Source organism: Halomonas campaniensis, assembly GCF_002211105.1.
In the GTDB taxonomy this organism is placed as follows: Bacteria; Pseudomonadota; Gammaproteobacteria; order Pseudomonadales; family Halomonadaceae; genus Vreelandella; species Vreelandella campaniensis_A.
Genome location: NZ_JPUA01000026.1, coordinates 184,123 through 240,111 on the forward strand (window position 1 = coordinate 184,123; position 55,989 = coordinate 240,111).

A 55,989-nucleotide genomic window follows, 5' to 3' on the forward strand; every position below is an offset into this window, starting at 1 on the left:
AACCTATCTGATCCCTTTTTTTCATTGCCTCCCGTTCTCGGCCTAACTCCTAAACTTGCGCGTAACCTCCGTCAACAAACACCTCGCTTCCGGTCATAAAGCTGCTATCGTCGGACGCCAGGAACGCCACCGCGCCTGCGGTTTCTTGGGGATCTCCCAGACGCTCAAGCGGTACGCTCCGTTTCATCTTGCTCAGGGCGTCGGATGGGAGCAATTCGATCAACTTGTCTGTTTTGGTCGGGCCAGGAGACATGACGTTCACGCGGATGCCGGTGCCCCTGAGATCATAGGCCCAACTGCGCACCAGATTTCGGACGGCCGCCTTGGAGGCGCTGTAGATACTCATCGCGGGGGTGCCCATGCTGCCGACCGTGGAACCGGTGAGGATGATGGAGCCGCCGTTCGTCATCAGGGGGAGGGCCTTCTGGACAGTGAAGAGGGTGCCTTTGACGTTGATGTCGAAGATGTAGTCGTAGTGCTCCTCAGTGATCTCTCCCAGGCTGGCGAATTCGCCGACGCCCGCGTTGGCCACCAGTACGTCCAGGCGGCCTTTCTCTTTCTGCACTGTATCGAATACGCGGTCGAGATCCTGTGGCTTCGTTACATCCGCCTGGATGCCCCGGGCGTTGGATCCCAATGCCTCAGCTGCGTTGTCGAGGGCCTCCTGGCGCCGTCCGACAATGAAGACGAAGGCGCCTTCGTCGATGAGGCGTTGGGCCGAGGCCAGGCCGATGCCGCTGGCTCCGCCAGTGATTAGTGCAATTTTACCGTTTAGTCGATTCATGGTTGGGTCTCCGTGTGTGTTGACTCGATGCGCTTTCACAATATATAAACAACTTACAAATCTTCAAGTATGCACCTTTTGGTAAGTACCTTTATGGCGAAAGTAAACTCTGAAAACCCACGTTTCATTTGTGGCCTGCATGCGACGCTGCACGTGATCTCCGGCAAGTGGAAGCCGTTGATTCTGTTCTTTTTAAGCAAGGGCCCGACGCGTTATGGCGAGCTCAAGCGAAGCGTCCGGGGCGTGAGCGACAAAATGTTGATCCAGCAGTTGAAGGAGCTGGAGTCCGACGGCATCGTCCAGCGCACCGACTATGGCGAGATCCCGCTGCGCGTCGACTACTCGCTAACGCCCTTTGGGGCAAGTCTGGTGCAGGCCATGGAGCCGCTTTGCGGCTGGGGAGAAGAGCACGAAGAGGACATTGCCGCGGCGATGGATCGCCGGAAAACCAGCCGGTAGGAAGCGAAGCCGGCCTAACACCAATCTGTGAGAGTTGCCGTATGGATGCACCGTGAATTTCGAGACGATTCTGATCATCGCCTGTGCCTATCTTGTGGCTGCCTTCGTCAAAGGGGCGACCGGTTTGGGGTTCTCAACATCCGCGCTACCCATCCTCGCGCTTGGGCTGGGCCTCAAATCCGCCATGCCGCTGGTCATCATTCCCTCGCTGGTGAGTAACGCCATCGTGATGATGCAGGCAGGGCACTTTGGGGAGACGGTGCGGCGCTTCTGGCCGATGTTTCTCGCCACCATCCCCGGCCTGCTGATCGGCCTCGCCGTACTGGATCTGATCGATAGCTTGGTCGCCGGCGCGATACTGGGCCTGGTGCTTATCGGCTACGGCGCTTTCACGCTGTTTCGCCCTGGACAACCGTTGTCGGAGAGCCTGGGCCGCAAACTTGCGCCGGTTTCCGGCTTCCTCACCGGTGTGGTGAATGGCATGACCGGATCGCAAGTCATGCCGGTCTTGCCTTTCCTGCTGGCGCTTCAACTCGATCCCAAACGGTTTATCCAGGCGATCAACATCTCATTTACCCTTTCGAGCCTGGTCATGGCCGTGGGCCTAGCGAAGTTGGGGCTCATGACGGCCGAAACGATCTGGATCTCGTTGCTGGGGCTGATACCCGTGTACGTCGGCACCAAGATCGGCGGTATCGTACGCCAGCGGATGGATGCCGACACCTTCCGAAAAGTGGTGTTGCTGATGCTGATCGCCTTCGGTGTCGTGCTGGTCAGCAAAACTGCCCTGGCGTAGGGCGGGTAGCGCTTTCGTGGCGGCTGTGGGATCTGAGAGCGGCCGTGGTGATATGGTCGATTTCTGAATAACTACCACAGGCGAGCTCTCTCCGTAGCTTGTATCCACGCTTTGGCGAGAAACAGGCATCTTCGCCACCTTGTAGCCACCATCCTGCCATGATCTCGCCGCAACCTGCCTGAGTGGAACTCATAAGTGATGGAGCTGGGCACCGGCTTTTTCTCTATGCCTCAGATGAGGCAGTAATAGATTCTGGCAGTGGAAAGCTAAGTCCAGTAGTGGCGAGCTAGACGGAATAGAATTGCTACGGACACTTGTAAGTTGATGGTGGTGCTTCTCCGTGATCTTGGCTATGTTGGAACGGTTCTAACCAAAGATGACTTTTTGAAACTATTCATCACTGATTGGCACACATCCTAAATGGTGCCTGCGACTGATGACAAACAGGCATAAACAAGCCATTAAATTCACTCCCTTCGGTCGCAGGACGTTCCTTTCGCGCGCTGTTTATGGAGGGCGTATGTGCCTAAAGAAAAAGGGGAACGAAATGAATGGTAATGAAAACTTGGTAAGCAATGCTTATCAGATATTCATGCAGGAAGCGCCGGAGCATGCTCAAGCATGGATGATAGCAGTCCAGAGCTTGGGCAATGCCTGTGCTTTAGACAAGAAAACAGAGAGCCTTGCTTACTTAGCCGTATTGTCTGTTAAAGGCCTTGATAGCGGTGTTCCATTTCATGTGAAGGTTGCGAAGGAAGCGGGCGCATCTAGAGAAGAAATAATCAGCGCAATACTCGTTGGCCTGCCAGCAGCAGGCAACATAGTTACACGCTCGCTGCCAATCGCCCTTCAAGCCTATGACAGCTAGAGTCCACTATGAAAAAAACGAACGCAGAGTGGCATCGCAACCATAGGATGCCTAAGAACCCTACCTTAGAGGAAAGAATTGAGTGGCACTTGGCGCATTTTAAAAACTGTTCCTGCCGCCCCATTCCGCGAAATCTTGAGGAAGAAATGAAACGAAGAGGAATGATCGTATAACTAGCAAGAGCCGCCGGGCGTATCAACGTGCCGCTATATTGAGCGCTGAGGCTGTTAGAAAAAAACACTGACGGCTAAGTTTGATAGCCGAGATCCGCTGTAGCCAGGTACCTTTCACGTAGCGCGTCTTTGATTGAGCACTGGCAGTTCTCCAGTGTTTATAGCGGAATAATGTCACGGCAGACTTCGCATAATCATGCGCCATCTCCGGAACGGCTCACATAAATGTCCAGGCCAATATCCGCGTGATCTTATTTCCCTGATTCATCTCTATTTCCCGTACGTCAACGGCACCGAGCTTACGGATCAGCTTCTTGGCAGGCTTAACATTGTCGTTTTTTGAAACCAGGCTGCTAAACCAGCGGCATTGAGTTGCATACACTTGGCTTTCTCTGATTAGCTTTTTAAGAAACAGCTGTTCGCCTCCCTTGCACCAGAGTTCCGCGCCCATCCCGCCAAAATTCAGCGTGGGGGTTTTTGTTTTTTGTTCACCGCGACTACGCGCAAGGTTATTGAGTTTACGCTGGTTACCTTTAAGTGCTTCATCGAGCGAGGCATGGAAAGGGGGATTGCATACACTGACGTCAAAGAACTCCCCTGGTTGAATGATCCCTTCAAAAACATGGTTTTTATCGTGTTGCGTGCGCAGCGTGAAGCGATCTTCGAGTGTGGGGTTGTGGGAGATAATCGTGGCGACGTTTTCAAGCGACAGAGGGTTAATGTCACTACCGACACACTGCCAGCCGTAAATTTGGCAGGCCAGTAGTGGGTAGATGCCATTGGCCCCCGTCCCTATATCGAGCAGCTTGATGCTGGGCTGTTCATTTCCAAGCCTAAACTCCAATAAATCTGCCATGTGATGAATATAGTCGGCTCTGCCTGGGATGGGAGGGCAAAGTGCATCCTCTGGAATATCCCAATCGACAATATCGTAGTATCGGTTTAATAACGCGGCGTTGAGCGTTTTTACTGCCAGTGGGTTTGCGAAATCGATGGAAAGGGCGCCATGAGCGTTCGGCTTCACATAGAGAGCTAGCGCTGGGTGGCTCTTTACGAGCGCTGGAAAGTCATAGCCTTGGTTGTGTAGATTCTTCGGGTGCAGGCCTTTGCGAACAGGCTTGGTTCGGCTTTTTTCACTTTGAGGGTGCTTGTTCACAGTATTAGGCCTGAGGCTTGGCATTCAATTGTCGAGTGGGTTTGGCTTAGTCCGTGATTATAACCTTAATGGCTGTGTTGAGCTTACTCAGCAGTTCGAGGGTGGCGAGAGGAACTCCCTGAAATATGGTAAACCCAGAGATACCAGATGAAGCAACGCAGGCACAGTCAATCATTGAAGATGTGCTTGGTGATTCAATCGTCGGCATTTATCTTTTCGGCTCTGCCGTTGTTGGTGGTTTAAAGCCTAGCAGCGACGTAGATATCTTGGTTGCAACCTCTAATCCGCCTACTTTTATGCAAAGGAAGACCTTGGTTGCTCAATTGATGAGCGTATCTGGCGTGATTGGGAATTCACAGGCCAAAAGGCCATTAGAGCTTACGGTGATAACGGTCTCTGATGTTGTCCCTTGGCAGTTTCCGCCACGGGCCGAGTTTGTATACGGTGAGTGGTTGCGAGAGGAATTCGAGGCCGGAAACGTCCCGGAGCCAGTCCGCGACCCTGATCTTGCGATTGTTCTGAAAAAGGTAATTGATAACAGTCTGCCGCTGTATGGAACTGATGCTGCTAGCCTTTTCGAGCCTGTGCCACTGACTGATATCCGAATGGCAATCCGTGACTCATTACCCAATCTCCTGGCGGAGGCAGCTGGTGATGAGCGTAACGTGGTTCTAACCTTGTCCCGTATGTGGCTTACCGCTGCAACTGGTGATATCGCCCCAAAGGATATAGCGGCGCAGTGGGCGGAAAAGCAAGCGCCTCCTGATCACGCAGTGCTGTTACAGTACGCTCGTGAAGGTTACCTCGGCAAGATTGAAGACCAGTGGGAAAAGAGTCGTGAGGACTTCAAAGCGCTTGTCTCGTATATGAAAAAAACGATTGAGGCGTGCCTTGATGCATAGCGGCGGGAGAAGCCCGAACAGCCATAGTCACAGGGGAAAATTTTTGCTGCCCTCCTAATGTGGCTTCGCCTCCATTACAAGGGCGCTAAACTCTTAGCGTTATACGTATCAATTGGAACAGAGGCATACATGAAGTCCATTACGACCTCGCTAATGTTTGTCGGCGAGCAAGCCGGGAAGGCCGAAGAGGCAATCAGGTTCTATACCTCACTATTTCCTGGTTCAGAGATCCTCGATATTCAGCGCTACCAAGCGGGTGAGAACGAACCAGAGGGTTCCACCAAGATGGCTCGCTTTACGATAAACGGTACTGAGTTTCTGGCGCTAGATAGCCACCTTGATCACCAATTTACTTTCACGCCATCGATGTCGTTGTATGTTGAGTGTGAATCAACGAGCGAAATTGAAAAGGCTTTTCATGCCCTAGTTGAGGATGGCGCTGAACTAATGCCTTTGGATAACTACGGTTTCAGTGAACAGTTTGGGTGGTTAAAGGATAGGTATGGCGTTTCCTGGCAGCTCAATCTTTCGAACTAGGGCCGCGATGTATCAATACTTCACCAAGCGCATCGTCATTAATTGCGGCGGTGTTGTCGATTTTGATCAGTGGCGAACGACTACTCTATGCAAAACGCATTATTCCGGTGCTGCAAGCCGGAGCAACGCTGAATTTACGCGAGGTAGTCCGTCATGAGTCAGATTGAATCACCGAGAGTTGTATCCAAAGAGGAGTGGCTTCAGGCACGCAAAGCCCACCTAAAGAACGAGAAGGCGCTCACGCGTATGCGCGACCTGGTCGCCCGTGAGCGGCGCGATCTGCCATGGGTCAAGATAGAGAAGGAATACGTCTTCGCCACGCTGGAAGGGAAGAAGACGCTTGCAGAGCTATTTGGCACAAACAGTCAGTTGGTCATTCACCATTTCATGTTCGGCCCTGATTGGAATGCGGGCTGCCCGAGCTGCTCGCTGGAGGCAGATCATGCTGAGGGAGCCATCGTTCACCTCGCCAATCATGATGTCAGTTACGTTCGTGTATCCCGCGCGCCGCTGGAAAAGCTGGAAGCCTACCGGAGGCGCATGGGCTGGACAGCCACTTGGGCGTCTTCCCAGGGCAGCGATTTCAATTTTGACTTTCAGGTCTCTTTCGCTAGGGAGGATCTTGAGGCTGGTCGGCTCTACTACAACTACCAAGCTATCGAGGATCCAAAATACTTCAGCGAAGAACTGCCCGGCCTTAGCGTTTTCTACAGGGATGAGAGCGGGTCTGTGTTCCACACCTACTCCAGCTACGCTCGTGGCAATGAAGAGGTTATTGGCGCCTTCGTTTATCTCGACATCACGCCGAAAGGCCGCAACGAGAAGGAAATTATGGACTGGGTTCGGCGCCACGATGAGTATGACGCGAGCCCCGCAAACGTGAGTTGTCACTCCTGCTGATGATCTCAGCCTGTTGCATGCCTACCGCCTAGCACTCGATCACAACACTCCGGTTGAGCGGACAAAGTTGGGGCTGCGGCCGGTGAAGATCTGCCTATCTCGCTTGGTTATGGCGACTCGCATCTGACAAAACTCAGTACCTGCGGCCCCAGTTTTCGAACTTTTGTTGCCGGACAAACTGATAGCTTTTGGATGCATGTTGATTTCGATGTGCGATGTGGTTGATTCTAATGAAATGCCCGCTGCAGACTGTCCAAAAAATAAGTTAAGACAGTAGAAAATATGAGGTAGATCGAAATTTGGTTTTTACTAGTGCCTTGTTACTTATCCTGTACTGGCTTGTGTCCAAGTCTCAGGCTAAGGAACGAATAAGGCTCTAAAATATTAAACTCGGGGATAGAATACGATGAACAGTGCGTCTCATAATATTAAAGGTCGGTGTCGTTGTGGTCAGGTTGAATTTGAGGTTAGCTCAAAGCCCATGATCACAATGGCTTGTCACTGCACAGGCTGCCAGCAAATGACCTCAAGCGCGTTTAGCCTTAGCTCGCTATTTTCTAGCGCCGCCTTTTCGATCACATCTGGAGAGCCTGTTATCGGAGGGCTGCACGGTAATACACGCCACTTTTTCTGTGGGCATTGCATGAGCTGGCTATTCACACGTCCTGAAGGCATGGATGACCTTGTAAATGTGCGCTCAACGTTGCTAGAAAATTCTCGAACCTACAAGCCGTTCATTGAAACTTACACGGATGAAAAGCTGGAGTGGACAATGACTGGTGCAGAGCATAGCTTCGTTAAGTTTCCACCACAGGAGAAATTCCCAGAATTACTCCAGGAGTATGCGCAAAAACAAGGATAAATGAATGTAGCATTGAAGAATATGGTTCAGCACACATTAGCCGGTTGCAGCGGAGCAATTTACGCTGCCCTTCAATTATTCATGAGCCCGTGCGCAAGCAATTGGAATTGGGCAGAGTAATATACGTAGATTTAACAGGCGGCGAGCATGTCGCGAACTTTTTGCTGCTCAGGAGGCTAAGTTGTTCGTCGTCGATTAGCATCGCATAATCAACGTTACGGGTAGGGAGTAATCGTATGGTCTTCGACTTACCTACACCATCACATGTTCATCTTCAGAGTACTGCTCTCGGAGTTGGTTGTGTTCTAGTAGCAGGGTTCGATGATTCAAGGGTGAAGAAAGCATTGAGATTGCCTTCAGACTTGGAACCTACTGCGCTGCTGTGCATCGGGCAGCGGCGTGCCCCATAGAGGAGTCGTCGTTTATGTTCTCTGCTGAGTTCTTGCTTACCTCGTTGGTTGTCGTACTGATCCCAGGCACAGGTGTTATCTTCACCGTTTCCATTGGCTTAATGCGTGGGCGTCTGGCAAGTCTCTATGCTGCTATCGGTTGCACACTTGGTATTGTGCCGCACCTGCTGGCCACTGTTCTGGGCCTAGCGGCTATCATGCATACGAGCGCGATAGCATTCCAGGTGCTCAAGTATGCGGGGGTTGTATACCTTCTGTACTTGGCCGTCGTTACTTGGCGTGATCGAAGCGCTTTCTCTGTTCATGAGGTGAGGCGAAAGGGCGATGCCGTTTCGCTGATGGGTAAGGCGTTTCTGCTGAATATCCTCAACCCCAAGCTGACCATTTTCTTCTTAGCCTTCTTGCCGCATTTCATTGCAACAGACGTCCAGTCATCTTTAGGGCAATTGCTCGGACTGAGCGCTATTTTCATGGCGATGACCTTTGTTGTCTTCATCATCTACGGGCAGCTTGCCCATGCATTTAGAGCAGCCGTTATTGATTCACCTAAGATTCAGGGTTGGTTGCGAAGGAGCTTCGCGGCAGCGTTCGCGGGTCTAGGCGTACAGCTCGCGCTGACTGAGCGGTAAGGTCTAAGCAATCATTTAAACCCATACCGCAAAGCGGCTTAACTCAGCGCTAGGTATAAAGAGAGAAGGGATGAGCGCGACACGAATAATGATCATCGGAGGTTCTGGCTCAGGTAAATCTAGGTTGGCACTTAGGCTTTCGAGGTTACTTGACATAGCTGTTTATTGTGTTGATAAGGCCGTTCATGATGAGGAGGGGAGCTTCGGACAAACTCCGAAATTGATAGCACGGTAAGATCCTGGGCATCAAAACATCAATGGATCATTGAAGGAGGGAGCTCTAGAACCTATTCGGATAGAGCGTCTAGAGCTACCGTTCTTGTCTTTATGAAGCCGCCACGTTGGTTAAGAGTCTATCAAGTGGCTATTCGAGATAAGCTCAATTTCTCATTGCTTTACTGGTCTTTTAAGAATGATGAGATATATGGGGTTAGAGATGGCTTGGTTTTGGGCTTGAATTCATAGAATAACTGCATCACCTTTGCTGGCGCGTCAGTACTAGGAAGCTGCGTTACCTCAGAATACAAAGTAAACTATGTCCGGCCTGCTGTCGGAGATCGGTTGGTTGCTAGATCTACACTTTTATACTCAGGTAAGCACCAGTCTACTTGTGAGTGTAAAGTATACTCGCAAGGAAATGGCGAGGAGAAGTTGGTTGCGGTTTCTCTTGGAACCATAAGCAAGACCGGTGCGTTGTAATCTAACCACTCATTCTGGAGGCTAGCTTACAACAGGCACATTTTGTGTGCGGCCGCTGCGCTCCTGGTTTTGCACAAAAATCTGTACATTGCAGGCTGCCCTTGCACTTAGCTTTAGCCCTTGGAAGGAGAAAATGAGATGTGCGAGTCTCTAGAGGAAAGCGTTTCGTTTCGTGTGGCCACCCACCAAGATCTGCAAGCTATCGTACAGATGCTAGCCGACGATAACCTTGGTCTAAAGCGTGAAGATCCTTCAACTCCTCTGTCTCATTCCTATCATACGGCCTTCGAAGCTATCGATGCTGATCCTAACAATGAGTTGGTAGTTGCAATTATAGGCCATCATATTGTGGGCGTGCTTCAAATTACCTTCATTCCATATCTAACCTACCAGGGGGGATGGCGAGCTCTGATAGAGGGTGTTCGCGTATCCAAGGAAATCCGATCATCTGGAATTGGTCGCGCTATGTTTGAGTGGGCCATAAATCGCGCTAAAGAAAGAGGGTGTGTTCTGGTTCAACTCACAACTGATAAGTTGAGGCCGGATGCATTACGCTTTTATGAGGACTTCGGCTTCGTAGCGTCTCATGAAGGAATGAAACTCAAACTGTAGTCCCCAACCCTGCTATTTGTGCTCATCGTAAGCCTCCCCCCCCTTGAGCACTACAAAAGATATATGAGAGCAAACATGGCTTTTATCGAACCTGTCACCCTCTCTGCGCGCGGCGTAAAAATCGTGCCGCTTACACTCAACCATGAAGCTGGCCTGAGCGCTGCCGCAGCGGACGGAGAGTTGTGGAACCTGCGCATTACATCGGTGCCAGCGCCTGACGAGACGCACCGATATATTGAGACCGCCTTGAAAGACCGAGAAGAAGGTCATCGCTTTGCTTTCGCCGTCATTGAAGAGGCCAGCGACACGGTGCTTGGCTCTACTAGCTACCATGATATTTTGCCCGACGTAAAAAGAGTAGAAATTGGCTACACGTGGTACGCCAAGCGAGTGCAGCACACGCATGTCAACACTACTTGCAAGCTGCTGCTATTGGAATACGCTTTCGAGACGTTGGGCTGTAATGTAGTCGGCTGGCGTACTGACAATTTCAACTTTGCCAGCCAGCATGCGATTGAGCGCCTAGGCGCGAAAAAAGACGGTGTGATCCGTGGCAACGTGTTGCGTCGAGATGGCACTATTCGCGATACGGTGATGTATAGCCTGCACAAGGGCGAATGGCCTGAGGTGCGTGCCCATCTCAACTATCTTTTAAACTTTCCTCGTGAGTAATAAGAAAATGACATATCCGCAGAAGGAAATGTTTCTAACTTTAGCGTTCGCGGATGTGGCGGATCTGTTATTGAAGTTTACCGAGGGAAAATGCGCTTATATGGTTAAAAGGAGCCATCAATTTTTGCGGTAAAAGCAACTCAACATGTGCTGGCAGTTAACGATATCGAGAAGACTGAGAGCTACTTTCTCGACAAACTTGGCTTCTCGCTACGTTTCCGTGTGGATGGCTGGTCGTTTCTGAGTTTGGGTGGTTTTCACATTATGTTGGGGCACTGCCCGGACGAACTTCCCGCCCGTGATACACGCGAGCATTCGTACTTCGCATACGTAAACTGCGAGGGTATAGATGAGCTTTACCTTGATTATCAGCAGCGCGGCGCCGAGATTTTCCAGGCAATAGCGGATAAGCCTTGGGGGCTGCGTGAGTTTGGTGTAGCAACGCCTGAGGGGCATCGAATCATGTTTGGTCAAGAGCTCTCGCTGGGTGACTGATGTCTGTGGCGCTATGATGTCAGTAACGGTGTTGCAACGTCGACAAGCTAGCAGGAGGTGGTTATGGGTGCTGCGGAAACACTTTGCTCACAGGACGCAGTAATCGCTGTGGATGTGCAGAACGATTTCTGCCCCGGCGGGGCGCTGGGCATTGAAGGTGGCGATGCGGTGGTACCGGTGCTCAACGATTGGCTGGCTAGGGCCGCCCGGCAGGGCGCACTGACCATTGCTTCCCGGGACTGGCACCCGGTGGCACACTGCTCCTTTGTGGCCCAAGGTGGCCCCTGGCCAGAGCACTGCCTTCAGGACACCAAGGGAGCCTCCTTTCATCCGGATCTGCAATTACCGCCGGACGCCGTGCGCGTTAGCAAGGGTACAGCATTTGATCGCGACGCTTACTCCGCCTTCGACGGCACCGGCCTTCAGAACTTTCTTGAGAGCCGGGGGATCAAGCGCGTTTGGATTGGAGGGCTGGCCTGCGATGTTTGCGTTAAAGCTACCGTGCTAGACGCCTGCAAATTCGGCTTTGAAACCCACCTAATTGCCAATGCCACCCGCGCAGTGAACCCGACGCAATTGGGTGCCGTGACGGACGAGATGCGTAAAGCTGGGGCGATTATCGAAGACAACGCCTGAACTGTAGGTTGAATGGAAGCGCTCTGTTCCGGCTGCACTTTCGATATTGGCCGCTGTAAAGGAAGGTCTTCACCAGCGTGCGTGACACGATGTGGGTAATAGAGGGAGGAGCTTATGAGCGATCACAGCAGAATTCGCGTGCAGTGCGTAGTGGGCGATATTGCCCAACAGTCCGATGTGGATGCAGTAGTTAATGCTGCCAATGCGCAATTGCGAACCGGTGGCGGCGTTGCAGGCGCGCTTCATCGCGCTGCCGGGCCAGGCTTAGCAGAAGAGGGGCGGCCTATGGCGCCCATCGCCCAGGGCCAAGCGGTACTTACCGGCGGCCATAACCTGCCCAATCGCTGGGTGATTCACTGCCTGGGGCCGGTGTACGGCGTCGACAAGCCGGAGGATCAGCTGCTGGCGGACTGCTACCGCAACGCGCTGAAACTTGCCGAAGAGAATGGTATTGAGCGGCTGGCCTTTCCGGCCCTCTCTACTGGCGCCTTCGGCTATCCGGCGGAAGAAGCCGCTCAAGTGTGCGTGGCTACCCTTGAAGCCATGCTGCCCAGCTTGAATAAAGTACATCTGATCCGCTTTGTACTGTTCAACGAAGCGGCTCGGCATACCCTTTACCAAGCCCTGGCTCAACGCTTAACCATTGATCCTGTCGAATCCTAGTTTCGGTATATTTTGGGGCAAGAGTTGCATAACCATGTGCAGTGATTGGATTATTTGTCAGCAGGCGCTTTATTGCCCTTGGCAAGCCTAGTCGCTAGTGTCCACTTGGAGGTAATCGGATGCCGGTTGAACAATCTTTAGTCGAGTGTTCATGTGGCCAAGTTGCCGTTGAGCTTAAGGGAGCGCCAATCTATTGCACTGTGTGTCATTGTGATGATTGCCAATTTGCGGCTGATGAGCTTGCAAAGCTTTTTCCGCCGGAGCCCATCATGGACTCATTCTTGGGAACCCACTATGTGCTTTATCGTAATGATCGATACGCCGTAGTGCGCGGTCAGGGGCTTCTACGTCCTTATACATTTCGTGAGAACTCGCCTACGAGACGCATGGTGGCAACGTGCTGCAATTCGCCTCTTTTTGTTACGTTCGAAAATTCGCAGCACTGGATCTCGTTGTATCGCCAACGGTTTGTAGACGAAGCACCGGCTCTCCAGTCACGTATTGCCACCAAATCTCTCAAGGATCCCAGCACTCTGCCAACTGAGCCACCTGCCTATAGGTCATTTCCTTTGAAGCTGATCGTACGCCTAGTTTTCAGTAGGCTTCAGATGATTATTGGCCGCTAAGGTTAGACGCACCAACAGGGTTGGCCATCTTCGTTGCGGCTGTGCCTTGGCGAAAAAGCCAAGCGTGCTGTTTCTACCCACTTGATCCAAGATACACGCGCCCGTAGCGGAAAGTCCTCACAGATTACAGGGGGCAATATTGAGGGGGTAATTTTGAGCTATCTTGGCTTTTGAGGGTTAAACACGAATATCTGAAGGAGACAAATATGGCACCCACCACACAGCTTCATGGGGCCTGTCTTTGCGGGATTGTCAGCGTTACTGTTGCCTCCAAAAGCAACCATGTCGGCGTTTGTCACTGCTCGATGTGTAGAAAATGGGGCGGTGGCCCTATGTTTGCGGTTGAGTTTGCCGGTGATGTGGACTTTAAAGGCGCAGAACATATATCCACTTTCAGTTCCTCGGAGTGGGCTGAGCGTGGTTTCTGCCAGCAGTGTGGCACCCACCTTTTCTATCGCTTAAAGCAGGATGGACATTATGCGCTTCCCGTTGGGCTTCTTGATGGCGCGGATGATTGGAAAATAACCGAACAAATATTCATTGATCAAAAGCCGAGCTACTATTCACTAGCAGAAAAAACCAAGCAGTTGACCGGCGAAGAAGTGTTCGCCCAGTTTGGTGAATAGGGGGCAATTCAGGAGACGGCGTAACGACGCCCGGAGGCACTTCCGCCAAACTCCGGCACCGCGGGAGGCGGCGGAACGACGCCCAATGGCAACCAGCCAGCAATGCCCACAATAGCCTAAACCCCGGCACCGCTGCGCTGCTCTCGCGGGTGCGCCTGAGGCTTACCACGCGCTACGAAAACCGACAAAGCGGGTGTGCGCATAACACATAGGGCTTATTTTATAGGGCTCTCGCCCCGCGTATTTTCCAGCTCCTCAATCATCATGCGTGCCGCATTCGAGAGCGTTCGATTGGTATGCACCAAATACCCCAGCGGGCGGTAAATTGGCGGGGTGTCTACTTTTAGCTCTACCAGTTCGCTGTCGATCATCTTTTCCGGTAGCAGGCTCCAGCCTAACCCCACGCTGCACATCATCTTTAGCGTTTCCAAATAGTTGGTCGCCATGCTGACCGGTAGTTCCAGGCCCGCTTGGCTAAAACGCTTGGCGATAAGGGAGCCTGTAAAGGTCTTCGCCCCCGGCATTACGCAGTTGTATTCGCACAGATCGGTCAGGGAGAGCTCGCTTTGAGGGGGCTGCTGGTTAAGAGGGTGATCGATAGCACAGGCAAAACAGAGCCGGTCACGCCACAGTTCCACGACCTGCAGTTGCTCGTGAGGGTGGGGGGCTAGCGTTACCACGGCCATTTCCAGCGTGCCATCCAGCACGCCCTGGTAAGCCTGTTCGGAATCAAGAAAGTGCAGGTCGAGCTCAACCTCGGAGTGGCGCTGGGTGTACTGCTTTAATAACGGCGGTAAGCGGTGCAGGCCGATATGGTGGCTGGTGGCCAGGGTAAGCTTGCCGCCTACCTGGCCCGAAAGGTTGGCCAGCGCGCGGCGGCTATCTTCCACACTAAATAGAATGCGCCGCGCTTGGGGCAGCAGTACGCTGCCTGCTTCGGTGAGCGCAATGCGCCGGCCAATGCGGTCAAATAGCCGTGTGCCTACTTGAGACTCCAGCGTGGCAATACGCTTGCTCACCGCCGGCTGGGTCAGGTAAAGCTGTTCCGCTGCGCGGGAGAAACTTTGCGTATCCGCCACGGCCAAAAAGGCTTGTAGGCTTTGGGTATCCAAGGGCTGCTTCCTAATTAGCTATTCCAGTTTGGAATCTAAACTATGAATAACATGAATTGCTTTTATGTGCGAGTCGCGTGACACTGACTCCACAAGCAAGTCAAGCAGCCCATAGAGGCGGCCATACCGAACTAGCAGGGCACTGCCCAGGAGAGTTACATGTCAGGCCAAACCCTTTACGACAAGCTTTGGAATCAACACTTGGTGAAGCAGCGCGATGACGGCACGGCGTTGATCTACATCGACCGCCAGCTGCTTCACGAAGTGACTTCCCCCCAGGCGTTTGAAGGGCTGCGTTTAGCCAACCGCAAGCCGTGGCGTCTGGATGCCAACCTGGCCACGCCTGATCATAACGTGCCAACGACGATTAAAGAGCGTGCCGAGGGCAACAGCGGTATTAAAGACCCGGTGTCGTTGATTCAGGTTCAAACCCTGGACGATAACTGTCTGGAATACGGTATCGAAGAGTTCAAGATTAACGATCCTCGCCAGGGCATCGTGCACGTGGTTGGCCCCGAGCAGGGTGCCACGCTGCCGGGCATGACTGTGGTTTGTGGCGACTCCCATACCGCGACCCACGGCGCTTTTGGTGCTTTGGCCCACGGTATCGGCACCTCGGAGGTCGAGCACGTAATGGCGACCCAGTGCTTGCTGGCGCAAAAAATGAAGAATATGCAGGTGCGCGTGGAAGGCGAGTTAGGCCTGGGTGTGACTGCAAAAGACGTGGTGCTGGCCATTATCGGCAAAATTGGTACCGCAGGCGGCACCGGCTACGCCATTGAGTTTGCTGGAAGTGCCATTGCCTCGCTTTCCATGGAAGGGCGCATGACCGTTTGCAATATGGCCATTGAAGCGGGCGCACGGGTCGGTTTGATCGCCGTTGACGAGACCACTATTGATTACTTAGCCAAGCGTCCTTTCGCGCCCACGGCAGAGCAGTGGGATGCCGCCGTGGCGGATTGGCGCAATCTGGTCTCTGATGACGATGCGCAATTCGATAAAGTGGTTACTTTGCAGGCTGAAGAGATCGAGCCGCAAGTGAGCTGGGGTACCAGCCCGGAAATGGTCACCGGTATTTCCGGTCAAGTGCCTGATCCGCAGGCCGCGCTGGATGAAACCGTGCAGCGTAGCCACACCCGCGCACTGGAGTATATGGGCCTCCAGCCCAACCAGAAAATCACCGATATCAAGTTGGATAAAATCTTTATCGGCTCCTGCACCAACTCGCGTATTGAAGATTTACGCGAAGCCGCCAAAGTAGCCAAGGGCAAAAAGGTAGCAGACTCCATCAAGCTTGCCATGGTGGTGCCGGGCTCCGGCTTGGTGAAGCGCCAAGCTGAAGCGGAAGGTCTGGATAAAATCTTTATCGAAGCAGGCTTCGAGTGGCGCGAGCCGGGCTGCTCCATGTGCTTGGCGATGAACGCAGATAAATTGGGCGCTGGCGAACACTGTGCCTCTACTTCTAACCGCAATTTTGAAGGCCGCCAGGGTTACGGCGGACGTACGCACTTGGTTAGCCCCGCCATGGCAGCGGCAGCAGCGATTGCCGGTCACTTTGTTGACGTTCGCACCTTGCCTGCCAACGACGCTACTCACGCACAGGAGGCCTAAGCCATGAAGAAATTTGAACGTTTTGAAGGCGTGGTTGCGCCCCTTGACCGCGCCAACGTCGATACCGATTTGATTATCCCAAAGCAGTTTTTGAAATCGATCAAACGCACCGGCTTCGGCGTTAACCTGTTTGATGAATTGCGTTACCTGGATGAAGGCCAGCCGGGGCAGGACTGCTCGCAGCGCCCGCTCAATCCTGATTTTGTCTTGAACCAGCCGCGCTTCAAAGGCGCTGAAGTGCTGCTGGCGCGGCGCAACTTTGGCTGCGGTAGCTCCCGCGAGCACGCGCCTTGGGCGCTGGAAGATTTCGGTTTCAAGGTAGTGATTGCACCTAGCTTTGCGGATATCTTCTACAACAACTCGTTCAAGAACGGCATTTTGCTGATCACCTTCCCAGAAGACGTGGTCGATCGCCTGTTTGCCGAGGTAGATGCCAATGAAGGCTACCAGTTGGATGTGGACTTGGAGAACCAGCGGGTCATTACCCCGAGCGGCGAGATTTTAGAGTTTGAAGTGGATGAGTTCCGCAAGCACTGCCTGCTGGAGGGGTTGGACGATATCGGCCTGACGTTAAAAGACGAAGACGCCATTCGTGCCTTTGAGCAAAAGCATAAAGCTGCACGCCCCTGGTTGTTCCGTCAGTCTGCCTAAAGGATTTTCATTTCTCACAGTAAGTTTGATAGCGCGTTGCAACCCCATTGCAACGCGCCAAGCGGCCAACGTCGCTCTTTAACACGTTAAGGATTCAGCATGACGCATAAAGTTTTATTGCTGCCGGGTGATGGTATTGGCCCCGAGATTGCCGCACAGGCGGCACGCTTGTTGAAGGCGTGCCAGGAAGCGGGTTTGGATATTGAAGTCGAAGAAGGTCTGGTGGGCGGCTCCGCCTACGATGTTCACGGCGAGCCGCTGCCTGCGGAAACCCTCGAAAAAGCCAAAGCGGCCAGCGCTATTTTGCTCGGTGCGGTGGGTGGCCCTAAGTGGGACAAAATCGAAGACCTCTCCAAGCGTCCTGAAAAAGGCCTGCTGGGGCTACGTAAAAATTTAGGTTTGTTCGGCAACCTGCGCCCGGCAATGCTTTACCCGCAGTTGGCCAGCGCGTCCAGTCTTAAGCCTGAGCTGGTAGCAGGTTTGGATATTATGATCGTCCGCGAACTCACCGGTGGCATCTACTTCGGCCAGCCCCGGGGCATTGAAGTACGCAACGGCGAGCGGGTGGGTTTTAACACCTATATCTACTCCGAGAGCGAAATTGAGCGCATTGGCCGCGTTGCCTTTGAAATGGCCCAGAAGCGTGGCAAAAAGCTCTGCTCGGTCGATAAAGCCAACGTGCTGGAAGTCACCATTTTGTGGCGGGAAGTGATGGAGCGTTTGGCGCCGGAGTACCCAGATGTTGAACTTTCCCATATGTACGTGGATAACGCCGCCATGCAGCTGGTGCGCGCGCCCAAGCAGTTTGACGTGGTAGTTACTGGCAACATGTTTGGCGATATTCTTTCTGACGCCGCCGCGATGCTCACCGGCTCTATCGGTATGCTGCCATCTGCTTCACTAAACGAAAGCGGGCAGGGCATGTACGAGCCTTGCCACGGCAGCGCGCCGGATATCGCTGGTCAGAACGTAGCTAACCCCCTGGCGATGATGCTGTCGGTGGCCATGATGCTACGCTACTCGCTGAACGAGAATGCTATGGCAGAGCGTATTGAAGCTGCTGTAGGTAGTGTGCTGGATGACGGCCTGCGTACTGCTGATATTGCGTCAGAAGGCATGCAAACCATCGGCACCGATGCTATGGGCGATGCGGTATTAGCGGCGTTTGCTAAGCATTGAGTGAAACCGTCGGGCTACTCCGGCGATAGGTCTACGAGGGGGCGCTGTGAACCCCTCCCTGGGCGCTACATTTGCCACTGACCGCCATGGATGGCGGAAATGCCGTAATTGCATGGACGCATTTTACGGCCATGGCAAATGACCCCCTCTACGACCTATCCCCGGCGCCCTTGTGTGTTCAACCATTATCATTAACCGCTCAGTGCAGCTTCAAAATCACCGTAAAGAAGTGTGTATAATACCAAGACTCATTCTTTGCAGGAGGACTTCATATGTTGAAAGTCGGTTTCGTGGGATGGCGTGGCATGGTGGGTTCAGTGCTGATGCAGCGCATGCAGGAAGATGGTGATTTTAACGGCATTGAGCCGGTGTTTTTCACCACCTCCCAGGTTGGCCAGCCCGGCCCCGACATCGGTGTAGACGTACCTCCGCTGAAAGATGCCTTTGATATTGAAGCGCTTAAAGCGTTGGATGTTGTTGTCACCTGTCAGGGCGGTGACTACACCAAGCCGGTTTATAAAGACCTACGTAGCGCAGGCTGGAAAGGCTACTGGATTGACGCTGCCAGCACGCTGCGTATGGAAGATGAAGCGACTATCGTGCTGGATCCCGTCAATCGCAAGGTGATTGACGACCAGCTAGCTAAAGGCGCCAAAACCTTTGTGGGCGGCAACTGCACCGTAAGCCTGATGCTGATGGGCTTGGGCGGTCTGTTTGAAGCCGATATGGTCGAGTGGATGACCTCCATGACCTATCAGGCGGCTTCAGGCTCTGGCGCTAAGCATATGCGCGAGCTGCTCAACCAAATGGGCCAACTGCGCGATAGCGTGGGCGAAGAGCTCAAGGATACCTCCAGCGCGATTCTGGATATCGACCGTAAAGTAACGGCGGCCATGCGCAGCGGCGACTTCCCGACCGATAACTTTGCCGCACCGCTGGCGGGTAGTCTGCTGCCGTGGATCGATACCAAGTTAGAGAATGGCCAGAGCCGCGAAGAGTGGAAGGGCAGCGTTGAGACCAACAAGATTCTTGGCCTCGACAATAACCCGATCCCCATTGATGGCCTATGTGTGCGTATCGGCGCAATGCGCTCGCACAGCCAGGCGTTTACGATCAAGCTGAAGCACGATGTGCCACTGGATGAGATCGAAGACCGTATCGCCAAGCATAACGAGTGGGTCAAGCTGATTCCGAACGATAAAGACGCCACCATCGCTGGCCTAACGCCTGCCGCTGCCACTGGTACGCTGCAAGTGCCGGTTGGTCGTCTGCGTAAGCTGCAAATGGGCGGCGAGTATCTCTCGGCCTTTAGCGTGGGTGACCAGTTGCTGTGGGGCGCCGCAGAGCCACTGAAGCGGATGCTGAAGATTCTGCGCGAACAGTAATTCGTTGCTTGTAGTACGTCTTGTAGTCCGCTAGTCAAAAACGGGGAGCTGTTCGCAGCTTCCCGTTTTTTTATGCGACCAGCCATCACGGTAGTGGGAATAATGTCGCTATTTCGTTAAGTTATGATTAAAACGACGTAATACAATAATCTGGCATCAGTCGTTAAAAGTAAGTAGGCGATCAGGGAACATGCATGAAAAAAACACTGACATGGATGACATGGCTCTCGTTGGGCGCAGTGAGTCCTATGGCGCTGGCCATTGATTTGGGCCCGGCAAGTGTCAGTTCGTATTTGAATGCGCCGTTAGATGCCTCGATCCCGCTGCTTGAAAGCAGTGAGTACGCCCTCGATGATATTCGTGTCAGCGTTGCCGAGCCGTCAGCATTTGCCGCCGCTGGCCTTGAGTGGACGCCCTTAGCAGACCGCGTGCGCGTCCAGGTTGAAGAGCAGCAGGGGCGCCGCCAGTTGCGCTTGAGTTCAGGTCAGTCCATGGAAGAGCCTTGGTTGGAGCTGTTATTCACCCTGGAATATCCTGGTGGTCAACAGACACGGGATGTGACCCTGCTGTTTGATCCCCAGGGGTACTCTCAACAGGGATCTTCTCAACAGTATTCGCAGCAGGGTGCTTCAAACCAGAGTCAGTCGCAAACCGCTGCGCCGGTAGCGCTGAAGGCATCTACCGCGCAATCAACGACGACTGAATCGTCTGGTACCAACAACCGTGCTCCCCGTAATGCAAATAGCGCTTACGTGGGCAGAGGCGATACCCTCTGGAGCGTTGCCGAACGTATTAAGCCCGGCGAAGCCAGTGTTCAGCAGATGATGGTTGCGCTGCTGGAGGCAAACCCTGACGTCTTTCCTTCAGGCAATATAAATGACATGCGTGCAGGTCAAACGCTGCGCATACCGGATGCTGAGCGTGTTCTGGCGCGCTCCCATGGTGATGCGGATGCTGCGATCAAGGCGATGAATGAAGCCTGGCGGTCACGCCGCAATGGCTCGTTGCAGGCGGTGTCGCTACCAGAGGTTGAGCCTGCGTCTGTGGCTGATATTGCAATAGCCGCCGCTCAAACGCTGCACGCTAACGCACTCACCCACTCTAATAGGGCGCTTGCCGCTGGCGATTCGGAAGCGGTTACCGACGAGCCTGAAGCACTCTCCCGTAGGGAACTGACCGAGCAACTGCGTCTCAGCCAATCGACACTTCAGCAGGTGCTCGAAGAGCGTGAATTGATGCACGCAGAGCTTAACGAGCTGCGTGGTGAAGTTGCCTCACTAACACAGTCGTTAAGTGGCGCACTAGCTTCCCAAGAGCAGCCTGCTCAAGAGCAATCCTCTGAGCCACTTGCTGCCAGCATGGACGACACGGATAGCACAGATGTGGTTGCTTTAATCGAGCGCTACCAGTGGCCGTTGGCACTGGGTGCCATCGTACTGTTAGTTGGGCTTTTGGTATGGCTACGTAAGCGCCGTGAGGAGACCTGGGAAGATATTCCACTTGCAGAGCCAGTAGTGAAACCAGCGGTTTCGCCCCGCACAGCGCCCAAGGCGCCGCCTATGGCAGAGGCTGTCTCTGTCACTTACCCAACGCCATCCCATAAAGGTGACGTTGATGAGTCGCGCAACGACAGCGGCCGGTCGACAGCGTCTCAAAGCGAATCAGAGCCTGAGCCAGAAAGACCCAAGCCAGAACAGCCCGCGCCCGAGAAACCAGAGCCCAGTGCTGAGACTGGTGCTCCGGTCTCTAACGCCGTGCCAACAGTGGATACTGATCAGTGGCTGGTCGACAATCAAGGGCCGGAGCCGTCTCAAGAAGAGACGCTTCGCTATGAAAAAAGTCAGGCATCGGGACTGGCTGAGCAGGTGCGCCAGCGACGGATGGGCCTTACCGTCGTTCCCGTGGCGCGCGCTGAAAGCGTTTCATTGGCACCGCCGCCAAATTCCATTCGCCAACTGCTGGCTTCTCTTGAGACCGGTTTGCCTGCATCTGATCCGCTGACTGATGCTGGCGGGCAAAAAACCGATAAGCCAACTGAATTAACTAAAGATCCAGGTCATCGCTTTATCGACTACCATCCGCCGATTTTAAACAGCGCTTCAAGCAGTGAGGAGGGCCAGCGCCCTGAGACTCCCATGCAGCCCGCGGTAGAGTTCTCCAGTGAGCCGCAAGGAGCGTCGGTGTCACCGGCTAAACAGCCTCGACGGCCGATTGAAGAGGAGTGGGATATTGAAGAGGTAGCATTCAAGCCCCGGGGCCTGGATAATAGCGATCCTTCAAAATCTTCAAAATGATGTGGCTTGATGACGCTGTTCTATCACTTCGATGAGAAAATTCCGCTTACCGGCCGCCTGGCAATGGGGGTCGAATACGATGGTACCCGCTACTGCGGTTTTCAGCGCTTAAACCACGCCGCATCGGTTCAGGCATCGTTAGAAGGTGCCTTGTCCAAGGTGGCCAATGAGCCCATCCAGGTGAGTGCCAGTGGGCGCACCGATTCGGGTGTGCATGCGACGCGCCAGATCGTGCATTTTGACCCGCCAGTGGGGCGCTCCGAAAAAGCCTGGATCTTCGGCGCTAATACCCATTTGCCCCGCGACGTTGCTGTGCGCTGGGTGAAGCCAGTGGGCGATGACTTTCATTCACGCCTGTGCGCCTTGGGGCGCCGCTACCGCTACGTGCTGCTGAATCAGATAAGTCGCCCGGTACTGGAGCGGGCCAATGTGACCTGGTGCCGTGACCCCTTAGACGCTGATGCCATGCACCGAGCTGCTCAGGCGCTGGTAGGCGAGCACGATTTTTCCAGCTTCCGTGCCGCTGGCTGCCAGTCCAAAACCCCCTGGCGGCATATGCACTTTGTGGACGTGAAGCGCTATGGCCAGCTGGTGATGATCGACATTCAAGGCAACGCGTTCTTACACCACATGATTCGTAATATTGCTGGAGCGCTAGTAAGCGTCGGACGCGGTGCCCAGGATGAAGCTTATATTGGTGAACTCTTAGCGCTTAAAAACCGTCGCAAAGGCGACGTTACCGCACCCGCCTGCGGGCTGCATTTTGTTGATTCGGTTTACGATGAGCGCTTTGATCTGCCCAAAGAGCCGCTGGGGCCGCATCTGCTCTCGTTTACAGGTGAATGGACGGGAGAGCGTGAGCTGCCTGATACGCCAAGGGTAGCTTATCGACGCAAACGATCACTGCGTCATCCGACTGCTCCCCCTGAACAGGAGGCGTCATCATGAGCACTGCTCAGCTAACCCGTACCCGAATCAAGTTCTGCGGCTTTACCCGTGAGCAGGATATTGACCGCGCCGTGGCACTGGGCGTGGACGCCTTGGGTTTCGTTATGTGGCCCAAAAGTGCGCGCAGTGTGAGTGTTGAACAACTAGCGGCGCTCTCTGCCCGCGTGCCCGCATTCGTTACCCGCGTGGGGCTGTTTGTCGATCAGCCTGCTGAGCTCATTGAGCAGTGCTTGCCCTATCTTGATATGCTTCAATTTCACGGCAATGAAACACCTGGGGCGTGTCAGCAGTACTTGCTGCCGTGGATGAAAGCGCTGCGTATGCGCGATGAGATAGACCTTGCCCACGAGGCGGCGCGCTATCACCAGGCCCAGGCGCTGTTGTTGGACGCTTACCGACCAGGAACGCCGGGGGGCACGGGGGAGACCTTCGATTGGTCGAGAATCCCCGCAAATCTTGCAAAACCTGTTATCCTCGCCGGTGGGTTGAGTGCTGATAACATCGCTGACGCTGTGCGTCAGGTAGCACCTTATGCCGTGGATGTATCAGGCGGTATTGAAGCCTCCCACGGCTGTAAAGATGCTGACAAAATGGCTTCTTTCGTCAGCCAGGTGGCGTTGGCCGACACCCGTTAGCGTTCGCCGCACAAGTTTATGTGTGCCCGGTTTGTGTGTAATTTATACGTATTGCTTATGGGTATTTTATCGAGCTACGTGTTACGTCGATTCATTTTTTGTTTGCCTGTTCTGGCGATCTTGTGAGGTATCTCTGTGACCGTTTCTGAAACTGTTTCTAAAACCAAGTTCAGCGATCTGACCCGAATGCCGGATGCCCGTGGTCATTTTGGCCCTTATGGTGGTCGCTTTGTGTCAGAAACCCTGAGCTTTGCGTTGGAAGAGTTGGAGAAAACGTACTTAAGCCTGCGTGATGACCCCGACTTCCAGGCCGAGTTTGACTACGATCTTGCCCACTACGTGGGCCGCCCGTCGCCGCTCTACCACGCCAAGCGCTGGTCGGCGAGTCTTGGCGGCGCACAGATTTGGTTGAAACGGGAAGACCTGAACCATACCGGCGCCCACAAGGTGAACAACACGATTGGTCAGGCACTGCTGGCCAAAAAAACCGGCAAGCCGCGGATTATTGCTGAAACCGGGGCAGGCCAGCATGGTGTCGCTTCGGCGACCGTCGCCGCTCGTCTTGGGCTTGAGTGCGATGTCTATATGGGGGCTGAAGACGTCCAGCGGCAAAAGCTGAATGTTTATCGCATGCGCCTGTTGGGGGCGCGGGTCATTCCGGTGGAGTCCGGAACCCGCACGCTCAAGGATGCCATGAACGAAGCGCTGCGTGACTGGGTTACCAACGTTGATAACACCTTCTATATCATTGGTACCGTAGCGGGACCTCACCCTTATCCGCTGCTAGTACGCGATTTCAACGCTGTGGTGGGGCGCGAAGCGCGCCGCCAGTCGCTGGAGCAGATCGGTCGCCTGCCCGATGCGCTGATTGCCTGCGTAGGCGGTGGCTCTAACGCCCTTGGCCTTTTCTACCCGTTTGTGGAAGACGACGGCGTTGCTATGTATGGCGTTGAAGCCGGTGGCGATGGCGTTGAAACCGGCCGTCACGCGGCGCCGTTGGCATCCAATGCGCCGCGTGGCGTGCTCCACGGTAACCGCACCTACTTGATGTCAGACGAAGCTGGGCAGGTATCGGATACGCACTCCATTTCAGCTGGCCTGGATTATCCTGGCGTAGGCCCAGAGCACGCGCTCTGGAAAGACGTGGGGCGGGTCTCCTATGTGGCCGCTAATGATAAAGAAGTGCTTGAAGCGTTTCGCGAGCTGACCCATATGGAAGGTATTATGCCCGCCCTTGAGTCGGCCCATGCGCTGGCCCATGCCAAGGTATTGGCGCCTACCATGCGTCCTGACCAGCATATCGTGGTTAACCTCTCCGGGCGTGGCGACAAAGACATCATGACCGTTGCTAAGATTGATGGCATCGAATTTTAAGGTCAGCTTTTTTAAGGGCGAGCATGAACCGTATTGATCAGCGTTTTAGTGAACTTAAGCAGCAGGGACGCAAGGCCCTGATCCCTTACATCACCGCAGGTGATCCAGCACCTCAGTACACCGTGGGGTTTATGCATGCCCTGGTGGAAGCAGGCGCCGATGTGATTGAGCTAGGCGTGCCTTTTTCCGACCCCATGGCGGATGGCCCGGTCATACAAAAAGCCTGTGAGCGTGCGTTAAAGCAGGGTACACGGCTGATTGACCTTATGCAGATGGTCAAAGAGTTCCGCCAAACCGATACCACGACACCGGTTGTGTTAATGGGCTACTTAAATCCCATTGAGCGTATCGGCTACGAAAACTTTGCCGATCAAGCCGCCAGCGTGGGCGTTGACGGTGTGTTGATTGTGGATATGCCGCCTGAAGAGGCCGAAGAGATCGGGCCACTGCTGAAATCGCGCAATTTAGCCGCGATTTTTCTCGTTGCGCCTACCACTTCACATCAGCGTGCCGCTACAATATGCGCCCATGGCGAGGGCTACCTCTACTACGTTTCGCTGAAAGGCGTGACCGGTGCCGCCACCCTGAACGCAGACGATGTGGCCGAGCATTTGGCGCCGCTGCGGGGGATGACCGATTTACCGCTATGTGTTGGTTTCGGTATCCGCGACGGTGTGACGGCCGCTGAAGTAGCTAAAGTCGCCGATGGTGTGATTGTAGGTAGCGCTTTGGTTAACCGCATTGCTGAAAGTGTCGATGCGCCGGAGACCATTGCGGGCCAGTTGAAAAGTGTATTAGCAGAGATGCGTACGGCGATGGATGCCTAAGGCAAAATGCTTTATCGCCTATACTGAATAGATTCACGACACTCATCGAGCCTGGTTTTGCCGGGCGTTGACGTATAACGGAAGCCTTTTTGATATGAGCTGGTTAGACAAGATCGTACCCTCTATGGGTCGCATCCAGCGTAAAGACCGTCGCGCTAGCGTGCCCGACGGCCTCTGGCGTAAATGTCCCAAGTGCGAAGCGGTTCTCTATCTTCCTGAGCTAGAGAAACATAACAGCGTATGCCCCAAGTGCGATCATCACCTGCGCTTGACGGCACGCAAACGCTTGGACTGGTTCTTGGATAAAGCAGGACGCGAAGAGATCGCGGCGGAAATCGAACCCAATGATCGGTTGAAATTTCGCGACTCCAAAAAATACAAAGACCGCCTGACCGCGGCGCAAAAAGATACCGGCGAGAAAGATGCGCTGGTCGCAATGCGCGGTGAGTTGGATGGTCTTCCGGTGGTTGCCGTTGCCTTTGAGTTCACCTTTATGGGCGGCTCAATGGGGGCAGTGGTCGGCGAGAAATTTGTTCGCGCAGCTACCTTGGCGCTGGAAGAGAATATTCCGCTGGTGTGCTTTGCTGCTTCCGGTGGTGCGCGCATGCAGGAAGCGCTCTTCTCGTTGATGCAGATGGCTAAAACATCCGCTGCGCTTGAAAAGCTCAAGCAAGCGGGTGTGCCGTATATTTCTGTGCTCACGGATCCCGTCTTTGGCGGTGTTTCAGCCTCACTAGCTATGCTGGGTGACTTGAATATTGCCGAACCTAATGCCTTGATTGGTTTTGCTGGCCCGCGGGTTATCGAGCAAACGGTGCGTGAAACCTTGCCAGAGGGGTTCCAGCGCAGCGAGTTTCTGCTTGAGCACGGTACCGTCGACATGATCGTTCATCGTCATGAAATGCGTGCCCGGGTGGGCAGCGTGCTGCGTAAGTTAACGCACCATGAAGCAACGCCGGTGAATTCGACCAATCCTGATGATGCTGACGTTGTTGAGCCTATTGTTGAGGAGGACGCATTGGCGGAAACCTCTGACGTCACGTTTGAGAAGGTTGAAGCGCCTAAGAAGGACACCACTACCGCTAAGAGTGATGACCATTCACGCAATGCCTGACTCTCTACAGACGCCTTCTTTGCCGCTCTACTCTTTGCAACAGTGGCTCCAGCATTTGGAAACGCTGCATCCTGTAGGGATTGATATGGGCCTGGAGCGGGTTTCGCAGGTGGCGAAGCGGATGGGGCTGCTTTCAAGCCCCATTGCCCCCCGCGTTATTACGGTAGCAGGCACCAATGGCAAGGGCTCAACCCTTGCCATGATTGATAGCGTTGCCCGTGCCCATGGTTGGCATGTGGGTACCTACACTTCTCCCCATTTATTGCGCTATAACGAACGCGTTAAAATCGACGGCCAGGAAGCCGACGATCAACTGCTCGTACAAGGCTTTGAGCAAGTTGAGCGTGCGCGATTGCAGGGCGGTGAAATCAGTCTGACCTATTTTGAAGCCGGTACACTGTGCGGGCTGTGGTGCTTGGCCAATGCAAAGCTGGATCTTGCGGTGCTAGAAGTGGGGCTGGGTGGTCGCCTTGATGCGGTCAATATCGTTGATGCGGATGTGGCGATCGTCACCACTATTGCCCAGGATCACGCTAACTTTTTAGGCACTGATTTAGCCCAGATTGGGCGTGAAAAAGCCGGCATTTTTCGGGCCAATCGTCCCGCCGTGTTAGGTAGTCAAACGTTGCCCGCTAGCGTTGCTGAGCGTGCCCAGGTGCTTGCCGCGCCTACGTTTAGTCTGGGCCAGCAATTTACCCATCAGGCGACGGCTGCTCAGCCTACCCAGTGGCGCTGGCAGGGCCAGGATGCGGATGGCCTAAGCATTGTTCTTGACGAGCTCCCGAACCCTGGGCTGCCCATCGATAACGCTGCCACCGCCTTACAGTCTCTTGTGCTAGCCGGGCTTGGGTTAGAGAAATCGCGAGTGCAAGCAGCGCTGGGTTCGGTGCAGTTGGCCGGGCGGCTGCAATGGATTGGGCCTTGGTGTCTGGATGTTGGGCATAATCCCCACGCGGCTGAGTATGTCGTTCGCCATTTGCCTCCACCGCCAGCAGGAGGACGTCAATGGGGGCTTATCGGCATGTTGAATGATAAGGATATCGACGGTGTCATACAGGCGTTAGCGTCTCGCATTAGTGATTGGGTGTGCGTGTCGCTGAGCGGAGAGCGAGGTTGCCAGGCAAGCGAGTTGTCGCAACGTATTATCGCTCAGGGAGGGCGGGTGCATTTTAGTGCCGATTCGCCGCAAGCAGGCGTCGATTGGCTGGCTAAGGTGTTAACGCCCAATGATCGTGTCTTGGCTACCGGGTCGTTCTTTACAGTAGCGGCACTGCTGGCTCGGCCACTGCCAACAGGCGCTGCGTCGCTTGATGGAGACGGAAATGAAATACGGTAAAACGGAACGCATTAGCGGTATTGTGATTCTGCTCGCGCTACTGGCGATCTTTGTGCCGTGGCTAATGAGTGACCCCGCGCCTAGAGAAGAGCGTCCCCAACCGAGCTTTGTGATCGAGCAGCCGGTTGAAGTGGAGCGCCGAGATGTTCCTGCACCGGAAAGACCTTCAACCATTGGTGAACCATCGCTATCGTCGACGCCCCGCGAAGTGGGGGAGGATGGCGATATGCCTATTGACGCCGACCCGCGGCTGCCGGAAACCGATCAAATTACGGCTTCTAATCGAGCGGAATCCAGCGAGCCCGATGAGGCACCGGCAACGCCCAATAGCGATCCTATTGCTGACCTGATTGCCACCAATAGCGACAGCGCCCAAACCAGTGCTGAAAGTGCGTCACAAAGCAGCTCTTCCCAAAGCTCATCACAAGGCGCCTCTTCTAGCGCATCTAGCCCTTCCGTCAGTGCTCAGGGAGAGTGGGCGGTGCAAGTCGGCAGCTTTGGTGAGGCCTCTAATGCGCAGCGCCTAAGCGAACAGCTGTCTGGTGAAGGTTTTACGGTTTATCAGCGCGAGCGCGATAATAATATGACCACCGTCTTTGTGGGCCCGTATGCCACTTCCGAGGATGGGGAGTCCGCCATGGCCTCAATTAAAGAGCGAGCCAATGTGCAGGGCCTTCTTGTTCGGGTAAGAGACTAAACCATGGCGTTAACATGGATTGATGCGGTTTTCTTGGCCGTGCTGGCGCTATCAATGTTAGCCGGATTCGTCCGAGGATTTGTTCGCGAAGCCTTGGGTTTGGCCGCCTGGGTCGTTGCCTTAATGGTTGCCCGAGTACTTGCCGAACCGGTGGCTGAGCTGATGAGCGGGTTTATCGATAGCTTTGATGCTCGCCTAGTCCTCGCTTTTATACTGGTCATCTTTGCCGTGATTTTGCTTTGCGGCATCGTGATCCGCTTGGTGCATGCGGCGATTGAGTGGGTGGGCATGGGGCTATTGAACCGCGTGGCCGGGGCCGCTTTTGGCGTTGCCCGCGGGGCGGTTATTTTGTTAATCGCCACTGTGCTGATTACCCTCACGCCGCTGGCAGACTTACAGGCGTGGCAACAGGCCGAGCTGCGTCCCACCTTTATTCAACTGCGCGATTGGGCGGTGAGTCAGTTAGATCAGTGGGATCGCGAGCTGCCTGAAACGCCATCGTCGCTGCGCGATATTTCTCTGCCAGAACTGCGCATGCCCGGTTCGGCGGAGCGAGAAGTTATCCCGACAGGTGATTGACCTGTTAGTGAAGTTGATTCTATGAACGTTCGGGCTTGATTAGATATTGGCAAGCCATGGCATTAAGCGAGGTAACGTGAATGTGCGGTATAGTGGGCCTTCTGGGCAAGCAGGCGGTAAATCAGGGAATCTACGATGCCCTGACCGTACTTCAGCATCGTGGCCAGGACGCTGCCGGCATGATGACATGGAGCGAGGGACGCTTCCTACTGCGCAAGAGTAACGGCTTGGTACGTGATGTATTTCACACCCGCCATATGGCCCGCCTAAAAGGTAATCTAGGCATTGGTCACGTGCGTTACCCGACGGCAGGCTCTTCCAGTGAAGCCGAGTCACAGCCGTTCTATGTTAACTCTCCTTACGGTATTGCGCTGGCGCATAACGGCAACCTGACCAACTCAGAGCAGTTGAAGCAGGAGCTGTTCTCTACCGATCTGCGTCATATCAATACAAGCTCCGATTCGGAAGTGCTGCTCAACGTCTTTGCTCACGAGCTGGGCAAGCAAGGTTTGCACCTGGAAGCGGAAGATATCTTTGACGCCGTGCGCCGCGTTCACCGCCGCTGCAAGGGTGGTTATGCCGCTGTCGCGATTATTAATGGCTTCGGTATGGTGGCCTTCCGCGACCCCTTCGGTATTCGCCCCGTGGTGTTTGGTACCCGCGAAGAGGAGAACGGGCAGGCGGTGATGATCGCCTCCGAGTCCGTTGCCTTGGACGTGGGAGGTTTTGAGCTTGAGCGCGACCTTTCACCTGGCGAAGCCATCTTTGTCGATATTGAAGGCAATATTCATACTCAGGTATGTGCTGATCGCCCTGAGCTGCGTTCGTGCATTTTTGAGCACGTTTACCTGGCTCGCCCTGATTCCTTGCTTGACGGTGCTTACGTTTACGGCACCCGGATGCAGATGGGCCGCAAACTAGGCGACCGCATTCTTAACGAGTGGCCGGATCACGACATCGACGTGGTCATCCCGATCCCTGATACGTCACGCACCTCCGCCCTTGAAATGGCGCAGCACTTGGGTGTGACCTACCGCGAAGGGTTCATGAAGAACCGCTATATTGGGCGTACCTTTATTATGCCGGGGCAAACCCAGCGTAAAAAGTCGGTACGCCAAAAGCTCAATGCCATTGATGTTGAGTTTAAGGGCAAGAACGTCCTGCTAGTGGACGACTCCATTGTACGCGGCACCACCTGTAAGCAGATTATTCAAATGGCCCGTGATGCCGGTGCACGCAAGGTCTATTTTGCCTCGGCGGCGCCCCCGGTTCGCTTCCCGAATGTGTATGGCATTGATATGCCGGCGGCGTCTGAACTGATAGCTCATGGCCGTAGCGAAGAGGAAGTGGGGGATTTGATTGGAGCAGACCGCATCTTCTATCAAAATCTGGACGATCTAAAAGCGGCTTGCCGCGAAGTCAATCCCGAGATGGAAGAGTTTGATTGCTCGGTGTTTGACGGCAACTACGTGACCGGCGATATCGACGACGCCTACCTGGCCGCCTTGGAAGCTAGCCGCAATGACTCTGCCAAGGATCAAAGCGCCGGTGACCACGCCCTGGTTGATATGCACAATCAGGACGACGACCTGGACGATTAGGAGAGCAGCCATATGCATGATGACAATCACCAGGAAGACAATCACCAGGATGAGTGGTCACTTGAGACGCTGGCGATCCGTGCGGGCCATCAGCGCACCTTCGAGCAGGAGCATTCGGAGCCTATATTTCCGACTTCAAGCTTTGTTTACGCAAGCGCTGCAGAAGCGGCGCGTAAATTTGGTGGGCAGGAGCCGGGCAACGTTTACTCCCGCTTTACCAATCCGACTGTACATACCTTTGAGCGACGCTTAGCGGCCCTTGAGGGCGGCGAGCGCTGTGTCGCCACCAGTTCGGGTATGTCCGCGATTCTTTCCACCGCGCTGGCGCTACTTTCAGCGGGGGACGAGATAGTGGCTTCCCGGTCGCTGTTTGGGTCTACGGTTAGCCTGTTCGATAAGTACTTAGGCAAGCTGGGTATTACCACGCGCTATGTGGAGCTTTCCAGCGTTTCAGCCTGGGAGGCGGCGATCGGCCCTAAAACGCGGCTACTGTTTGCCGAAACGCCCTCAAATCCACTATCAGAAATTGCTGATATTCCGGCCCTGGCAGCGCTGGCAAAGCGTCACAACGCGCTACTGGCGATAGATAACTGCTTTCTTACCCCGGCACTTCAGCAGCCCCTGGCGTTGGGCGCTGATTTGGTCATTCACTCGGCAACCAAGTATCTGGATGGCCAAGGCCGCGCAGTGGGGGGGGCCGTGGTAAGCAGCCATGCGCTGCTTGAAGAGGTGTTCGGCGTGGTGCGCACCTGCGGGCCTTGCCTGAGTCCTTTCAACGCGTGGATTTTTACCAAGGGCCTGGAAACCCTCTCGCTGCGTATGAATGCTCACTGTGAGAACGCCTTGACCCTAGCGCGCTGGTTGGATGCTCACCCGGCGGTGACGCAAGTGTTTTATAGTGGCCTGGAAGATCACCCCCAGCACGCCCTGGCCAAACGGCAGCAAAAGGGATTTGGCGCCGTATTGGGCTTTGAAGTGAAGGGGGGGCAGGCGGGGGCATGGCAGGTGATTGACGCAACCCGTATGCTCTCTATCACGGGTAACCTGGGTGATGTTAAAACCACCATTACCCATCCAGCGACGACAACCCATGGCCGTTTATCCGATTCGCAGAAGGAGGCGGCAGGTATTACGCCAGGCCTTATTCGCGTGGCGGTAGGCCTGGAGAGCCAGCGGGATATCCAGCGCGACCTTGCCCACGGATTGGACGTTCTGGCTGACTAACGGTGATTAGGCAAGTCGACACGGTAACGAAAAACCCACCTTTGAAGGTGGGTTTTTTCGCGCCTTTGAAACCTAATGGGTCATATGCTGTGTCAGCAAAGAACCATTACTTTTTAAGAAGCGTTGCGGTGAGGCAGATCTGACAGCGCAATCTGGTCTTCACTGCTGGAAGAGTGATTGATGTGAGAGCTCGGGGCAACAACGGTGTTGCTCTTTGCATCTCCGTTGACCAAGGGCAAATCAGCTGGTGTCAGGTACGCGTTTTCAGTGCTTGGATTCGCTGAAGAGCTAGGGTGAACAATCTGGTTAAGCTCGCCAGATCCCTGTTCGGCTAGAACAGCAGTAGAAGTCAAAGCCATGACAATCGCGGTGATAAGGGTGATTTTTTTCATGATTGGCGCTCTCTAATAGAAAATGTGTGTGCAGCTTTTGAGACCGCTGCACAATGTCTCTGAGGACATGTGCTAATAATAAGCGTGCTAATAAGATTATAAAATTGATTAAATTTGCTCAATATATTCGATTTTATAGAATATATTGTCGTTTACCTGTTCTGAAAGGCACTGTGTAAAAATCGTTAGCTGGGTATTCAATGGTTTTTACGAATGAAATATTCTGCTTTTTTCAGAGGTTATCAGTAGCTTCTAGCGGTAAGGTTCTCGGCGTGGGCCAATAGCGCAATCCACGCTCAGATTAGGGCGTTGGCGAAGCAGACGTCGCCATAGATAAAACGAGGAATAGCACAATGTGGCGGAACAGTCGCAGCGGATGGGGATTGATCAGTATTCTATTTCACTGGCTAAGCGCGCTAACTATTATCGGGCTGTTTGCGTTGGGGTGGTGGATGACCGACCTTGGCTATTATGACCCTTGGTATAATCAGGGGCCTTGGGTGCACCGCTCTATTGGCATCTTGCTTCTGTTTGCTACGCTAGCGCGTTTGGTATGGCGCTTCGTCCAGCCGACACCCCGTGCAGAGGGTAGCCGTTTAGAAACCATTGCGGCTCATCTCGGTCATATTGCTCTTTATGTGCTTGTATTAGGGGTCATGGTGAGCGGCTACTTGATCTCTACCGCCGATGGTCGTGGTATCAGTGTATTTGGTTGGTTTGAAGTGCCCGCTCTGCTATATGACCTGCCTAATCAGGCAAGTCTGGCAGGTGATATTCATTGGTACAGCGCTTTGGCGCTAATGATTCTTGCCGGTGGTCATGCGCTCGCCGCGCTCAAGCACCACTGGTTAGATAAGCACGCAACGCTGGTGCGTATGCTTAATCCAGCCTATAGCACGCGCAATGATTCAAAGTAGTAAGGTAGATTCGTTTTGCCGTCGCGAAGGTGATGTCTGCCTTTCACGGTGTTTATTAAGTAACCCCCAAGGAGTTGTTGATTATGCTAAAGAAGACTGCATTTGCCTCTGCGATTGCCGCCGCAGCGTTGGTTCCATTGAGCCAAGCACAGGCAGCTGATTACCAAATTGATACCGAAGGCCAGCACGCCTTTGTTCAGTTTAAAATTTCTCACCTGGGCTTCTCTTACATTCTGGGTAGCTTCGAAGAGTTCGATGGTCAGTTTGCTTACGATCCAGAAGATTTGGATGCTTCTTCTGCCGAAATCGAAGTGCAGGTTAATAGTCTGACCAGCAATCACGCTGAGCGCGATCGTCACATCTTAAGCGATGATTTTCTCAATGCTAGCGAGTTTCCGACGGCCACCTTTACATCAACTGGCTTTGAATCAACCGGCGATAATGAAGGTGTGCTGACAGGTGACCTAACCCTGCATGGCGAAACCCAGGAAATTGAAATGCCGGTGACGCTGATGGGTGAGGGCGATGACCCTTGGGGCAACTACCGCGCTGGCTTTGAAGGCACCACCACGCTGACCCTGGGTGATTACGGCATCGACATGAGCGATTTCCCTGAATCCATGCATGAGCTTGAGCTATACGTGACGTTTGAAGGCATTCGTCAGTAAAGCGTCGGTTTAATTAAACGCCACCACCCTGTTAGGGGTGGTGGCGTTTTTTGCGTTTAAGGTGAAAATAGGAGAGTTGACTTGGCAATGGTGATGCAGCAACGCGAGTTGGCAATAACCCTATGGCGTCAAACCTGGCCAATGGCCATCGGGGTGTTGGCGCTATTGGGTTTTCAGCTTGTTGATAGCGCCTTTATTGCCCGTTTGGGCACCGCACAGCTGGCGGCGCAGTCGTTCACCTTTCCGCTGTCATTTTTGATTATCGGCATTCAAGTGGGTATGGGTATCGCTATTGCGGCACTTATTTCCCGGGCGCTAGGCGCAGGGGAAGGTGAGCGGGCGAGGCGCTTAAGCAGTTTGGTGTTAATGGCGGGCGGTGGCGTGATCGGTCTATTGTCGATCGCCTTATGGCTATTTCATGTGCCCATTTTTCGCCTGTTGGGTGCGGACGCAGCCACGCTCTCGTATATCTACATTTACTGGGGGCCTCAGCTGTTATCTGCTTGGCTGGGGGCGCTGCTCTATTTTAGCTATAGCGTCTTTCGCGCCCACGGCGATACCCGTTTGCCGGGCAAAATGATGGTGCTGAGTAGCCTCGTTAACCTTGCGCTCGACCCTTTGCTCATCTTTGGGGTCGGCGATTGGGAGGGCTGGGGATTGCCCGGCGCTGCCTGGGCAACCGCCATCGCTTTTACAGTGGGGCTGATGGTGACAACGCGTAAATTGCTCAAGCGTCAGTGGGCATCGCAGAAGGGGTTGTGGCTAGAGGCGAAACAGTCGTGGCGCCCTTTTACAGGCATCGCCGCCCCAGCGATGGTCAGCCAACTGATGCCGCCTTTGGCGGCGATGCTGGCAATCTCAGTGGTGGCGGGGCTGGGTGAAAGTGAGGTGGCGGCCTGGGGCTTGGCGAGCCGTTTGGAAACGCTTTCGCTGATGGTCATACTGGCTATGACCATGTCGCTGCCGCCGTGGTTAGGACGCTGCTATGGCGCCGGTGATTGGGGGCAGATTCAGCAGCTTATGCGCTTGGCGGTCAAGGTCGCGCTGGTCTGGCAGCTAAGCCTGGGGGTATTGCTGGCCCTTGGGGCACCCTGGCTTTCCATGGCCTTAGCGGGTAATCCTGAGGTGCAGAGTGAGTTGACGTTGCTGATTCGCTTTCTGCTGCCCAGCTATGCTGCGCTGGGCGTCTGTATGCTCGTGGTTTCGGCAGGGAACGCCCTAGGTTGGCCGCTGCGAGCGATGCTGTTATCCAGTGCACGGCTGTTTATTTGCTATTTGCCCTGTTTATGGCTGGGCTCGCAGTTGTTCGGCTGGTGGGGTCTTGCGGGAGGCGCCGCGGTGGGTAACCTGCTGGCGGGCTTGATGGCGTGGCAGGTCATGCGGCGTATTCTCTCCCGCCCGCATCGGCAGGCGGGATTCGTTAATTAACGCAGGCGCCCAGCTTCCTGAAAGGAGAAGTAGATAAACAGCAGCGCCATGCCTAAGTAGCCCATCACGAACTCTGGGGCAGCATTGAATGACAGCTCCGGGGCATGCATTAGCCCGACGAAGGAGAAGCCCGCGGCAATGGCGGCGAAGGCGGCCGCGCGTCGGAACTGGTGATCAATTACCGACACCGTCATAGCGCCCAAAAGAATGGCCATAAACATCGCTCCCTGGCCCATCACCACAATGGCGCTGGAAATATCGGTGACGACCTCGCCCGCCCCACGGTTAAAGCGGGTCATCACATAGTTGGCGAAGTAGGGCAGCATGGCCAGCGCCACGGCAGGGTAGTAGCGTGTGTCGTTGGCTTGAAACGCGGTGGCAATCATCGACATGCCGACAAACACCAAAATCGGAGCGACCACTGAAACGGGGATGATGGCGGCCAGGGCGGCGATTAAACCGAACATGGTGGCCAGCGCGTAGACAGCGCCGTTGAGCAGGCTGTAGCCGCGGCCAGCACCCATCCATTTGGCCCCCACGGTGGCAATATAGACCGGGGTAGGAAACACGCCGCCAAACAGGGCGCCAATCATGGTGCCGGCGCCATCAACCGCTTGGCACTCGCGCACATCGTACTTATCGCCTGCCGCCTCCATCGCCTCGACGTTGTTCATCGTCTCAATGGCGTTATAGAGCGTGATCGGCAGAACGACGGTCAAGACTGCGAGCATGCTGGTGAACAGTAAACCCAGCCCTTCAAACCAGGCTAGATTGGGAAGCAGCGGGTAAAAGCCTAGGTGGGTAAAGGCATCGCTAAAGCGTTCGGTACCGGCATCGCCAATCAAATAGGCCATGGCGGTACCAATGATGATGGCAAAGAGCGAAGTGGGCAGTTTAAACGGCATGCTCACTCTGGCAACCAGACCAACAATAATGATCGCTAGCACCAGTAGGCCAATAATCGGCATTTCCAGTGTTTTGAATAGCATTTCACCGGCGATAAAGGTCAGGGCGACACCGGCAACGGCACCCAGCATGGCGGCGCGCGGCAGGTGATACTGCACCCAGCGGCCAATCACGCTGATGGCGGCTTCGATGGCGCCGCTGATAAAGCAGGCGGCGACGGCTACTTTCCAGGCCATTTCGGCATCACCGGTGAGCTGTTTGGCGGGGAGCAGTACGCCGAATAGAAACACAAACATCACCGGGGGTGAGATGCCGTAAGAGAGCGCCGTTACATCGGCACGATTCTCCTTGCGGGCCAGTCTTGCCGCGCTCCACGCATAGTAGAAATTACCCACCATTACCGCTACCGCAGCACCTGGCAGCACCTGCCCATAGACAATGGAGGAGGGGAATCCCATGCCCAACATGGTGATGGCAATAATGACAAAGTTGGCAATGTTGTTTTGGAACAGGGCGAAGAACGCGTCAGTATCTTCTTTTTTATACCAAGGGTAGTGGGTGCTGGCAGCCGCCATGATAGGCCTCTTGATTATGGTGTGTTGTATACAAGGCAACGCTGAGTGTGCCGAAGAGTTGACTGATCGGTCAAGCGCCCGGTACGCAAAAACGTTCAGCATACAAAAACGCCCAGGAATACCTGGGCGTTTGTAGTGCGGTAGTACTTGTTAAGTACTGGGATGCTACCTAGTCGTTGACAGCGGCGATCGCTTTGGCCAAGTAGGGCAGGTTCTCCTGGGAGAAGCCTGCTACGTTGGCGCGGCCTGAGCGCACCATGTAGATGCCAAACTCATCGCGTAGACGATCCACCTGTTCAGGCGTTAAGCCGGTGTAGGAGAACATGCCCCGCTGCTCTGCCACGCAGGCGTATTTTTCATCCAGCCCGTAAGGCTTCAGGGCTTCTACGAAGTCGCGACGCAGGGTGTTAATACGGTCGCGCATTTCGGTGAGCTCTTCGCGCCATAGCGCAGTCAGCTCTGGGTCATGAAGAATCTCGCTGACGATAGCGCCACCGTGAGCAGGCGGATTTGAGTAGTTTTCCCGGGCCACGATCGCGGCCTGTGAGCGAATGTTGTCCATCTGCTCGCTGTCTTTTGCCACCATGATCAAACAACCGGTACGCTCGCAATAAATACCGAAGTTCTTCGAGCAAGAGCTGGTGATGATCGCTTCGTCGAGGTTTTCTGCCAGCAGGCGAACGCCGTAAGCGTCCTCGTCCAGCCCTTCGCCAAAGCCCTGATAGGCAAAGTCGATCAACGGCAGCAGCTTACGTTCACGGACGATCTCTAGCACTTCCTGCCACTGGGCGTGGGAAAGATCAAACCCGGTCGGGTTGTGGCAGCAGGCGTGGAGTACCACCACATCGCCTTCTGGAATGCTTTTCAGCGCTGTGCGCATACCGTCAAAGTCGAGACGGTTGTCGGGGTCTACATAGGGGTATTTATGCAGTGCAATACCCGCCGCGGTAAAAATACCGTGGTGGTTGGGCCAGGTTGGGTCGCTTACCCAGATACCTTTGCCCGGCAGCTGTGAAGCGATGAAGTCAGCTGCTAAACGCAGGGCGCCGGTGCCGCCAGGCGACTGGGTAGCGCTGGCACGGTTGGCTTTCAGTACCGGTGACTCAGCGCCAAACACCATGGGAAGGACTACTTCCCCATAGCTGGGGGCACCGTGAGAACCGATATAGGTTTTCGTCGTTTCATTCTTGAGCAGGCGAGCTTCTGCTTCCTTAACGGCGCGCATTACCGGCGTATTGCCTTGGGTATCGCGGTAAACACCAACACCTAGATCCACTTTTTGCGGATTGGTATCTTTTTTGAAAGCTTCGATCAGCCCGAGAATGGCGTCTCCTGGGACTCGCTCAATATGCTCAAACATTTATTCGGCTACCTCGTCGGTTCTGGCGGCAAGAATGAAGTCATTAAGATGCAGGCCTTTAATAGCATGAGACCACCACGTGACGGTGGCTTTGCCCCACTCAGTCACGATAACGGGGTGATGGCCAGCCTGCTCGGCAATCTCGCCAACGCTTTGGGTAAACGCCAACGCGCTGGCAAAGTCACGGAATTTAAAACTTCGTGACAGCTTCATGATGCCATCGTGCTCGACAATCTGCCACTGGCTGAGGCTTTTTAGCCGCTCTTGGGCTTCATCTTTGCTTAGCGGCTGAGCATCTTTGCTACACGGCTCACAAATGGCGTCGGCTAGCCTTGTCATTGTTTGGCTCCTGCAATGGGGGATTTCCTATCAGCGTATATGGCAAACGCAGTCGCGACCAACGTCTTTGGCGCTATACAGCGCCTGGTCGGCCCGCTCGATCAGGCTCGTTAGGGGTTCGCCGCAGCGATATTCGGCCACTCCAATACTTAGCGTCACCTGGCCTGGCCCCATGCCGAAGTCGTGCACACTGATGGCCTGGCGCAAGCGGTCGGCAAGTGCATGGCATTGCTGCAGCGGCGTGAGCGGCAGCACTACCATGAACTCTTCTCCTCCCAGCCGAGCCACCATATCTTCACAGCGCAGTAGCGACTGGGTGTGGGTCGCTAACTGTTTAAGCACGTCATCCCCATGTAGGTGGCCCCAGCGGTCGTTAAGACGTTTAAAGTGATCAATATCGATCATCATGATGGAGAGCGGTGTACCGTGGCGGGTACTAAGCGAAGCAACATGGGTCAAGTGCATCATCAGTTTGCGCCGATTGGGCAGTTGCGTCAGGGGGTCGGTATCGCATAACTTGCGAAGCCGCTGCTCTTCGCCGACTTGGTCGCTGATGTCCATCATTATGCCGTTCCACTGCACGCCATCGTCAACGGGCGTGGGTTTGGCGCTTACCGCAATCCAGTGAGGTTTTTCTTTTGGAAACGGAAGCCGAAAGCGTGTGGTGAGAGGCAGCATCCAGCGCGCTGAGCGCTCTATCGCGGACATTATTTTGGGGTGGTCGTTGCCGGTCAGTTGCTCAACCAGCTGGCCCGCATTTTCGGCAAGCAGCTCCCGGTCAATATGTTTGAGAGCCACGCCACCGCCCTCTAAATAGGGAAACCGCATATGACCATTGCGCGCACGGTGAAACTGAAAGATAACGCCGGGTATGTGGGGTACAAGGTGGTCTGCACTGACTTGCTCGGGTGCGTCTATATCATTCACGGGCATGCGTGAATCTCCAAACATGTGCCAATTTAAATTCGATCGTGAAGATTAGCCCTAAATACGTAATCAGGATGTAAGCCATTGCAGACAAAATGAGCATTATCTATATTTTTTTAGAATATAGATATTCTTTTTTTATATACATTCGATTGTCTTCTAAGCAATAGACAAGGCGTTATTGGTATTTAGTGGTAAAATTAATTACTTTTTTGCATATTAAAAATCTTTTTTATTCCTGAGGTGAATTCTTGGAAGCAGGACGAGAGCAAACGTCTCAGCCATACGGCTTGGTAAGTCTAGTGGGCGCGGGCCCTGGCGATCCGGAGTTGTTAACGCTAAAAGCGTATAAACGCCTTCAGTCCGCTGAAGTGGTGCTTTACGACCGCTTGGTTAGCGATGAAATTATCGCCTTTATACCCAGCGAGGCGCAGCGATTTTATGTGGGTAAGGCACGCTCGCTGCACAGCGTCCCCCAAGAGGGCATTAATCAAGCGCTTGTGAAGTGGGCCCAGCAGGGTAAGCGCGTCGTGCGCTTGAAAGGCGGTGATCCGTTCATTTTTGGCCGTGGTGGAGAAGAGCTTGAGGCGTTGGTGGCGGCGCAAGTGAGCGTGGAAGTGATTCCAGGGGTGACAGCAGCCTCAGGTTGCGCCGCGTATGCAGGGATTCCCTTAACGCATCGCGATCACGCCCAGTCGGTGCGTTTTGTCACCGGGCATTTACAGCAAGGGGAGTGTGAGCTTGACTGGGATGCGCTAGCGCGGCCTGGGCAAACCTTAGTGTTTTATATGGGGCTAGGCAGCGTTAGGGTAATCAGCCAAGCGCTGATTGAGCACGGTTTGGCGCCCGAAACACCGTTGGCGCTCATCGAGCAGGGAACCACCCGCCAACAGCTTACCCACGTTGGTACGTTATTGGCGCTACCTGATGCTTTCTTGGCGGGTCATATTAAACCGCCTACGCTAATGATAGTGGGCAGCGTGGTATCCCTGCATACCACACTGGCTTGGTTTGATGCGCATAATGGAGAAGCTTCAGGCTTCCATGAGGGAAAGCATCCACCTTCAGGCTAAGCGGTGGGTATGTCTGTTCGAGTGGTAACACTTCTGAAACATTTGTACACGATTTTGCAAACAGACTGGCTAGATGCAGAGAGCTGTGTATGCTGAAGGGAGAGATCATCCACGGTTAGCGCATTATTTACGTACTTGATTATCGTTAGCTTGGACAAACGTTAGCCTAGACCATAGAGGAACGCATAATGTCGGAAGCAAACCACTCGGATCACCAGTCACCAGCCCACAAGCCAGAGCCGGCTAAAAAGTCGGATATGAAAACCTTATTTCAGGATAACCGGGTAAAAGCCATTGCCGGTATCGCCGCCATTGCGGTTATTTGGGCGATTATGGCCCAGTCCAATGCAGGCTCCCGCCAGGATCGCGTTGATAGTCTTGAAGAGCAGCTCGCCAGCGCTGAGCAAGAGAACAGCCAAATGAGCCAGCGTATTAACGAAATCGAGGAAGCTGAAAGCAATTTAGCTGCCCTTCAGGAGGAGATGGCATCCCTGGAAGCGCAGCAGCAAGAAGCGAGTTCGTCGCTTGAAAGTGCTCAAGGTAACGTCAGTGATGTAGAGTCGCGTTTAGAAGAGCTTGAGTCTGAGCGAGCTGCGCTGGAAGAAGAAGTTGCCTCGCTTAATGACCAAGTAGAGAGCGCTGAGAGCGAAATGACCGCGTTGCGCGAAGAGCGTGACGAAATAACCAGTACTCGGGATGAGGCGGAGAGCGCCCTCCAGCAAGTAGAGGAGGCGCGTTCTAGCGCTGAAGAAGCTCGCCAGGAAGCTGAGGCTGCCCGTCAGGAAGCTGAGCAGCAGCGCCAAGACGCGGTTGAAGAGCTGGGTGCTACTCAAGAAGAGTTATCTTCGCTTGAAGAACAGATTAGCCAAGCCAACGAACAGCTAAGCAGCTTGGAAGAAGAAATTTCGGCTGCTCAAAGCGAGCTTGATGAGCTAAAAAATGAGCGTGATTCACTCACTAGCGAGCGCGATGAGCTGCAAAATGATGTTGATTCGCTAACGGCGCTACGCGAAGAGGAAGAGCAGAGTCTGAGTCAGGTGCGCGGTGAGCTGGATGACGTAATGGTCGCTCTGGATATGGGGCGCGAAGAAGTGGCCAGCGTCGAGAGTGATATCGAGCAGCGTGAAAATCAACTGGAGCGTTTGGAGAGCCAGTTAAGCGAATGGCGCGATGAACTGTCGACTCTCGATAGCCGTTTGGCCGATGCGGAACAGTCCGCAAGTGAGGCTACCTCATCCGCACAGGGCAGTTCTTCACAGAACGGCGGTTCTGAAAACTCTTCAACAACAGAGGAGAGTTCAACAGAGAAGAGTTCGTCAGATCAAGACGCTTCAAATGAGAGCTCTTCAAATGAGAGCGCCAATGATAGCGATGGTGGTAGTGAAGAGTCTCAGCAAAACGCTGGATAATAAGAGGCTAGAAAGTAGGGCGGTTAGGGGCCTTTCGCGCCAGTAACCTAAGGGCGGATGTCGGAGAACCGGCATCCGCCCTCTTGTTGTAGGTTTATGATTGGGACTGTGAAGCGTATCATTCACTCAACGTTAATTTCAGAAAGTAAAAGCCTAAACGAGGAGTGCCATTGAATGGATGGGGTTAAGCATATTATTGCAGTGGCATCGGGTAAGGGGGGCGTGGGAAAATCCACCGTCACCGTGAACCTGGCATTAGCGCTCTCAGCACAGGGCTATCGAGTAGGCGTCCTGGATGCGGATATCTATGGGCCCAGTCAGGCACAGATGCTTGGTGTTAAAGAGGGCACGCGCCCCCAGGCGGCCAGTAATGACCGGTTCCTGCCGCTCCAGGCCCATGGCATTCAGGCCATGTCGATGGCGTTTATGGTCAATACCCGCGAGCCGATGGTGTGGCGCGGGCCAATGGTGGTGGGCGCCTTCCAGCAGATGCTGACGCAAACCCAGTGGGACAATCTCGATTTTCTGTTGATCGACATGCCCCCAGGTACCGGTGATATCCAACTGACCCTGGCCCAGAAAGTACCGGTCGCTGGCGCGGTGATTGTGACCACCCCACAGGACATTGCGCTGTTAGATGCCCGTAAAGGGATCGAAATGTTCCGTAAGGTTAATGTGCCGGTGCTTGGCGTGGTGGAGAATATGAGCCTCTACCACTGCGAAAATTGCGGTCATGAGGCGGCTATTTTTGGCACCGGCGGTGGCGACAGCATTGCCGAAGAGTACGATACCCAAGTGCTTGGACGACTGCCGCTGACGCTCTCCATCCGAGAGTTAACGGATTCGGGACGCCCAAGCGTAGTGTCTGAACCTGAAGGCTCGGTGAGCCAAACCTTTGCGGCTATTGCCAAAAAAGTCGCTGAGGCGGTGAGCGTTAACCAAGGCGACGGCCCAACTATTTCCTTTAGTGAGTGATAACGAAATAAATGAGTATCAAATCTGATAATTGGATTCGTCGCATGGCCAAAAGCGACGCGATGATCGAGCCGTTTGAAGCCGAGCAAGTGCGCTATGTGAATGACCAGCGGGTGATCTCCTACGGCACGTCTAGCTATGGCTATGACGTGCGCTGCTCAGATGAATTCAAAGTCTTCACTAATATTCACTCAGCGATCGTTGATCCCAAGGCGTTCGACGCAAAAAGCTTTGTCGATATTAAAGGCGACGTGTGCATTATTCCGCCCAACTCATTCGCGCTGGCGCGCACGGTGGAGTACTTCCGTATTCCCCGTAACGTGCTCACGATTTGCCTGGGTAAATCCACCTATGCGCGCTGTGGCATTATTGTTAACGTGACGCCGCTGGAGCCCGAATGGGAAGGCCACGTTACCTTGGAATTCTCTAACACCACCAATCTGCCAGCGAAAATCTATGCCCATGAGGGCGTCGCGCAGATGCTGTTCTTAGAGTCTGATGAAGTGTGCGAAACGTCGTATAAAGACCGCGGCGGCAAGTATATGGGTCAGCGTGGTGTGACCTTGCCGCGTACCTAGTTTACGCAATGCACTGCTACGAGAAAGCGCCTTAAGGCAAAACCGTAAGGCGCTTTTTAATGCTTATGGTGATGATACCAGTCTAGCCCTGAGACTCTTCGTCGAGCTTTTCATCAAGGTCTTCATCAAGCTCTTCCGCTGCGTCGGCGTGGGAGAGCCGCATGCCGTGTTCCGGCAGTAGATGGCCATCCATCTTGGCACCTTCGGCGCTGAACTGCAGCCGACCTTCCAAAAACCACTGCACCGCGATCGGATAGATCAGATGTTCCCGGGCGCGAACCTTCTCTTGCAGCGTTTCAGCGGTGTCGTCACTGGTCACTAGCAGTTCCGCTTGCAGTACCACTGGGCCACCGTCCAGCTCTTCGGTCACAAAGTGAACGCTACAACCATGGCTGGCAGCCCCATCTGTCAGCGCACGGGCGTGAGTGTTGAGCCCTTGATAAGCTGGCAGTAGCGAAGGGTGGATATTCAGCATTCGGCCCAGGAAGCGCTGCACAAAGCGAGGCGTCAAAATGCGCATAAAGCCTGCCAGTACAATCAGATCCGGCTCGTGGCGCTCAATGACTTTGATCAAGGCGCCATCGTAGGCTTCGCGACTATCGTATTCCCGGTGGGGTAGCGCAACCGCTTCAATGCCTGCTTCGTGGGCGCGTTTCAAACCATAAGCGTCAGCGATATTAGAGATGACCGCGACAATCTCACCACCACCTAAACGGTCGTGGGACTGAGCATCAATCAGCGCCTGCAGATTGCTGCCACTGCCTGAGATAAGTACCACAATGCGGCGCGCACCGAGGGGCTCCGGCGTGACGTCTTTAATGGTATCGCTCTGGTAGTCCGTATTGGTCATGCCGAGAGGTTCTCCAGAATAACGGCGTCCCCTTGGCGCGCAACGATCTGGCCCAGACGATAAACGGACTCGCCCTCGGCTTGCAGATGAGCCACTGCTTGCTCTGCGTGATGCTGCGGCACCACAACAACCATGCCAATACCGCAATTGAGCACGCGGTGCATTTCGGTTTCATTCACGTTGCCGTTGGCCTGCAGCCAATCAAACACGGCTGGGCGTTGCCAACTGGCAATATCAATATGCGCCGCGAGGTTGTCGGGCAGCACGCGGGGAATGTTTTCCAACAAGCCGCCGCCGGTGATGTGCGATAATGCGTGCACGGCAATCTCGCTGCTGCGCATTAAGGAGAGCAGCGATTTAACATAGATGCGCGTAGGTGCCATCAGCGCATCGCCGAGGGTTTTACCGTCGATGTCGGTCTCTAACGACGCGTTGCTGACCTCGAGTATTTTACGAATCAGCGAGTAACCGTTTGAGTGCGGCCCGGAGGAAGCAAGCCCCAAGATAACATCGCCTTCGGCCACTTTGCTGCCATCTAAAATGTCCGCTTTCTCGACCACACCTACGCAAAAACCCGCTAAATCGTAGTCGCTGCCTTCGTACATGCCCGGCATTTCGGCGGTTTCTCCGCCTACCAGGGCACAGCCAGCCAGTTCGCAACCAGCGCCAATGCCGGTAACAACGTCAGCAGCAATATCCACATCAAGCTTACCCGTGGCATAGTAGTCAAGAAACAGTAGCGGCTCCGCGCCGGCCACGATGAGGTCATTGACACACATGGCGACCAAATCAATGCCAATGGTGTCGTGCTTGCCAAGATCCATTGCCAGACGCAGCTTGGTGCCGACGCCATCGGTACCCGAGACAAGCACGGGCTGCCGATAGCCTGCGGGGATCTCGCATAGTGCGCCGAAACCGCCAAGTCCGCCCATGACTTCCGGGCGCGTAGTGCGTTTGGCAACGTGTTTAATGCGGTCAACTAAGGCGTTACCGGCATCAATATCGACGCCTGCGTCCTTGTAGCTGAGGGAAGGAGTAGCCGAAGAAGAGGGGGTCTCGGTCATGACAGATCCTGTGAAGCAAATAGCGGTGCTGGTAGTGCTGGCGACTTGGCCAGTGCTAGACGATAACTGGAGCGGATTGTAACACTCAGCGGCGCAGGTCGCACCGCTGTCGCGCACGATGAAAAGCATACGAGCGACTTTCGCTCATTTGCGGCATAGTAGTGGCGTGGTAAAAACAGTAGCAACGAGTGAAAGGATAAGTGAACGGATAGTAGCAACGAGTGAGCGTTAGGTGTAATCAGTAAAATGTGTCGCGATAAGTGCAATAGTAACGATAAGTGCAAATAAGCGGATTAAATTCACGTTTGAGAGGGATCTATGCGGAATTCTTGGTGGGGTGTCCTATTTTTGGTGGTAATAGGCGGGTTAATTTATTTGTTAGACGCGGTTCTGATGCCTTTTATTGCTGGGATGATTCTCGCTTACTTAGCTGATCCGCTGGCTAACCGTTTTCAGCGCTGGGGCATGAACCGACCCTTCGCGGTAAGCAGCGTGTTTTTAGTACTGCTGGTCGTCCTCGTGGCGAGCCTGTTGATCTTGATACCGCTGCTTGTTCAACAACTTAAACAGCTGGGCGAAGCTATCCCGGGTATCTTCAATTGGGTAGAAAACAGACTCGCACCACAGGTGCAAGAGTGGACCGGTTATGACTTAACCGCGGAATTGACCAATGCTCGGGAGACGCTGGTCGAAAACTGGCGCGATGCGGGCGGCTACTTAGCCCAGGTGTTAGGACAAATTGGCCGCTCAGGTATGGCGTTTGCGTCATGGATTACCTACGTGGCGCTGATTCCTGTGGTTACTTTCTATCTGCTGTTGGACTGGAATCGCTTACTGGCCAATATTGCCAATCTCGTGCCTCGCCAGTGGGCGGATGATACTTTCCGGTTGGCGCGCCGTTGCGATGAAGTACTGTCTTCGTTTTTACGTGGCCAATTGCTGGTGATGCTCTGTTTGGGGATTATTTATGCGGTGGGCTTAACGTTGATGGGGCTTAATTTTGGCCTGCTGATCGGCTTTGTCTCCGGGTTGGTCAGTATTGTACCGTTCTTGGGCTTTATTGTTGGCTTGGTGATTGCCCTGGTTGTTGCCCTATTCCAATACGCTACCTGGTGGGCGGTGCTGGGCGTCATCATCGTGTTCAGTATTGGCCAAATGGCTGAGAGCGTAGTTCTGCAGCCTAAGCTATTGGGGGATAAAATTGGCCTGCACCCGGTCGCGGTTATATTCGCCGTGCTGGCCGGTGGTAACCTGTTTGGCCTAACCGGCGTGTTGTTGGCGCTACCTGTTGCTGCGGTAATCCTGGTGCTGCTGAAAGAAGTGAAAGTTCGTTATCAGCATAGCGAACTGTACGATGAAAATAATACCGAAAAGCATGCCCCAATCATTGAGGTGAGTTCTGCTGAGTTTGGGCGTGATGCCCCTAGTCGTGATGGAAATAGCCGTAAAGATCAAGGGGAGTCGTCATGAGCCGAATACCGGCACAGCTTCCTTTGGGGATTGGCCTGCGCGATGACGCAACCTTTGATAACTACTATGTGGCGCGTTCGAACACGCCGCTGGTTGAGCACCTTACCCAGCAGCTTACCCCTGAGGGTGAGCAGTTTCTCTATCTGTGGGGGGCGCCTGGGGTAGGGCGTAGCCATCTGCTTCAGGCGGCGTGTCATGCGGCGTCTGACGCAGATAAGCGAGCGCTTTACTTGCCGCTGTATGATTTGGGCCACTTTCCGCCGTTAATGCTGGAAGACATCGAACGCCTGGATCTGGTCGCCATTGATGACCTGGAGTGCGTGATTGGCCGTAAGCGCTGGGAAGAGGCGCTGTTTCACGCTTTTAACCGGCTAAGAGATGCGGGCAAGAAATTGGTGATTGCAGCCAGTGCCTCCCCACGACAGCTCAACGTGGTGCTACCGGATTTGGCTTCCCGCCTGACCTGGGGGGTAACGTTTCATGTTCACCCCTTGGAAGATGATGACGAGCGTTTAGCAGCGCTAAAGCTGCGCGCCAGTGTAAGAGGGATGCAACTGCCTGATGACGTTGGGCGCTATATTTTGCATCGTGGGCCGCGAGAATTAGGTGAGCTGTGCCGCGCGGTGGAAACCCTGGATAAGGCATCGTTATCAGCTAAGCGTAAATTGACGATTCCGTTTGTGAAATCCGCCCTCGGTTGGTGAATCTGCGGATCTAAAATGCTATGGGCAACGACTAAAACGCCCCTGTCAGCGAGAGCCGGCAGGGGCGTTTTATGAAACATTTTTATTCGCTTAGTGCTTCAATAAGCGATTAAGCAGTTTTGCTCAACTTGCTGGCAGCGGTTTGCGCCTGCTTAACGTTGTCTTCGGTAATTTTCTGGCTTTTCTGGATAAAGTCCTGCTGCAGAGAGACGACTTTATCGGTATCGCCCTTAACGCGCTCAGCCAGCTCTTTAACCACTTTTTGCTGACCTTCCATATAGCTGCGCAAGCCTTCTGCGTCTTTTACGTCCATCATTTGACGCATTTGCGCGATGCCGGTATCAACATAGGCTTTGCTGGCATCCATCTGAGCGTTGATCATTTTTTCGCTGTAATCGATGCTCAACGCCATGTAGGCGCGTACTGGGGCCATAAACATGTTGTCAAACTGCTGAGTCATTTCGTTAGTATTTAATGTACGCATCGTCATACCCTCCTGGGTTTGGTCTTGCACAAGCAGCTATCCAGAGGTTGGCGCTGCCGATTGAATGAGTAGCTTTTTAAGCTATCTTGCGTTGCAGCATAGCAACTGTTTTTGTGCAGTGCAACATTTGGTTTTTGGCATCTACTAACCGCGGGGCAAGCGTATGTTTACCCGCATGCTCTAACCAGCTAGCTTGAAGGTAGAGAGCATGGCTTTAGCCAGCGAACGATAGACCGGTTATGCGCTCAGATAGGCATCACTGTTAATTTCACTGTTGGGAGTAAGAGCAATGGCAACACGGATAGAACGCGATAGCATGGGCGAATTGGAAGTGCCCTCTGAAGCCCTATATGGCGCCCAAACTCAGCGGGCCATCAATAATTTCCCTGTCTCTCATTCGCCTATGCCGTCAGCCTTTATCCATGCAGTCGCGCGTATCAAGCTAGCGGCAGCCCGAGCTAATCAAACCCTGGGAGGGCTTGACAGTGCGCGTGGGGAGGCGATTCAAAAAGCGGCTCGCGAGGTGTTAACAGGTAAGCATGATCAACACTTTCCCATCGATGTGTTTCAAACCGGTTCAGGCACCTCGACCAATATGAACGTCAATGAAGTGTTGGCGACCCTGGCAAGCCGGGAAGGTGTCGAGGTGACGCCGAACGATCACGTCAATATGGGGCAGTCCAGCAATGACGTGATTCCCACGGCCATCCATCTGTCGGCTGCTATCGCCGTGCATGAATCGCTGCGTCCCGCCCTCGTTCACCTGCGCAGCACTATCGACCAGCGCGCCAGTGAGCTAAGCCATGTGGTAAAAACCGGCCGTACCCATCTCATGGATGCCATGCCGCTGCGTATGGATCAAGAGCTGGGCGCATGGTCGAGCCAGTTAGGTCAGGCCATTGAGCGCATTGATAGCGCCATGAAACGGCTGTGCCGATTAGCTCAAGGCGGAACCGCCGTGGGCACCGGCATTAATGCTCCTATCGGCTTTGCTGAACAGGTCGCCCAAGAGCTGAGCGAACAGACGGGGTTGATGTTCACTCCTAATGACAGCTTCTTTGCCAGCCTCTCTTCCCAGGATGCCGCGGTAGAGCTTTCCGGCCAGTTGAAAGGCTTGGCCTGCGTGATTATGAAAATTGCCAACGATTTGCGCTGGATGAATTCAGGCCCGCTGGCGGGGTTGGGTGAGATCGAGCTGGAGGCGTTACAGCCCGGCAGTTCAATCATGCCGGGGAAGGTGAACCCCGTGATTCCTGAGTCAGCCGCCCAGGCTGCCGCGCAGGTCATTGGTCTGGATAGTGCGATTACCGTCGCAGGGCAGAGCGGTAACTTCCAGCTAAATGTGATGTTGCCGCTGGTGGCTTCCAATTTGCTTACGTCAATCAGCTTGATGAGTAATACCGCACGGCTGCTGGCTGATCGTGCGATTGCCACTTTCAAGGTGCGTGAAGATAACCTGAAAGGGCCATTGGCCAGAAATCCGATCTTGGTGACGGCGTTAAATGGCGCTATTGGCTACAACGCCGCCGCGGCAATTGCCAAAGAGGCTTACCAGGCGGGGCGGCCAATTATTGATGTGGCCGAGGAGAAAACGAATCTTGACCGGGAGACGCTTGAGCGACTGCTGGATCCCGCCGCGTTAACTCAGGGAGGTATCCCTGAGTAACACCCTTAAGCAGCGTTAAGGTTGGCTTGTGGTTCAGGTTTCTTGCCGCTCGGTTTTGCCTTCCTGAATTGTTTCGCTGGCTTCACTGCGCTCCTCCGCATCCGCTTCGGGCGTTTCATGCTCGTCTTGGCGCGAGGGGCGGTAGCAAAAGGTGGCCAGTATCGGAAAGTGGTCGGAGCCAAAGTAGTTCAGTCGCTGCATACCAACCAAGGTGAAGTGCTCGGTCACGAAGATATGATCCAGGGGCCAGCGCAACATGGGATATTTGGCGTGGAAGGTGCTGAATAAACCCCGTCCACGGCGTGGGTCGAGCATGCCGCCCACGCGGCAAAAAAGCCGAGTAGTGCGTGACCAGGCCACATCGTTCAGATCCCCGGCGACCAGGGTTGCCCGGGGATCTTTGTGGATCTGTTTGCCCACTAACAGCAGCTCAGCATCCCGCCATAAAGATTTTTCGCTCTCACTGGGGGCCGGTGGCCGTGGGTGGAGTGCGTAAAAACGAATGCTATCGCCGTTAGCAAGCGTTACTCGGGTATGAATAGACGGAATGTCGTCCTGTATTAGCCACTTAACGGAAGTATCGGTAAGTTCCAGGTGCGAGTAGAGGTGCATGCCGTAAAGGTTGTCGAGCGGGATCTTGACGCTGTGTGGCCACTGCTCTGCGAGGGCAGGATCCAACTGATCCTGCCACCACTGGTCTGACTCCAGGGTCAGTACAATATCCGGCTGGTGCTGTTTGATCATATCGATCAGCGCCTGAGCCTGCCGATTAGGGGTCAGCACGTTGGCGATCAGCAGCGTTATCCGTTTATCTGAATCGTTGCTTTCCGCCGTTTTAACCTGAACCGGCCAGAGTGGCGTCCAGGGCAGAATGTAGTAGAGCTGGAACAGTAAAGTGATGCCCGAGGCGAATAGAGCTACCCATAGCCAGGGGCCGGGCTCAACGAAGATAACGGCTAATAGCCAAGTGATTAAAGCCAGGAAAGCAATCTGCAGGCGTGGAAATTCAAAACTGCGAATCCACCACCAATGTAAATGTATGCGTGCTATCAGCGTCGCTAATAACAGCACAATCGCTATGCTTCCTAGCAAAATACCCAGCATGGTTTATCTCCCTGTAGATAACGCCCAGCGCATTGAAGCACTAAGCCTAGCGTTAGAAGGCTGCAGGTGTCGAATTGAACATCTACTCGTCATGGGTGTAACGCGGGAGGGAGAGGGCGTGTAATGGGAAAGAGCTTGCAATTCAGTGATAAAAGCGTAAGATATGCATCCGTTGCAAAGCGCGCAGCTATCTAAGTAGCGCGCTCTAGATAGACTAATAGCCTAGATAGACTAATAGATAGCGTAATAGAACCATAGCTCAGTTGGTTAGAGCGCCACGTTGACATCGTGGAGGTCGGCGGTTCAAATCCGCCTGGTTCTACCAGTCTTTTGCTAACACCCCTTTTCAGGACCATAGCTCAGTTGGTTAGAGCGCCACGTTGACATCGTGGAGGTCGGCGGTTCAAATCCGCCTGGTCCTACCAGCTTTTATCAGAAACGCCCCAGGCAGCGATGCCTGGGGCGTTTTTGCGTGGGTGTGATAGCGTCTTTGGTTTTTTAGTCGCTAAGGCTTTTAATAGCTAGCGCTAAACTTGCGCTTGATTAAACAAAGTGGGGCAGGTCAGTTTGGCGCATAAAAGTGGCGACCAGGGCTTCGACGCCTGCTTGGTCTTGTTGAGTAAAGCGCGTATGCAGTGGGCTATCCAGATCCAATACGCCCCACAGGCGGCCATCCACTACGATGGGAACCACTAGTTCGGAGCGAGAGTTGGCGTCGCAGGCAATGTGGTCGGCAACCGCATGGACGTCGTCCACTCGCTGGGTGGTTTGGTGGCGAGCGGCCGCGCCGCATACGCCTTTGCTAAAGGGAATTGGATGGCAGGCGGGCTGCCCTTGGAAGGGGCCTAAACCTAACACATCAGGCTGGCGCTGAAGATAAAAGCCTACCCAGTTTAAGTCGCTAAGCTGTTGGTGAATAAACGCACAGGTTTGCGCACTGTTGGTGAGCCAATCGCGTGTATCGAGCAGCGCTTCAAGCTGGCGATTGAGAAGTGGGTAGTCAACGCTGTTTTGCATGTGGGCTCCTATGCTACTAACGCAACAGGCCGACACTTATTCATATGGGCGGCATATGAGTGTCGGCCTGGATGGTATCTATTTTCTGCTAATCGGGGTATTACTCGATCCAGCCAGGAACGGCTGCGCCTTTGAACAGCTCTTCGGCTTTCTCGATCACTTCGTCGCGCTGATAAGCGTCGACCAACTGGCGAATCTCTTCACGCTCTTCGTCACCGCCGCGAACCGCGATCAGGTTGACGTAAGGGGACTCAGGGCCCTCTTTGATCAGGGCATCATCCAGGCTTAAACCGGCCGGTTGTGCGAAGGTGTTGTTGATGAACGCCATGTCCACATCGGGCAGCACTCGGGGTAGCTGAGCGGCTTCGATCTCGCGGAAACGGAAGTCGCGGGGGTTCTCAGCGATATCGATCGGCGTGGATTCGAGGAATTCTGGATCGTTGAGGGTGATCAGGCCTTCGTTGTGCATCAGAATCAGCGCGCGACCTTCATTTGATGGGTCGTTGGGCAGCGCGATTTGAGCGCCGTCTGGCAGGTCATCGATACTGTCGTATTTTTCTGAGTAAGCGCCAATGGGATAAACGAAGGTGTAGCCAGCGATAGCCAGGTCATAGCCACGGTCGTCGACCATCGACTGCAAGTAGGGCTCATGCTGGTAAGCATTGGCGTCCAGGCTGCCGTCTGCCAGGGCGGCATTCGGGGTAACGTAATCGGTAAACTCGATGATTTCCACATCGAGGTCGTACTCTTCTTTGGCAATACGTGCTGCCACTTCCATCACTTCGGTCTCAGGGCCAGCAACGGTACCCATTTTAATGCTGCGCGTTTCAGCATTAGCGACGTTAACTGCAAGTGCCAGGGCGGTAAGACTACCAATAATCAGTTTTTGCATGAGGTCTCTCCAGTGACGTTGTGCTTAATAGTGCAATGATGCGGCAATAAAAAACCGTTGTCTAATGCATTTTGGTTATAAGAGATGGGTGGTGAGCTTACTACTATTTGCGATCACTTTTGCGAACCAGATAGTCGCCCAGGCTCTGAAACCCCTGCACCATGACAACCAGGATCACCACCGTAATCAGCATGATGGTGGGGTTAAAGCGGTTGTAGCCGTAGCGAATGCCTAAGTCGCCAAGGCCACCGCCACCCACTGCACCGGCCATGGCGGAGTAGCTTACCAGTGTGACCACGGTGATGGTTAAGCCGGTCATGATGCCGCCACGAGCTTCCGGAATCAGTACTTTGCGAATAATTTGCCAAGGGGTTGCCCCCATGGCTTGGGCAGCTTCGATTAACCCGGGGGAAATTTCGTTAAGCGCTGCCTCGACCAGCCGAGCGACAAACGGAATAGCGGCAATGGTGAGCGGAACTGATGCGGCATTAATACCAATCGAGGTGCCCACCAGCATGCGCGTGAAAGGAATGATCGCCACCATCAAGATAATAAACGGGATCGAGCGTCCAATGTTGGTAACAATGCTCAGTACTTGATTAAGTACTGGCTTCGCTAATATTTGCCGCGGGCGCGTGACGTAGAGCATCACGCCGAGTGGCAGGCCAACGAGGGTGGAAATAAGTCCTGAAACGGCCACCATATAAAGCGTATCCAGCGTGGCCTGTAAAATTAAATCAATCATTGCGCTGGACATGGCCGAGTACCTCCACTTGTAGTTGATGGGATTCGAGATAGTGCATGGCTTGCTGGGTTTGCGCCGCAGAGCCCAGTAGCTCCGCAATCATCAGACCTAGGGTACGCTCCTGAATCGACTCTACTTTCGCTTGTAAAATGCTCACATCGACCCCGCACTCCCGCGCCAGGCGTGAAATCAACGGGGTCGAGACCGCATCGCCAGAGAAGGTTAGGCGTACCACGGGGTGGGTGTTTTCGCCGGGGGCATCAAGGAGTCTCTCGATCAGCTCTTTGGGCGGCGTTAGCTGCAGGAAGTCGTTGAGAAACTCACGACCCAGCTGGGTGCGTGGGGCGGTAAAGAAGTCGCCAACTTCCGAGTCCTCCACCAGTTCGCCATTCGAAATCAGGCTCACCCGGTGGCAAATCGATTTGACCACTTCCATCTCGTGAGTGATCAGCAGGATGGTAATGCCCAGTTGATGGTTTATATCGCGCAGCAGTTCCAGTATTGAGCTGGTGGTTTGTGGGTCTAGAGCCGAGGTTGCTTCATCGCAGAGGAGTACCTGTGGCTTGCTGGCCAGGGCCCGAGCAATCGCTACCCGCTGCTTTTGTCCTCCGGAAAGCTGGGCAGGGTACTGGTTGGCTTTATCCGCCAGACCTACCATCTCCAGCAGCGGAATAACGCGATCGCGCACGGTGTGGCGTTTTTGCCCCATTAACTCAAGGGGTAGCGCAACGTTGTCGAATACGGTGCGTGTGGTCAGCAAATTAAAATGTTGAAAGATCATGCCAATACGATGGCGCGCACGGTTTAGCTCGGCATTACTCAGGCGTGTCATTTCCTGACCATCGACCGTCACGCTGCCGCTGGTGGGGCGCTCTAGCAAGTTGACGCAGCGGATGAGCGTCGATTTGCCTGCGCCGGACAGGCCGATGACGCCGTGAATCGTACCCTTGGGTACCGTAAGGGTAGCGTTTTTGAGCGCATGGATGGCGTTTGCACCGCTGCCCCTGTTATTGCTGAAATAGGTTTTACTAACGTTGCTAAGTTCAATCATAGCGTTTGCCTTACCGGTAGGCCGAAAACAGTGTGCGGGAGTGTGCAACCCAAGCGATTAAAAACAGTTGGGATAAGCTCTCGGGTCACTAAAAAAGGGCGGCTAAGGATAGGGCGGGGAATAAAAAAAGGCCACCCTAATGGGTGGCCATCAACGCTGGACACACCCTTTTAGCTGCACTTCACCGGGTCAATAACCAATACTAAATCAGTGACCAAGTGGACGCCCGCAATCTGGGTACAAATCGGCGTCATTACATTTGAGGCAAAATTTTAGGGTTGGATAGCTGTCTTGTCAATTTTGGCCGTCGTATTTTATGTTTTTACCCTGTGAAATGGCATTATTTTCTAATATTTGTGAACGGTTTGGTTTTAAGTTCTGTTGGTAGTGCTTGAACAGTCTTTAACTGGATGAAAACACCTCCCGCTTAACAGCCACAGGAATGTGAATGGCGTAGAATGGGGCAGTGAAAAACCAACAACGCGGTGCACAAATCTCAGGCAGCAGTAGTAAGCTTGCGCCAATGACTTGGCACTTTGACGGCTCAATGCTTCTTACTGCTCATTCTTGACGACTTTATTTTTACTATACGTTTTTCACTACATTAGGAGAGAACAGCCTTATGTTTACTGGCATTGTGCTAGGCGTGGCCAGGGTAGTGGCGGTGCGTGAGCTGGATGATTTTCGCGTGCATGTGGTGGAAATGCCCCCTTCAATGCGCGAGGGGCTTGAGATCGGCGCCTCCGTGGCCCATAACGGTGTCTGTTTAACGGTGACGGCGATTGAGGGCGATAACGTTAGTTTTGATTTGATGCGTGAAACGCTGCGATTGACTAATCTTGGTGCAATTACCCCAGGGCAATGCGTCAATATTGAGCGCGCTGCGCGCTTTGGAGATGAAATTGGTGGGCATTCCATGTCGGGCCACATTATTTCCATGGCTGAAGTCGTGGCCATTGAAGAGGCGCCTAATAACCGTCGGCTGTGGTTTTCACTGCCGGAAAGGTTGGGCCGATTCGTGTTTGAAAAGGGCTATATCGGGGTGGACGGTATTAGCTTGACCATTGGCGATGTACGCCACGCGGAGAGGGGCGCCGTGGAGTTTAGCGTCAATTTAATTCCTGAGACGCTGTCGCGCACCACCCTTCAGGATAGGGCACCGGGAGATCAGGTCAATATCGAAATTGATCCGCAAACCCAGGTAATCGTTGAAACCGTTGAGCGCGTATTGTCGCAACAGCAGCGGTAATGGTGTTTATTGGTTGTTGGGCTGACCGATCGGTTAGATCATGGCCTAAAGATTGCTTGGTATTCGGCAGCGGG

General features: G+C 54.0%; 57 protein-coding genes and 2 tRNA genes. 43 read left to right on the top strand and 16 right to left on the bottom strand.

The genetic code is table 11. The features are described from left to right. Window positions 1–49: 49 nt before the first annotated feature. Window positions 50–784 (bottom strand): SDR family NAD(P)-dependent oxidoreductase, encoded by a 735-nt coding sequence (locus JI62_RS09650; RefSeq protein WP_088699955.1) that lies wholly within the window; start codon window positions 782–784, stop codon window positions 50–52. A 69-nt stretch (window positions 785–853) separates the two neighbouring features. Between JI62_RS09650 and JI62_RS09655 the strand changes: the two genes are divergently transcribed. The 3 genes from JI62_RS09655 (at window position 854) to JI62_RS09665 (ending at window position 2,907) form a co-directional block, all read left to right on the top strand. After that, complete coding sequence (locus JI62_RS09655; protein ID WP_240513198.1) at window positions 854–1,243, top strand: winged helix-turn-helix transcriptional regulator; 390 nt, start codon at window positions 854–856, stop codon at window positions 1,241–1,243. Window positions 1,244–1,295: 52 nt separating this feature from the next. After that, window positions 1,296–2,039, top strand: a complete 744-nt coding sequence (locus JI62_RS09660; RefSeq protein ID WP_088699957.1) for a sulfite exporter TauE/SafE family protein — start codon at window positions 1,296–1,298, stop codon at window positions 2,037–2,039. Between the two features lie 547 nt (window positions 2,040–2,586). Next, a complete protein-coding gene (locus JI62_RS09665; protein WP_088700052.1) occupies window positions 2,587–2,907 on the top strand; it encodes a carboxymuconolactone decarboxylase family protein in 321 nt (106 codons plus the stop codon). A gap of 390 nt (window positions 2,908–3,297) precedes the next feature. Here the strand turns inward: JI62_RS09665 and rlmF are convergent, their stop codons facing one another. Further along, entirely contained in the window at window positions 3,298–4,236 is a 939-nt protein-coding gene (rlmF, locus tag JI62_RS09670; RefSeq protein ID WP_088699958.1) for a 23S rRNA (adenine(1618)-N(6))-methyltransferase RlmF, read from the bottom strand. A gap of 125 nt (window positions 4,237–4,361) precedes the next feature. Between rlmF and JI62_RS09675 the strand changes: the two genes are divergently transcribed. The 12 genes from JI62_RS09675 (at window position 4,362) to JI62_RS09730 (ending at window position 13,505) form a co-directional block, all read left to right on the top strand. After that, window positions 4,362–5,138, top strand: coding sequence for an aminoglycoside adenylyltransferase family protein (locus tag JI62_RS09675; RefSeq protein WP_088699959.1), 777 nt, complete (start codon window positions 4,362–4,364; stop codon window positions 5,136–5,138). A 129-nt stretch (window positions 5,139–5,267) separates the two neighbouring features. Next, window positions 5,268–5,675, top strand: a complete 408-nt coding sequence (locus JI62_RS09680; RefSeq protein WP_088699960.1) for a VOC family protein — start codon at window positions 5,268–5,270, stop codon at window positions 5,673–5,675. Between the two features lie 153 nt (window positions 5,676–5,828). Beyond that, a complete protein-coding gene (locus tag JI62_RS09685) occupies window positions 5,829–6,575 on the top strand; it encodes a DUF899 domain-containing protein (RefSeq protein ID WP_088699961.1) in 747 nt (248 codons plus the stop codon). A gap of 490 nt (window positions 6,576–7,065) precedes the next feature. After that, window positions 7,066–7,437, top strand: a complete 372-nt coding sequence (locus JI62_RS09690; protein WP_276206561.1) for a GFA family protein — start codon at window positions 7,066–7,068, stop codon at window positions 7,435–7,437. Window positions 7,438–7,861: 424 nt separating this feature from the next. Further along, on the top strand, window positions 7,862–8,476 hold the full coding sequence (locus tag JI62_RS09695; protein WP_088699963.1) for a LysE family translocator: 615 nt from the start codon (window positions 7,862–7,864) through the stop codon (window positions 8,474–8,476). Window positions 8,477–8,950: 474 nt separating this feature from the next. Next, on the top strand, window positions 8,951–9,175 hold the full coding sequence (locus JI62_RS23195; protein ID WP_088699964.1) for a PaaI family thioesterase: 225 nt from the start codon (window positions 8,951–8,953) through the stop codon (window positions 9,173–9,175). A gap of 138 nt (window positions 9,176–9,313) precedes the next feature. After that, window positions 9,314–9,787, top strand: a complete 474-nt coding sequence (locus JI62_RS09705) for a GNAT family N-acetyltransferase (protein ID WP_088699965.1) — start codon at window positions 9,314–9,316, stop codon at window positions 9,785–9,787. A 75-nt stretch (window positions 9,788–9,862) separates the two neighbouring features. Continuing rightward, a complete protein-coding gene (locus tag JI62_RS09710) occupies window positions 9,863–10,459 on the top strand; it encodes a GNAT family N-acetyltransferase (protein ID WP_088699966.1) in 597 nt (198 codons plus the stop codon). Between the two features lie 147 nt (window positions 10,460–10,606). Next, on the top strand, window positions 10,607–10,954 hold the full coding sequence (locus JI62_RS09715) for a VOC family protein (RefSeq protein WP_240513200.1): 348 nt from the start codon (window positions 10,607–10,609) through the stop codon (window positions 10,952–10,954). 63 nt (window positions 10,955–11,017) lie between these two features. Beyond that, window positions 11,018–11,590, top strand: coding sequence for an isochorismatase family protein (locus tag JI62_RS09720; protein WP_088699968.1), 573 nt, complete (start codon window positions 11,018–11,020; stop codon window positions 11,588–11,590). Between the two features lie 114 nt (window positions 11,591–11,704). Further along, entirely contained in the window at window positions 11,705–12,253 is a 549-nt protein-coding gene (locus JI62_RS09725) for a macro domain-containing protein (RefSeq protein ID WP_088699969.1), read from the top strand. Between the two features lie 832 nt (window positions 12,254–13,085). Then, on the top strand, window positions 13,086–13,505 hold the full coding sequence (locus tag JI62_RS09730) for a GFA family protein (RefSeq protein ID WP_088699970.1): 420 nt from the start codon (window positions 13,086–13,088) through the stop codon (window positions 13,503–13,505). A gap of 215 nt (window positions 13,506–13,720) precedes the next feature. Here the strand turns inward: JI62_RS09730 and JI62_RS09735 are convergent, their stop codons facing one another. After that, window positions 13,721–14,617: a LysR family transcriptional regulator gene (locus tag JI62_RS09735; protein WP_088699971.1), complete on the bottom strand. Its 897-nt coding sequence runs from the start codon at window positions 14,615–14,617 to the stop codon at window positions 13,721–13,723. Window positions 14,618–14,776: 159 nt separating this feature from the next. On the opposite strand from JI62_RS09735, the gene leuC reads away from it, so the two are divergent. The 15 genes from leuC to JI62_RS09810 all read left to right on the top strand — a co-directional run bounded on the left by leuC (window position 14,777) and on the right by JI62_RS09810 (window position 32,072). Further along, the gene (leuC, locus tag JI62_RS09740) at window positions 14,777–16,228 is read left to right on the top strand and encodes a 3-isopropylmalate dehydratase large subunit (protein WP_088699972.1); all 1,452 of its coding nucleotides are present in this window, start codon (window positions 14,777–14,779) and stop codon (window positions 16,226–16,228) included. A gap of 3 nt (window positions 16,229–16,231) precedes the next feature. After that, entirely contained in the window at window positions 16,232–16,879 is a 648-nt protein-coding gene (leuD, locus tag JI62_RS09745; RefSeq protein WP_088699973.1) for a 3-isopropylmalate dehydratase small subunit, read from the top strand. A gap of 99 nt (window positions 16,880–16,978) precedes the next feature. Next, window positions 16,979–18,058, top strand: a complete 1,080-nt coding sequence (gene leuB, locus JI62_RS09750; RefSeq protein WP_088699974.1) for a 3-isopropylmalate dehydrogenase — start codon at window positions 16,979–16,981, stop codon at window positions 18,056–18,058. Window positions 18,059–18,330: 272 nt separating this feature from the next. Further along, window positions 18,331–19,443, top strand: coding sequence for an aspartate-semialdehyde dehydrogenase (gene asd, locus JI62_RS09755; RefSeq protein ID WP_088699975.1), 1,113 nt, complete (start codon window positions 18,331–18,333; stop codon window positions 19,441–19,443). A gap of 194 nt (window positions 19,444–19,637) precedes the next feature. Beyond that, window positions 19,638–21,737, top strand: a complete 2,100-nt coding sequence (locus JI62_RS09760; RefSeq protein ID WP_088699976.1) for a type IV pilus assembly protein FimV — start codon at window positions 19,638–19,640, stop codon at window positions 21,735–21,737. Window positions 21,738–21,746: 9 nt separating this feature from the next. Beyond that, window positions 21,747–22,685 (top strand): tRNA pseudouridine(38-40) synthase TruA, encoded by a 939-nt coding sequence (gene truA / locus JI62_RS09765; protein ID WP_088699977.1) that lies wholly within the window; start codon window positions 21,747–21,749, stop codon window positions 22,683–22,685. Continuing rightward, the gene (locus tag JI62_RS09770; protein ID WP_088699978.1) at window positions 22,682–23,320 is read left to right on the top strand and encodes a phosphoribosylanthranilate isomerase; all 639 of its coding nucleotides are present in this window, start codon (window positions 22,682–22,684) and stop codon (window positions 23,318–23,320) included. Before truA ends, JI62_RS09770 begins: the two co-directional genes overlap by 4 nt. A 186-nt stretch (window positions 23,321–23,506) precedes the next feature. Next, on the top strand, window positions 23,507–24,694 hold the full coding sequence (trpB, locus tag JI62_RS09775) for a tryptophan synthase subunit beta (RefSeq protein ID WP_170938529.1): 1,188 nt from the start codon (window positions 23,507–23,509) through the stop codon (window positions 24,692–24,694). A 23-nt stretch (window positions 24,695–24,717) separates the two neighbouring features. Beyond that, window positions 24,718–25,521 carry a tryptophan synthase subunit alpha gene (gene trpA / locus JI62_RS09780; RefSeq protein ID WP_088699980.1) on the top strand — a complete coding sequence of 268 codons (804 nt, stop codon included), beginning with the start codon at window positions 24,718–24,720 and terminating at the stop codon, window positions 25,519–25,521. Between the two features lie 94 nt (window positions 25,522–25,615). Beyond that, window positions 25,616–26,635, top strand: coding sequence for an acetyl-CoA carboxylase, carboxyltransferase subunit beta (accD, locus tag JI62_RS09785; RefSeq protein ID WP_088699981.1), 1,020 nt, complete (start codon window positions 25,616–25,618; stop codon window positions 26,633–26,635). Beyond that, the gene (gene folC, locus JI62_RS09790) at window positions 26,613–27,971 is read left to right on the top strand and encodes a bifunctional tetrahydrofolate synthase/dihydrofolate synthase (RefSeq protein ID WP_240513201.1); all 1,359 of its coding nucleotides are present in this window, start codon (window positions 26,613–26,615) and stop codon (window positions 27,969–27,971) included. Before accD ends, folC begins: the two co-directional genes overlap by 23 nt. Further along, entirely contained in the window at window positions 27,958–28,668 is a 711-nt protein-coding gene (locus JI62_RS09795; RefSeq protein WP_088699982.1) for an SPOR domain-containing protein, read from the top strand. The genes folC and JI62_RS09795 overlap by 14 nt, the downstream gene beginning before the upstream one ends. A 3-nt stretch (window positions 28,669–28,671) precedes the next feature. Continuing rightward, window positions 28,672–29,247, top strand: coding sequence for a CvpA family protein (locus JI62_RS09800; protein WP_088699983.1), 576 nt, complete (start codon window positions 28,672–28,674; stop codon window positions 29,245–29,247). Window positions 29,248–29,327: 80 nt separating this feature from the next. Beyond that, on the top strand, window positions 29,328–30,848 hold the full coding sequence (gene purF / locus JI62_RS09805) for an amidophosphoribosyltransferase (protein ID WP_088699984.1): 1,521 nt from the start codon (window positions 29,328–29,330) through the stop codon (window positions 30,846–30,848). A gap of 12 nt (window positions 30,849–30,860) precedes the next feature. Then, entirely contained in the window at window positions 30,861–32,072 is a 1,212-nt protein-coding gene (locus JI62_RS09810) for an O-succinylhomoserine sulfhydrylase (protein ID WP_088699985.1), read from the top strand. A gap of 113 nt (window positions 32,073–32,185) precedes the next feature. Here JI62_RS09810 and JI62_RS09815 read toward each other — a convergent pair whose 3' ends face one another. Then, the gene (locus JI62_RS09815) at window positions 32,186–32,464 is read right to left on the bottom strand and encodes a hypothetical protein (protein WP_088699986.1); all 279 of its coding nucleotides are present in this window, start codon (window positions 32,462–32,464) and stop codon (window positions 32,186–32,188) included. A 353-nt stretch (window positions 32,465–32,817) separates the two neighbouring features. On the opposite strand from JI62_RS09815, the gene JI62_RS09820 reads away from it, so the two are divergent. The 3 genes from JI62_RS09820 (at window position 32,818) to JI62_RS09830 (ending at window position 35,477) form a co-directional block, all read left to right on the top strand. After that, the gene (locus tag JI62_RS09820) at window positions 32,818–33,381 is read left to right on the top strand and encodes a cytochrome b (RefSeq protein WP_088699987.1); all 564 of its coding nucleotides are present in this window, start codon (window positions 32,818–32,820) and stop codon (window positions 33,379–33,381) included. 83 nt (window positions 33,382–33,464) lie between these two features. Then, the gene (locus JI62_RS09825; protein ID WP_088699988.1) at window positions 33,465–34,049 is read left to right on the top strand and encodes a YceI family protein; all 585 of its coding nucleotides are present in this window, start codon (window positions 33,465–33,467) and stop codon (window positions 34,047–34,049) included. 87 nt (window positions 34,050–34,136) lie between these two features. Next, window positions 34,137–35,477: an MATE family efflux transporter gene (locus JI62_RS09830; protein ID WP_430750720.1), complete on the top strand. Its 1,341-nt coding sequence runs from the start codon at window positions 34,137–34,139 to the stop codon at window positions 35,475–35,477. Here the strand turns inward: JI62_RS09830 and JI62_RS09835 are convergent. The 4 genes from JI62_RS09835 to JI62_RS09850 form a co-directional block, all read right to left on the bottom strand. After that, a complete protein-coding gene (locus JI62_RS09835) occupies window positions 35,474–36,958 on the bottom strand; it encodes a uracil permease (protein ID WP_088699990.1) in 1,485 nt (494 codons plus the stop codon). The two genes, JI62_RS09830 and JI62_RS09835, sit on opposite strands and share 4 nt — an antisense overlap. 169 nt (window positions 36,959–37,127) lie before the next feature. After that, a complete protein-coding gene (locus tag JI62_RS09840; protein WP_088699991.1) occupies window positions 37,128–38,318 on the bottom strand; it encodes an aromatic amino acid transaminase in 1,191 nt (396 codons plus the stop codon). Continuing rightward, window positions 38,319–38,657: a 4a-hydroxytetrahydrobiopterin dehydratase gene (locus JI62_RS09845; RefSeq protein WP_088699992.1), complete on the bottom strand. Its 339-nt coding sequence runs from the start codon at window positions 38,655–38,657 to the stop codon at window positions 38,319–38,321. A gap of 30 nt (window positions 38,658–38,687) precedes the next feature. Beyond that, window positions 38,688–39,590 carry a GGDEF domain-containing protein gene (locus tag JI62_RS09850; protein WP_088699993.1) on the bottom strand — a complete coding sequence of 301 codons (903 nt, stop codon included), beginning with the start codon at window positions 39,588–39,590 and terminating at the stop codon, window positions 38,688–38,690. 245 nt (window positions 39,591–39,835) lie between these two features. On the opposite strand from JI62_RS09850, the gene cobA reads away from it, so the two are divergent. From cobA to dcd, 4 genes are all read left to right on the top strand, one after another. Next, window positions 39,836–40,657, top strand: coding sequence for a uroporphyrinogen-III C-methyltransferase (cobA, locus tag JI62_RS09855; protein ID WP_240513203.1), 822 nt, complete (start codon window positions 39,836–39,838; stop codon window positions 40,655–40,657). Window positions 40,658–40,845: 188 nt separating this feature from the next. Then, window positions 40,846–42,066, top strand: coding sequence for a kinesin (locus JI62_RS09860; protein WP_088699994.1), 1,221 nt, complete (start codon window positions 40,846–40,848; stop codon window positions 42,064–42,066). Window positions 42,067–42,240: 174 nt separating this feature from the next. Next, on the top strand, window positions 42,241–43,041 hold the full coding sequence (gene apbC / locus JI62_RS09865) for an iron-sulfur cluster carrier protein ApbC (RefSeq protein ID WP_088699995.1): 801 nt from the start codon (window positions 42,241–42,243) through the stop codon (window positions 43,039–43,041). Between the two features lie 11 nt (window positions 43,042–43,052). Next, the gene (gene dcd, locus JI62_RS09870) at window positions 43,053–43,619 is read left to right on the top strand and encodes a dCTP deaminase (RefSeq protein WP_035579668.1); all 567 of its coding nucleotides are present in this window, start codon (window positions 43,053–43,055) and stop codon (window positions 43,617–43,619) included. A gap of 82 nt (window positions 43,620–43,701) precedes the next feature. Here the strand turns inward: dcd and purN are convergent, their stop codons facing one another. Further along, window positions 43,702–44,469, bottom strand: a complete 768-nt coding sequence (gene purN, locus JI62_RS09875; RefSeq protein ID WP_088699996.1) for a phosphoribosylglycinamide formyltransferase — start codon at window positions 44,467–44,469, stop codon at window positions 43,702–43,704. After that, window positions 44,466–45,533 (bottom strand): phosphoribosylformylglycinamidine cyclo-ligase, encoded by a 1,068-nt coding sequence (gene purM, locus JI62_RS09880; RefSeq protein ID WP_088699997.1) that lies wholly within the window; start codon window positions 45,531–45,533, stop codon window positions 44,466–44,468. Before purM ends, purN begins: the two co-directional genes overlap by 4 nt. A gap of 318 nt (window positions 45,534–45,851) precedes the next feature. Between purM and JI62_RS09885 the strand changes: the two genes are divergently transcribed. Together JI62_RS09885 and hda are read left to right on the top strand one after the other, a co-directional pair. Further along, window positions 45,852–47,003, top strand: a complete 1,152-nt coding sequence (locus JI62_RS09885) for an AI-2E family transporter (RefSeq protein WP_240513204.1) — start codon at window positions 45,852–45,854, stop codon at window positions 47,001–47,003. Continuing rightward, window positions 47,000–47,707: a DnaA regulatory inactivator Hda gene (gene hda / locus JI62_RS09890; RefSeq protein ID WP_088699998.1), complete on the top strand. Its 708-nt coding sequence runs from the start codon at window positions 47,000–47,002 to the stop codon at window positions 47,705–47,707. The genes JI62_RS09885 and hda overlap by 4 nt, the downstream gene beginning before the upstream one ends. Window positions 47,708–47,816: 109 nt before the next feature. Here the strand turns inward: hda and JI62_RS09895 are convergent, their stop codons facing one another. Beyond that, window positions 47,817–48,191 (bottom strand): phasin family protein, encoded by a 375-nt coding sequence (locus JI62_RS09895; protein WP_088699999.1) that lies wholly within the window; start codon window positions 48,189–48,191, stop codon window positions 47,817–47,819. Window positions 48,192–48,480: 289 nt separating this feature from the next. On the opposite strand from JI62_RS09895, the gene JI62_RS09900 reads away from it, so the two are divergent. Then, window positions 48,481–49,857, top strand: a complete 1,377-nt coding sequence (locus tag JI62_RS09900; RefSeq protein ID WP_088700000.1) for a class II fumarate hydratase — start codon at window positions 48,481–48,483, stop codon at window positions 49,855–49,857. A 33-nt stretch (window positions 49,858–49,890) separates the two neighbouring features. Here the strand turns inward: JI62_RS09900 and JI62_RS09905 are convergent, their stop codons facing one another. Continuing rightward, window positions 49,891–50,961 carry an endonuclease/exonuclease/phosphatase family protein gene (locus tag JI62_RS09905; protein WP_088700001.1) on the bottom strand — a complete coding sequence of 357 codons (1,071 nt, stop codon included), beginning with the start codon at window positions 50,959–50,961 and terminating at the stop codon, window positions 49,891–49,893. A gap of 248 nt (window positions 50,962–51,209) precedes the next feature. Here JI62_RS09905 and JI62_RS09910 point away from each other — a divergent pair. After that, a tRNA-Val gene (locus JI62_RS09910) sits at window positions 51,210–51,286 on the top strand. A 23-nt stretch (window positions 51,287–51,309) separates the two neighbouring features. Then, window positions 51,310–51,386 (top strand) — tRNA-Val (locus JI62_RS09915). Between the two features lie 118 nt (window positions 51,387–51,504). Here the strand turns inward: JI62_RS09915 and JI62_RS09920 are convergent. The 4 genes from JI62_RS09920 to JI62_RS09935 form a co-directional block, all read right to left on the bottom strand. Further along, on the bottom strand, window positions 51,505–51,978 hold the full coding sequence (locus tag JI62_RS09920; RefSeq protein WP_088700002.1) for a GAF domain-containing protein: 474 nt from the start codon (window positions 51,976–51,978) through the stop codon (window positions 51,505–51,507). A 100-nt stretch (window positions 51,979–52,078) separates the two neighbouring features. Further along, window positions 52,079–52,870 (bottom strand): MetQ/NlpA family ABC transporter substrate-binding protein, encoded by a 792-nt coding sequence (locus JI62_RS09925; RefSeq protein ID WP_007114419.1) that lies wholly within the window; start codon window positions 52,868–52,870, stop codon window positions 52,079–52,081. A 103-nt stretch (window positions 52,871–52,973) separates the two neighbouring features. Continuing rightward, window positions 52,974–53,627 (bottom strand): methionine ABC transporter permease, encoded by a 654-nt coding sequence (locus JI62_RS09930; RefSeq protein WP_088700003.1) that lies wholly within the window; start codon window positions 53,625–53,627, stop codon window positions 52,974–52,976. Further along, complete coding sequence (locus JI62_RS09935; RefSeq protein ID WP_088700004.1) at window positions 53,608–54,666, bottom strand: methionine ABC transporter ATP-binding protein; 1,059 nt, start codon at window positions 54,664–54,666, stop codon at window positions 53,608–53,610. The genes JI62_RS09930 and JI62_RS09935 overlap by 20 nt, the downstream gene beginning before the upstream one ends. Before the next feature lie 622 nt (window positions 54,667–55,288). On the opposite strand from JI62_RS09935, the gene JI62_RS09940 reads away from it, so the two are divergent. After that, on the top strand, window positions 55,289–55,915 hold the full coding sequence (locus tag JI62_RS09940) for a riboflavin synthase subunit alpha (protein WP_088700005.1): 627 nt from the start codon (window positions 55,289–55,291) through the stop codon (window positions 55,913–55,915). The last annotated feature ends 74 nt before the right edge of the window (window positions 55,916–55,989 follow it).

What these genes read in the sequence shown, in the direction of transcription:
- JI62_RS09650 (WP_088699955.1), bottom strand. Translation starts at nt 784, where the DNA reads ATGAATCGACTAAACGGTAAAATTGCACTAATCACTGGCGGAGCCAGC.
- JI62_RS09655 (WP_240513198.1), top strand. Translation starts at nt 854, where the DNA reads ATGCACCTTTTGGTAAGTACCTTTATGGCGAAAGTAAACTCTGAAAAC.
- JI62_RS09665 (WP_088700052.1), top strand. Translation starts at nt 2,587, where the DNA reads ATGAATGGTAATGAAAACTTGGTAAGCAATGCTTATCAGATATTCATG.
- JI62_RS09675 (WP_088699959.1), top strand. Translation starts at nt 4,362, where the DNA reads ATGGTAAACCCAGAGATACCAGATGAAGCAACGCAGGCACAGTCAATC.
- JI62_RS09680 (WP_088699960.1), top strand. Translation starts at nt 5,268, where the DNA reads ATGAAGTCCATTACGACCTCGCTAATGTTTGTCGGCGAGCAAGCCGGG.
- JI62_RS09685 (WP_088699961.1), top strand. Translation starts at nt 5,829, where the DNA reads ATGAGTCAGATTGAATCACCGAGAGTTGTATCCAAAGAGGAGTGGCTT.
- JI62_RS09690 (WP_276206561.1), top strand. Translation starts at nt 7,066, where the DNA reads ATGGCTTGTCACTGCACAGGCTGCCAGCAAATGACCTCAAGCGCGTTT.
- JI62_RS09695 (WP_088699963.1), top strand. Translation starts at nt 7,862, where the DNA reads ATGTTCTCTGCTGAGTTCTTGCTTACCTCGTTGGTTGTCGTACTGATC.
- JI62_RS09705 (WP_088699965.1), top strand. Translation starts at nt 9,314, where the DNA reads ATGTGCGAGTCTCTAGAGGAAAGCGTTTCGTTTCGTGTGGCCACCCAC.
- JI62_RS09710 (WP_088699966.1), top strand. Translation starts at nt 9,863, where the DNA reads ATGGCTTTTATCGAACCTGTCACCCTCTCTGCGCGCGGCGTAAAAATC.
- JI62_RS09720 (WP_088699968.1), top strand. Translation starts at nt 11,018, where the DNA reads ATGGGTGCTGCGGAAACACTTTGCTCACAGGACGCAGTAATCGCTGTG.
- JI62_RS09725 (WP_088699969.1), top strand. Translation starts at nt 11,705, where the DNA reads ATGAGCGATCACAGCAGAATTCGCGTGCAGTGCGTAGTGGGCGATATT.
- JI62_RS09730 (WP_088699970.1), top strand. Translation starts at nt 13,086, where the DNA reads ATGGCACCCACCACACAGCTTCATGGGGCCTGTCTTTGCGGGATTGTC.
- leuC (WP_088699972.1), top strand. Translation starts at nt 14,777, where the DNA reads ATGTCAGGCCAAACCCTTTACGACAAGCTTTGGAATCAACACTTGGTG.
- leuD (WP_088699973.1), top strand. Translation starts at nt 16,232, where the DNA reads ATGAAGAAATTTGAACGTTTTGAAGGCGTGGTTGCGCCCCTTGACCGC.
- leuB (WP_088699974.1), top strand. Translation starts at nt 16,979, where the DNA reads ATGACGCATAAAGTTTTATTGCTGCCGGGTGATGGTATTGGCCCCGAG.
- asd (WP_088699975.1), top strand. Translation starts at nt 18,331, where the DNA reads ATGTTGAAAGTCGGTTTCGTGGGATGGCGTGGCATGGTGGGTTCAGTG.
- JI62_RS09760 (WP_088699976.1), top strand. Translation starts at nt 19,638, where the DNA reads ATGAAAAAAACACTGACATGGATGACATGGCTCTCGTTGGGCGCAGTG.
- truA (WP_088699977.1), top strand. Translation starts at nt 21,747, where the DNA reads ATGACGCTGTTCTATCACTTCGATGAGAAAATTCCGCTTACCGGCCGC.
- JI62_RS09770 (WP_088699978.1), top strand. Translation starts at nt 22,682, where the DNA reads ATGAGCACTGCTCAGCTAACCCGTACCCGAATCAAGTTCTGCGGCTTT.
- trpB (WP_170938529.1), top strand. Translation starts at nt 23,507, where the DNA reads ATGCCGGATGCCCGTGGTCATTTTGGCCCTTATGGTGGTCGCTTTGTG.
- trpA (WP_088699980.1), top strand. Translation starts at nt 24,718, where the DNA reads ATGAACCGTATTGATCAGCGTTTTAGTGAACTTAAGCAGCAGGGACGC.
- accD (WP_088699981.1), top strand. Translation starts at nt 25,616, where the DNA reads ATGAGCTGGTTAGACAAGATCGTACCCTCTATGGGTCGCATCCAGCGT.
- folC (WP_240513201.1), top strand. Translation starts at nt 26,613, where the DNA reads ATGACCATTCACGCAATGCCTGACTCTCTACAGACGCCTTCTTTGCCG.
- JI62_RS09795 (WP_088699982.1), top strand. Translation starts at nt 27,958, where the DNA reads ATGAAATACGGTAAAACGGAACGCATTAGCGGTATTGTGATTCTGCTC.
- JI62_RS09800 (WP_088699983.1), top strand. Translation starts at nt 28,672, where the DNA reads ATGGCGTTAACATGGATTGATGCGGTTTTCTTGGCCGTGCTGGCGCTA.
- purF (WP_088699984.1), top strand. Translation starts at nt 29,328, where the DNA reads ATGTGCGGTATAGTGGGCCTTCTGGGCAAGCAGGCGGTAAATCAGGGA.
- JI62_RS09810 (WP_088699985.1), top strand. Translation starts at nt 30,861, where the DNA reads ATGCATGATGACAATCACCAGGAAGACAATCACCAGGATGAGTGGTCA.
- JI62_RS09815 (WP_088699986.1), bottom strand. Translation starts at nt 32,464, where the DNA reads ATGAAAAAAATCACCCTTATCACCGCGATTGTCATGGCTTTGACTTCT.
- JI62_RS09820 (WP_088699987.1), top strand. Translation starts at nt 32,818, where the DNA reads ATGTGGCGGAACAGTCGCAGCGGATGGGGATTGATCAGTATTCTATTT.
- JI62_RS09825 (WP_088699988.1), top strand. Translation starts at nt 33,465, where the DNA reads ATGCTAAAGAAGACTGCATTTGCCTCTGCGATTGCCGCCGCAGCGTTG.
- JI62_RS09830 (WP_430750720.1), top strand. Translation starts at nt 34,137, where the DNA reads ATGGTGATGCAGCAACGCGAGTTGGCAATAACCCTATGGCGTCAAACC.
- JI62_RS09835 (WP_088699990.1), bottom strand. Translation starts at nt 36,958, where the DNA reads ATGGCGGCTGCCAGCACCCACTACCCTTGGTATAAAAAAGAAGATACT.
- JI62_RS09840 (WP_088699991.1), bottom strand. Translation starts at nt 38,318, where the DNA reads ATGTTTGAGCATATTGAGCGAGTCCCAGGAGACGCCATTCTCGGGCTG.
- JI62_RS09845 (WP_088699992.1), bottom strand. Translation starts at nt 38,657, where the DNA reads ATGACAAGGCTAGCCGACGCCATTTGTGAGCCGTGTAGCAAAGATGCT.
- JI62_RS09850 (WP_088699993.1), bottom strand. Translation starts at nt 39,590, where the DNA reads ATGCCCGTGAATGATATAGACGCACCCGAGCAAGTCAGTGCAGACCAC.
- JI62_RS09860 (WP_088699994.1), top strand. Translation starts at nt 40,846, where the DNA reads ATGTCGGAAGCAAACCACTCGGATCACCAGTCACCAGCCCACAAGCCA.
- apbC (WP_088699995.1), top strand. Translation starts at nt 42,241, where the DNA reads ATGGATGGGGTTAAGCATATTATTGCAGTGGCATCGGGTAAGGGGGGC.
- dcd (WP_035579668.1), top strand. Translation starts at nt 43,053, where the DNA reads ATGAGTATCAAATCTGATAATTGGATTCGTCGCATGGCCAAAAGCGAC.
- purN (WP_088699996.1), bottom strand. Translation starts at nt 44,469, where the DNA reads ATGACCAATACGGACTACCAGAGCGATACCATTAAAGACGTCACGCCG.
- purM (WP_088699997.1), bottom strand. Translation starts at nt 45,533, where the DNA reads ATGACCGAGACCCCCTCTTCTTCGGCTACTCCTTCCCTCAGCTACAAG.
- JI62_RS09885 (WP_240513204.1), top strand. Translation starts at nt 45,852, where the DNA reads ATGCGGAATTCTTGGTGGGGTGTCCTATTTTTGGTGGTAATAGGCGGG.
- hda (WP_088699998.1), top strand. Translation starts at nt 47,000, where the DNA reads ATGAGCCGAATACCGGCACAGCTTCCTTTGGGGATTGGCCTGCGCGAT.
- JI62_RS09895 (WP_088699999.1), bottom strand. Translation starts at nt 48,191, where the DNA reads ATGCGTACATTAAATACTAACGAAATGACTCAGCAGTTTGACAACATG.
- JI62_RS09900 (WP_088700000.1), top strand. Translation starts at nt 48,481, where the DNA reads ATGGCAACACGGATAGAACGCGATAGCATGGGCGAATTGGAAGTGCCC.
- JI62_RS09905 (WP_088700001.1), bottom strand. Translation starts at nt 50,961, where the DNA reads ATGCTGGGTATTTTGCTAGGAAGCATAGCGATTGTGCTGTTATTAGCG.
- JI62_RS09920 (WP_088700002.1), bottom strand. Translation starts at nt 51,978, where the DNA reads ATGCAAAACAGCGTTGACTACCCACTTCTCAATCGCCAGCTTGAAGCG.
- JI62_RS09925 (WP_007114419.1), bottom strand. Translation starts at nt 52,870, where the DNA reads ATGCAAAAACTGATTATTGGTAGTCTTACCGCCCTGGCACTTGCAGTT.
- JI62_RS09930 (WP_088700003.1), bottom strand. Translation starts at nt 53,627, where the DNA reads ATGTCCAGCGCAATGATTGATTTAATTTTACAGGCCACGCTGGATACG.
- JI62_RS09935 (WP_088700004.1), bottom strand. Translation starts at nt 54,666, where the DNA reads ATGATTGAACTTAGCAACGTTAGTAAAACCTATTTCAGCAATAACAGG.
- JI62_RS09940 (WP_088700005.1), top strand. Translation starts at nt 55,289, where the DNA reads ATGTTTACTGGCATTGTGCTAGGCGTGGCCAGGGTAGTGGCGGTGCGT.